The organism is Bdellovibrio sp. NC01 (assembly GCF_006874625.1).
Lineage (GTDB): Bacteria > Bdellovibrionota > Bdellovibrionia > Bdellovibrionales > Bdellovibrionaceae > Bdellovibrio.
The window spans coordinates 3,339,419-3,397,089 of the sequence record NZ_CP030034.1 but is presented as its reverse complement, the minus strand read 5'-3'; the positions used below and the strand labels follow the sequence as shown (position 1 = coordinate 3,397,089).

Genomic DNA, 57,671 nt, shown 5'->3' with positions numbered 1-57,671 from the left:
CAAAGACGCCGACACGCAAGCGAAATGGTATTATGCTTTGAAGACAGAATATCATGATCACTTGGAACAAAAGCGCGAATTCCAGCACCCTGTGAAAGAAACTGAACTTCGTTGGAGAAGTTAATGATGAAGAATTTAATCGCACTCTCGTTGCTCTTCGCCTGTGCTCAAGCCCACGCTTTGCGTTTGGAATATTTTGGTGAGACTTCAATCCCAACAGGAACGAAGTATGAAAAGACAACGATCGGTGGTTTGTCGGCAATCGCTTTTCAAAATGGCACGTTGACTGCTTTGTCTGATGATAAAGGTCGTGTCGGCGATCCTCGTTTTTATGAATTCGATTTGAAGATTGAAAAAGACAAAAAGATCACGCTGACACCAAAGTCCGTACACTTTGTGACAGGTCTGCCTCTGGATGGTGAGCGTAAAGCGATGCTTGATCCTGAAGGTTTGATCCGTCTTTCTTCTGGCGATATTTTTATTTCTTCTGAAGGCAGCAACGACGCGAAACCACGTTCGATGCCAAGAATTTTTAAAGCGTCGGCTGACGGTGCATGGAAGTTAGATCTTCCGGTTCCAGAAAAATATCTACCTGAAAGAACTGGCAAACAAACAAAAGGCATTCAAAACAATTTGGCGTTCGAGGGTTTAACGACTTGGAACGATGGCAAGTTTGTTTTTACAAGTACTGAAGCTTGTTTGTCTCAAGATATCGTCAGTGGCAAAGAAGCTGACGGCGATGTCATTCGTATTTTGAAATTCGAAAATCAGCTTTCATCAACTCAGTCAGGTGGGCAAGCCAGCGCGGCTTCCTATAAACCCGTTACTGAGTTCGCATATCACATCGATGCCTTCAAAGATAACGACAAAGGCAAAGAAGTGATGAGAGGCGTTTCTGAAATCTTAGCGTTGTCAGAAACAAAACTTCTTGTGATGGAACGTGGTGTGCGTATTTTAGGTCAACACTTGTGGGCGCAAACAGTTGCGATCTACTTGGCGGATCTTTCCAAGGGCACAAGCACTCTTGCCATGGATAAATTGGAAGATGGCAAATACAAAACAGTCGATAAAGTTAAATTGGTCGACTTCGAAACGGATCTAACGAAAGAACGTGGCACGAAGACAATTCAAAACTTCGAAGCCATGGCTTGGGGTCCGACTCTTCCAGATGGCCGTCGCAGTCTTCTGGTGATGGTTGATAATAATTTTTCTAAAAATGAACTGACAGAGTTCATCGTTTTCGCAGTCGAAGGTGAATAAGCTATGATGACAGTATGGAGACTTCGCCCTGGTGCGGATAAACGTGTGCGCTCGGGCCATCCGTGGGTATTTTCGAATGAACTATCGGCATCGCCAAAAGGTTTACCTCCTGGGTCAGCGGTGGAGTTGCAAGACGCGAAAGGGCAGTTTTTAGCTCGTGGTTACGGCAATCCGCATTCGTTGATTGCGTTTCGTGCCCTGACGTTCAATAGCCAAGATGCACAGCCGACAAGTTTTGATTTCCTTCACGAAAAAGTATTTACGTCATGGAAAGTTCGTAAAGCCGCAGGTTTCCGTGGTAGCTTCCGTTTGTGTTTCGGCGAGTCTGATTATATTCCGGGTCTGGTACTTGATTATTATTTGATCGAACAAAACGGCAAGAAGGCGCAAGTTTTCGTTGCTCAGCTTGTGACAGCAGGTATGGATGAAGCTTTGAAGAATTCAGAAGAGTTCTTTAAAGGTTTGACTGAAAAAGCAAAGGCACAAGGCTTTTCGCCATTCTCGTGGGATGAAACAGCAGTTGTGATTCGTAACGACGTTGGTATTCGCAAACTTGAAGGCATGACGGTCAATGCTCCGCTTGTGATCAAAGATCTTCCAGGCTTCAACTTGGAACATGTTGAGATCTTGTTGAATGCTGCTGCTGACGAAGGCGTTATCAAAATGAGTTGTGATTTAAAAGAGGGCCAAAAGACAGGCTTCTTCTTGGATCAAACTCATAATATTTATTTGGCCGTAAATTTATTTAAGAACTGGGCAAAACAACAAAACACGAAAGTGATCCGTGTGTTGGATCTTTGTTGTTATGTCGGTCACTGGTCGACGCAAATCACTCGTGCTTTGAAGGCTCAAGGTTTTGAAGTGGAAGTGCACTTGGTCGACGTTTCTAAAACGGCTTTGGCGTTTGCAAAAGAAAATGCAGAACGTGAAGGAGCTAAAGTCACGGTTCACGAAATGGACGTGCTTGAAGGTTTAGCGAATTTGCCAAGTCAGCATTATGACATTTGCATCGCTGATCCACCGGCGTTTATTAAAGCGAAAAAAGATATTCCGACGGGTAAAGCGGCTTACGTGAAGATGAACACACACGCTTTCCGTTTAACGAAGAAAAACGGCTTCGTGGCTTCTTGTTCATGCTCTGGTTTGCTAGAGGAAGAAGAGTTCCGCGATGCTATTCGTAAAGCCTCTTTGCGTAACTACACAGAAGTGCGCAGTGTTTTGCGTGGTGGCCATGCGGCGGACCATCCAACGCTGATGCAATTCCCTGAAGGTTTTTATCTGAAGATGTACGTGCACTACATTCAGTAGTTCGCTTTAAGAAGTTCAAAAAAAATGCCGCGAATGCCTACTCCAGCGAAGCGGGAGTGTAACAGGATCTCGCGGCTTTTTTATGTCTAAATTAGACTAGGGAAGAACTACTGTTCTTCGAAGTATTCGATATTGTTGATGTCTCTTTCAACAACTTGCAGGTTTGGCGACACGAAAGACGTCCCGTAAATACGACCTTGAGTGCATTGTGCAAACACTTCATCAACATTCGAGCTCTTATCGTCTAACGCTTCAAAATCATATTCACAGTTTGAAGTATCGAACGCGCGTTGTGAATACACGATTTGATATGCAACCAGTTTTTGACCTTGGTACAAAGCTGTCACCATGTCGATCGTCAAGGGATCATTTGTAAGAGCATAATCGCCTTCCAGAATTGTATCGACCCAAATGTCAGCTTCAGCTGTTGCAAGCTTCAAGAGCTGTGCTTGTTGCGCTGGGGAAAATTTTTCAAGTTTTACTTCACGCTCGCCATACAAATGAGATTGTTCTGAATACGTCACAATAAAATTTGTGAATTCATCGTTAAGGTCAGCCTTCGCTACGGCTGCAGAGAATGTAAGAAGTAGGATAAATAATGCTTTCATGGTTCACCTCTAAAGAGGGACTCTTATATGGGCAATCGGGTTTAGGTTCCAATGAATGATTCGAATTCCGTCATTCATAAAATGAATATCCAAAACGGCACCACTGCGGAGATGAAGTCGCTCCCAAACGGACGCAGAATCGCCCATCTTAAGTCTGGCTTGGTGAGGAAGTTGTGCCCATCCCAGAAAAACAAATTCAGAATAAAGTTTATGAATTCACAGCCTATTGTAAAAGTGCAGCAAGTAGTTAAAACCTATCAACTTGGCGAAACAGAAGTAAAAGCTTTACGCGGCCTCAATTTGACTCTTTATAAGGGTGAATTTACGGCGCTTATTGGGGCTTCCGGATCAGGCAAAAGTACTTTGCTGAACCTGATTGGCTGTTTAGATATTCCTGATAACGGCACCGTTGAAATTGAAGGTCAAGACATCGCTAAGATGAGCGAACAAGAGTTAAGTCACTTGCGCAATCGTCGCGTTGGATTCATTTTTCAATCGTTTAACTTAATTCCGGTCTTAACGGTTTTTGAAAACATCGAATTGCCGTTGATCGTGCAACACGATCTTTCTGCCGAAGAAAGAAAACGTCGTGTTGAACAAGCAATTCAAGACGTGGGCTTGGAAAAATTCCGCGACTATTTGCCGAATAAACTTTCCGGCGGTCAACGTCAGCGTGTTGCGATTGCGCGCGCTCTTGTAACAGAACCCGCTTTGATTTTGGCTGATGAGCCGACTGCGAATTTGGATTCTGATACGACTCACAAAATTATCGATTTGCTTTTAGAGATTAATAAAAAGCGCCACGTGACATTCTTCTTCTGTACTCATGACGAAAAATTGATGGGTCGTGTGGGCAGAGTTGTGCGTATCGCCGACGGACAGATCGAGAACGGCTAATGGAATCACTTAGCTGGAAGTTGGCTTTCAGAAATTTGCTTCGTAATAAGCGCCGCAGTCTTGCGACGGGTATTGCTATTTTAACGGGCTACATCGGTTTAGTGCTGTTGGGTGCGTATCTAGTTCGTGCGCAAAGCGGTTTGCGTGCGGCAAGCGTTTATTTGAATCACAAAGGTCATATCGCGATCGTTAAAAAAGATTCTTTAACATCGTATTTTTCGAAACCTAAAAAATATGTGATCAACGGTGAAGAGATCGTAAAGCTTGATGACATTTTAAAAGCTCATGCGGATCAAATCGAATTCACGGGTAAATATTTAACAGGGACTGGTTTGATCTCGAATGGTCATAAGTCCGTTCCATTCATTGCTTTGGGATTTGAACCTGAAGTCTATCAAAAGACGAATATGCATCCCGAACCCTTGAAGTGGGCCAGTGACTGGGTTCTTCGCAAAGAAGGCGATAAGTTTGACGACTTTATTAAAAACCCATTGCAGATTTCCATTACTCACCGAATGGCAGAGCTTCTAGGGTTGCCGCAAGATCTGTCAAATCTTCCGGAAAATGTTCGTACGGTGCAGTTGGCAGGTAAGAGTTTTTATAATGATCTGAATGCCGTGAACGCTGATTTAGGAACTGTGCATACGACAGGTCTTTCATTAGCGGAAGATACCAGTTTGCGTGCTCCGTTAGCGTTATTGCAGCAGCTGTATTCAACGGATGGCATCGAATATATGGCGGTCTTCTTGAAGCACGTCGGCGACACGTCGTCATTCAAGAAGATGTTGCAGAAAGAACTCGATGCGCAGGGCTTGCCCATGGAGGTTTACGCTTACAATGATGAAGCGTGGAATTCATACTTTGTCGGATCGATGGGTTTCTTGTACGTGATGATCACGTTCTTCATCTTCTTGATTTGTGGTGCGATCATTTTGTCGATCGTAAACTCCACAACGATGGGGCTGCTTGAGCGTTTGAAAGAGATCGGAACTTTGCGTGCGATTGGCTTTACTCCAGGTAAAGTGTCTTCTTTGTTCGTTCAAGAAGTGTTCTTACTGGGCAGTCTTGGCGTAGGGGCAGGTCTGATTTGTTCGTTGATTATCGCTTCGGCAGTGAATTCAGCGAATATTCAATTTAGTCCTCCGGGAACTCAAGGTTCGATTCAGTTCTTGTTGATCTTGAATGTGGGCCTGTGTTTAGGGGCCGCGCTGTTCTTGATTGCGTTGACGACAATCAGTGCCGCGATCGTTAGTTATATTAAAAATAAATCTAAAATCATTGAACTCTTAGCAGATACAGGAGCTTAAAATGAAAAGCTTGTTATGTGTTCTTCTTCTTTGTGCAAGTACTTCATATGCCGATATGGCGTCTGATCTTTTGAAAGCGTCTGACGGTGCTCGTGGTGGTATCGAAGGCGGTTTGACATGGAAAACGAAAATTGAAACGACTGAAGACGGCGAAACGTCTGAACGTGAATTCATCGTCAAAGCGAAAGAACATGACGCTTTGGTTGAGGCAACAGCGCCTGCAAGAACTAAGGGTGAAGTTTATTTGTTCAATGATCGCAATATGTGGTTCTTTAAACCAAGCTTGAAAAAGCCAGTGTCGATTTCTCCTCGTCAGAAATTGAGTGGTCAGGCCGCAAACGGTGATATCGCAAGTACCCACTATGCACGTGACTACACGGCGACTTTGGAAAAAACCGAAGCGCGTGGTGCTGATAAAATCTATGTTTTGTTGTTAAAAGCGAAATCTCCGAATCTGACTTACGATCAAATTCGTTACTACATCAACGGTAAAACGAAATTGGCTGAAAAAGCTGAATTCCTGACTTTGCAAGGTCAGACTTTTAAAGTTGGCGAGATGGAGTATAAAAACACAATCACTGTCGGTGGTAAGAAAAATCCATTCGTAAGTAAAATGACGATCGTTGATGCTAAATTCAAAGACAATAAGAGCGTGATCAGCTACGACGAACCGAAAGTTGAAAACCACGCCGCTTCATTGTTCAACATCAATAACTTGAGCCGCTAAGATAAGGATACTTTAGATCATGCAGCAACGACTGATCTCGCTGGCATTTAGAAACGTAATGGTGAATTGGCGACATTCATTGTCGGCACTTCTATCAGTTGTTGCCGCTTTTTATTCTATTGTGTTCTTTGAAGGTTACATTCGCGATGTCGGTGATCTTTATTATGATGGTTACCATTCACGCAATATGTTCGGGGATTTTGTCGTGGAAAACGCAAAAGCCCAAACTCCAGAAGGCCGTGCCGAACCTTTTCAATATGCCGTGACTGCGGATGAGCAAAAGGCCATGAAAGAGTTCACCGCAAAGAACTCTGATATCGTTGAAGAATCAGCTCGTTTTTTGGCTTTGCAGGGCATGGTGACGAACGGTAAAACGTCGGTGATTTTCTTTGCGAAAGCGATGGATATTGAAGAATCCAAAAAAATGCGTGAACCGGTTTGGGGTTGGAATGCTCTTTACGGTAAGCCACTGCATTTAACGAATAATCCCAATGCGATTCTAGTGGGACAAATTTTAGGTCGTTCCCTAAGCTGTCACACCAAACCCGTACAAATCATGAGTCCCGATCAAGGTTACATTGCGGAAGAACGTCCGTTCGATTGCGACAGCCCGCAAGTGCAAATGAGTGTGACAACGGAATCAGGACAGCTTAACGCGATGGATTTCGATATCGCGGGTTTCGTTGATGGTGGTTATCAAGAAATCGATAACCGTTTCATTATGATGTCGCTTCCGGCGGCACAACAGTTGATGAACACTGACAAAGTTTCGTACGTGACGTTCTTAATGAAAGATCAAAAGTACCGTCATGAATTTGAAAAACGTTTTAATGAACAAATCGGCAGTAAATATCCGGACCTGCGTTTGACTCGCTGGCAGGATCATCCCGTTGGAGAGTTGTATCGTAAATCGATCGACTTGTTGTCAGTTTTCCGAAACTTCGTTGTGATTATCATTATTTCGATTACGACGCTGTCGGTAGCGAATACGAAAATTAAATCAATTAAAGAACGTACAAAAGAAATCGGTACTCTGCGCAGTCTTGGTTTTTCACCTGGCTTTATTCGCAACATCTTTATGTGGGAGTCGTTCTTTTTGTCAGCGATGGGTATCATTATCGGAGCGGTTGCAGCCCTCGTGACAAGCTTCATCGTGAATCACGCGGGTATCTATTATAAAGCAGGCTTGCTATCGATGCCGGTTCCATTCCACATCAAAGCGGCTTTGATCGTATATATCGTGGCAGCAGCCGTGTTGATTTCGATTGGTTTGGTGGTGACGGCACTTGTATGTCGTGGCACTTTACGTAAAAAGATCGTGGAGAACCTAGGGCATGTTTAAACTGCTGCCCTTGTTTCTAATTTTAGCGGCTTCGAGTGTTGCGCAAGCCGCGAAGTGGGAATTTCGCAATACCTTTGAAACGTATTTGTACGATACTTATTCCGAGCCATTAAATAATGGCATTAATCCTGACAACCAGATCTTAGGCCTTCCGTATAATACGGCGACGGTCGATTTGCGTGATGATTTTAATGTTCTGACTCCGAAAACAAAGTGGGTGTTTCGTCCACGTTGGACTTTGAATAATACCTGGACACAAAAAGAAAACCCGGATTCAAGTTCGACAATGTCGAAAGGGAAGCTTGATTTAACGGCAGCGTATCTTGATTGGGATATCTCTGAAAAGTGGAAAGCAGTCGCAGGTCTGCAAGTGTATCAATGGGGACCGGGTGAGTTCATCAATCCATCGAACGTATTCTTCCATTTCAGTAACGACCAGCGCAGTTTCTTTTTTGTGCAAAAAGGTTTGGTCCTTGCGCGTGTGAATTATACGCCATCGCCGAATTGGAGTTTGGTTGCTATTGGTGAACCGATCAGTAACAACGAACAGCCGTTCCAAGTTGAAAAAGAATTCGAACCGAAATCGACATTGAAGGTCGAATATCATGGCGCCGGCAGTTCGTTCTTAGGCGCCGTTGCGGGTACGGAAGGTTACGGTCGTCCGTTCTTTGGTGAATACTTTGATTGGTATATTACAGACGCTTTTTCGTTCTATGCGGATCTTCGCCACAGCATCGGCAGTTACAGTTATGATCCTGTTGTTGATGGTATGGGCTTCGTACAGCTGGTTGAAACGAATCCTGATTCGGGCCAGATGTTTACGATCGCCGATTGGGGTATCCGTTATGAAGGACGTGTCGATGTCCGTTTAGAGTGGTTTTATAATGGCCTTGGCTGGGATGCAGATGCTTTGAAATATTCAATTCAAGGTATTACCTTTCCGAATCCGTATCTGGTTGAAAACTTGAAGCGCTATTCGCACTCAGGGTTGGAACTGCCAGGTCAGAACTACCTGTATCTTTCTTTGCGCGTCCCAGATTTGGGTAAAAAGAAAGATGCCAGCCTGTACATGAGAAATATTTTATCAATGCAGGATCAATCGGGTGTTGTGCAAGTCAGCGCGGATAAAGCATTAAGTGATGCGTGGACTGGATATCTTGAAGTTCTTAGCTCATTCGGAAAAGAAAATACAGAGTTTCGTTTGTTGTACGGCGTGCAAGGCAGCGTCGGCGTCCGCTGGGCGCTGTAAAGGGAGCCACTATGGTTGAAATTAAAGAGAAGAACTTTAACGACTTTTTCAAAACTCCGTCAGTGGTTTATCCAAAAGATTTTCCATTTGTATCACAGTTGAAAATGGACCTTGAACGCTTTTTAAGTATGAAAAATCCGTTATTCAGAACAGAAAAGGATTTTTCTTATTTCACCGCTTACAAAAACGGTAAGTTGGCGGGTCGCATTCTGACTCATATCCATCATGCATCGAATGAAAAGTATGGTTGGAAAAGAGCTTATTACGGTTTCTTTGATTTGATTGATGATGTTGAGGTCGCGCAAGCGCTACTTAAAAAAGCGGAAGAGTTCGCGAAGTCGCATGGTTGCAATGAAGTGATTGGTAACTTCAACATGACGGCGATGCAGATGATCGGTGTCGTAACAAAAATTCATAAAAATTATCACTACACGGATCAAGTGTTTGCCCCGGAATACGTCGCGAAGCTTTTGGAAAAGTGTGGCTATGAAGCGACATTCCCAATGGTCACTCATGAAGTAGATATTCAAGCATTCAATCCTGAAAGCCTGCTTGGTCCAAAACAAAAAGAGATCATGGCAGATCCGAAGTATACGTTTGAAAAACTACAAAGTGATAACTTAGAAAAAGTTATGGAAGCGATGAGACAGTGTTTGAACCATGGGTTTTCTGAAAACCCGATGTTCGTGCCACTGACTTCTGAAGAAATTTATTTCCAAGCTAAAGACATGATGCTGATCATTGATAAAGAGACTTCGGTTATTGCCAACTACGAAGGCAAGCCGGTGGGCGTTTTGATCTGTATCCCAAATTTGAATCCGTTCTTAAAAGCGATCGGTTCGAAATTTGGTATTACGACGCCATATCATTTCTTAATGCATAAACTCCGTCGCGAATCAGCGACGATCATTTTCTATTCCGTTTATAAAGAGTTCCAATCACGTGGTCTTAATGGTGTGATGCTTTACGATATTATGTCGGCACTGAAGCGTCGTGGTTATAGGACTTTCGGTGGAACTTGGATTTCATTGGATAACAAAGCCTCTTTACGTCAGGCAGAAAAGTTAAATGCGACTTTGATGCATGAATTGAACCTTTACAGAAAGTCTGTCTAAGAATTTAGGCGACAGTAAGGAACCGGTATGATGACTAAAGAACAAATTCTGAAAGCCGCGACGTTAAGTATTAGCGCGCATAACGTGCAACCGTTTCGTCTAGCGTTTCCCTCGGATTCAGAAATTTTAGTATATGTAGACTTTCAAAGACTTTTACCTGTCGGCGATCCGCATTTAAAGGATTTGCGTCAGTCACTAGGTGCGTTGATTGAAACTTTGGCGATCGCAATGTCGGCAGAGGGAGAAGGCATTGAAATTGTCGAAGCAAAACAAACGGCTGAACAAGGTCAACCGATGGCGCGTTTAAAACGCACAAGCGGTGTGCCTAAAGATGTTTTAGCCAATCAACTGACAAGACGTTTTAGTTATCGTGGTAAATTCACTAAGAAGAAATCAATCCAAAATCACTTGGCAACAAGTGATGGTTTTACGATTGAGTTTTTGACGAAGCCTGCTGATTTAAAAGATGTTTCACAAATCTTCGATAACGTGAATTACCGCTTTCTGACTTTGCCTGGATATCTGGAAGAACTTTATTCGTGGATGCGTTTTAGTTCGTCTCATCCCAAATGGTCGAAGGATGGCTTGAATACGGAATCAATGAGCCTTAGCGGAGTGGAAGCATGGGGAGCCTCGGTTGTTTTGAAGAAATCAATTTTTGATTTCTTGGCAAAGCTTGGAATGGCGAAAGCTCTTGTAAGTGAAGCGGGACAAATTCAATCTGCTTCAGCCTTAGCCGTGATTTTATGTAAATCACATAATGATATCGATAAGGGCCGCGCGTTTATGCGTGCGTGGCTGACTTTGACAGAGATGAATCTGTTCGGTGCGCCGCTATCGTTATTAACTGATGACAAGCCTGCTTTGGATTTGGTGCAAAAGAAATTGAATACCAAAGGCCAAGAAATTGTGAACGTTTTAAGAGTCGGTCCACTGGGCGATTCTTATAAGAAGCCAGCACCAGCTCGTCTTTCTTATCAAGAGATGGAGTGGAAAAAATAATGTTTAGCTATGAAGAATTTGTCACTCGCAACTTAGGTTTTATCACTGAAGAAGAACAAGCCAAACTTCGCAATAGCACGATCTTCATTCCAGGAGTCGGCGGCATGGGCGGAGCAGCTCTTGCCTGTCTTGCACGTGTGGGTGTAGGCAAATTCATCATCGCCGATATCGATACTTTTGAAGTCAGTAACTTCAATCGTCAGATCTTTTCAAATTTGGATACAGTGGGCATGTCGAAGGCGGAAGTATCGCGCCAAGCTCTGCTAAAAATTAATCCTGAAATTCAATTGGAAGTTTGGGGTGGTGAGTGGCCTGATCGTTTGAATGAGATCATGCCGCGTGTGGATTTAGTTATTAACGGCTGCGATGACGTGAAAGCGACGTTGTTGTTGATGCGTGCTGGTCGCGATCACAACAAGACGGTAATCGATGCTTTTGCCTCTACTTTGCCGAATGTTTACGTCGTGAAACCGCAAGATCCTCGTCCGGAAGAATTCATGCAATTTCCTTCGGTGCGTTTGCGCCCTGAGGGTTTGACGGATGAAATGGTGAAGGAATGTTCGGGTAAAGAGATGGAATACGTCCTAACGAATTCCTCAAGTTCCGATCATGTGGTTTTGAAATATGCAGCGGAAATGATTACGGGTAAAAGAAAAAGAATTTCGCTGGCTCCGATGGTGTGGGGCACCGGCATCATGATGAGTTACGAGGCGATGAAAGTTCTTTTGAATAAAAAAACGCAGGCGACGTATCGCGGGATTTTCTGGAATCCTTGGAAAATGCGCGTTGAAAAGCCGCTGAAATTCCCTTTGAACGTGATTAAAAGATCCTTCGTTCGTAAGTTCTTAAAGAGTCTTAGTTAGTATTAAATTTCAGATATAAAAAGCCAAAAAGCCCTGGGTGATTCCGGGGCTTTTTCGTTGGCGCTGTCTTTGCTTTGTTTATTTCCTAAGGTAAGTAAACAAAGGAATAAGCAATGAAGCACTCAAAGGTATATAAGCTTTTGACAGCAGTGTCGTTTTGCGCGCTTTTATCAGGTTGTCTAGAGACTCCGTGGGACTCTTTAGAGTTCAATCGTTATCGCGAAAAAAACGGGGAGCAGAAAAACCTGGGGCAGGTGCGCTTCGTTTACGACAGCTTAAATTCCTTGTCGTTGAACGGCTTGATGAATACCAATATCTTACCTTTGAAAGTTTACGGGACAGCCTTGCTGTTGGCTGATGCTCAAGACACTCAACAAAAAATTGATGGAAAAAATCTTCCTAAAACCATGCAGAAATTCGGTTTCATTCGTGCGCAAGGCATTGCTAACTGGCGCGATGATTTGGCAGTTCGTCCCGAGTTGACGGGCGAAAAAACTTTTGGTTTGGTAAGACAAAATATTGAAGTGAATATCGTGGGCCGTCGCATGGGCCTTGAGGTGGCCAATATCACGTGTGCTGCCTGCCACGGTGGCGTAACTTACGATGCGCAAGGTATGCCGACACGAAATGTGTGGTTGGGTGCTCCGAATAGTTCGTTGAATTTCGATGGTTTCTTAGGCGGAATTTATAAAGGCCTTAAGATCGCAGCGAACAATCCGGATTTGTTCTTGGCTAAATTGAAAGAAGCTTATCCAAATATCGATGCGCTTGAATACAAAACTATTTCTAAAGACCTATTGCCGATCATTAAAAAAGAACTCGCGAAGATGGAAGCGAAGTCTGGAAAAGTTCTGCCGTTCCCGAATGGTGGAGCTGGGATCACGAACGGTGTAGGCGCCTTTAAGCGTGATGCGAAATTGAAAAAAGACGCCTTTGTTTATGATCCCCATGAAGCAGGTTTCGTGTCGATTCCTGATATCTCTTACCGTGGTTTCCGTTCGTCATTAACTTATGATGGTGCTTACGGTGTGAAGAACACCGAGCGCTTCAGAAATATCGAAAGAAACGAAGCTATGAATCCGTCATGGGGTTCTAAGCTGGCAGAGCTTGCAAGTTTCTTTACGTTCTCTGCCATGGGCAACACGATGGGAAATGCGGAAAAAGCGGTGCCGCGTGTGAAAGAAATCTTTTCGGTTCTTCAGTATAACAAACCACCGGCATATCCAGGTGTCATCGATAGCGAAGCGGCACTTCGTGGTTCACAAGTATTTGCGAAAAGCTGTTCGCAATGTCATGGCGTTTATTCAGACGGCCTGAATCCTCAGCTTTTAAGCTTTCCGAATAAGTTCATGAAATCGGAAGCGATTGGTACGGACCCGCTTCGTTGGCAGAACGTCGATCAAGCTATTAAAGACTACAGCGATAAAACGGCGATTGGTAAATACGTTGATGCCGGTCATTCAATGGGCGGTTATGTGGCGCCGATTTTGTCGGGTTTGTGGTATACGGCTCCGTATCTTCACAACGGCTCTGTTCCAACATTGTGGCAATTAATGAATCCAGAACTGCGCCCAGTGAAATTTGAATTGGGCGGACATGCATTGGATATGCAGCTTGTTGGTATCAAAGGTGAGCTGAACGAAGACGGTAAATACGTTTACCCACAAGATTATCAACCATGGAGTTTGCCGACGGAATACGATACGACTCAACCAGGTCGTTCTAACAAAGGCCATGAAAAGCCCTTCGCGGGCCTTTCACAGGATCAAAAGAAAGATTTGTTAGAGTATCTTAAGCTGTTGTAGGACGCTCGAGCAATTTCGCATAATCGCGGATCAGAGCGGTCTTCGTGCGAACGATTTCGTTATAGGCAACGTAAGGGATGTGCAGCAAAAGCATGTCCCCATTTTTTTCTGATAGCAGACACAGATAGTTCATGCTGTGCTCTTCCATCAAGTGCTGCATTTCTTCATAGATTTGAAGTTCATCTTTAGGCAAATTCGCTTTTTTGCCTTCATCAAACAAAACCTGACGGATGTCTTCTAAATTGAAGATATGCGTTTGGTTCAGTTTAAAGAAGTTCATGATCTTTGGAAGGTCATAGCCATGAAGGTCTTTGCCAGAACAAACTTTGAAGTCCGTTTTTTCAAAGACTTCAGCGATTTTATCAAGCAACCCTTGAAACGTCGTTTTTTCAGACGAAACAAACTGATGCACGAACTTAAAGAAGTCGTCTTCGCCGTTCAGAACCTTCACTGCAGAGTGAATACGGAATACGAGTAAGACATCGACCAAGAACACATACAGACGAAGTCCGACGTCCCAGTTAAAGTCCTCAAACAACAGTGACGCTGGAGCGAGCAGCACTGCTGCAAACAATAACGTCTTACCTAATTTGCGGATCACAAAGCTGCGATCTTTAACTAAGGCCTGATTGAACAATGAGAAGTACGTGAACAACAAACCACCCAGGGCGCCCAACTTTGGAATGTGTGGCAGACCATAAGTTGTAACGTCCGTCAGGAACAAAGGGCCCAACAAGATCAGACCAAGCACTGAAATATCTAAAAGAGTATTTTCAGAGCGACTGTGTTCTTTGCGGTTACGGAACAACGTAACCAGTGCCACAGAAATTTGCGCGATTAACATGAATGCGCCAAAAGCCATCAAGTGCGGTTTATTTCCTGAAAGATTGTTGGCAAGGGCATCGATCACAAACGCGATACTGCCGACAGCCATGAATAGTTTTAAAACGAATGGCATGTGCTTACGAAGCATGCCCTCGAAGTATAAAAACACAAAGAACGCCAACCACACAGCAGCGATATAAGTTGCTCCACCGAACGCTTTGATATCAAAAGCCGTCAGCGGGAAGCGCACGATGAACAACGCCATCATGGAAGCCAAGATACCCCACAGACGGATCTCGAGAGGGTTCAAAGACTCTTGGCGATACAAACGGCGAAGTGCCGGCCAAATACCCAATGCACCTAACAACGATAACGAGGCATCAAAGATTTGAAAGTTCTGATTTAAATTCATTTACGTGGCCTCAAGCTGCCCATCTGTTTGCTAGTCGAGAACCATTGAATAATGGGAACTAAAGAAAACTCAATGGAGCTGAATACGATTTTATAAAACAAGATCAACGCGGAACCCTTGGGAATCGTGTGGATCATGTAGTGATAGTATGAGCTGACATCCATTTGACCCAATTGCAGAATATCGTCGCCGCGATTGTAGTCTAATGTTTGATTCGAGAAATCGTTGTAAATGGGGTTACGATGTTTCGGCGCTTGCTCGAAAGTTTTTTTCAAGTTGTCGCTGCCACCTGTGTAAGCGTTCTTCAAGACGAAAGCATCTTCGTCGAATTCCGCTTCTGGTCCAACACCAAATACATAACGATAACGAGTCGTAATTTCGCGCGCCAAAACCAGGTGATCGTAAGATCTGCGAGTTTTCTTCAGTGGATTTGGATAAACGTTACCAAAGCTTTCAGAAACCATCCCGATGATCGCGGGCACTTGCGTGACGTTCGAGATCCAAATTGGCTTGAAACGATTTTTAATAAATAGCAAGAACGTCGTAAGACCATAAAGAATCCACGACAAACCTTTGGCGCGCGCGCTTGGATCAACGGCAACCAATCCTAAATGCACAACTTGTTGCGTATGACCACGCACCGTACATGTCATGATTGTCAGTGCATTGAACGCGAATGGCTTTCCTGAAGGACCATCATAAATCAAAGTAATGACGGCATTATCCAATGCCTGCTTACTGCCTTTAACGATTCCATAATCAAGTTCACCGATATTCAGTGAACTAACAACGGTGCGTAGATCTTCAACAAGTTGTTTGAGTTGTTCGGGAGTCATCCACAATCCGGGTCTTTCCAGAATGCGTGTCACATTTGACTTCTTAGAACCAAGAGTGAGATCGAAGTAGGGCTTGAATAGTTTTAAAGGATTCATCTCCTCTATTTTAGGTGTCCAAAATAGAGGAGAACAAGGTTAAGTTTGCGGAGTCTGGGTCTGGACTTGCTGGTGAGCGACTTGCGCCATTTGAGCCACGGCCATTTGCGCTTGTTGCGCCTGCTGATGGTAGTAGTTCAATTTCGCAACGTACTCTTTCAAAGCTGCATTTTCTTGTTTCATAATGCCTGTTTGAGTCAGAGATTGTTGAAGATGGCTGTAGTAGTCCTGGGCTTCCAACGATTTCTTATCAAGAGCGATTTTCATCTCGATGATTTTGCCTTCAGCGACTTTCATCAAGTTTTGAAGCACGTCATTTTGTTGTGAAGCTGAAGACTCGACTTCGTTGAATGACGCCGAGATTTTTTCGATCTCTTGATTCAAAGATTCGATCTTTTCGTCACGTTGATTCAAGGCCGCTTGCATCTCTTCCACTGTTTGCTCAAGTTCGTGCTTATCAGTTTTCAGAGTTTGAATTTCAGCTTCAAGTTGCTCTTGTTTTTCTTCCCACAACTCTTGTTCCTTAGCGAAAGCCGATTTGGCTTTCGCAAGTTCCATTGCTGTTTCTTCTTTCAACGCTTGGTTGAGGTCGAGGTCGCGTTGCAAGATGCGCGTTTTATCGAAGAGCGCTTGAGAATATTTTTTCTCTTCGCTTTGCATTTGCATCGCGCGCGCTTTCAAACCTTGAATTTCAAGTTGAAGTTGCAAACTCAACTCTAGCGATTTTGCTAGATCGGCACTGAGCTTTGCGTTGTTCGCACGTTCTGCACTGAGTTGATCAGCGAGTTGTTGCATCTGCGCATCCAACGTTGCAGGACCGTAAGAAACATTCTCGAGAGTTTTGATTTTCTCGCGCAGTTCTTCTTGCGAACCTTTAAGGTCGGAGTGGAATTTCTTCATCTGCACTTGCATTTGCTCATACTTAGGTTGTGGAGGTTGATCTTCCTCCACAGGTCCGGTACTCAGCTCATTGAGCTTGTTGCAGATTTCGTTAAATAACTTTTCGTGCTCTGGGACTTCTGACGTCGTCATCATTTCATAATTGTTATGCACAGACCGAAGTCAAGTCATGGAAAAATATTGACAGAGGTCGGGGTTCCCGATGTAGGTCCAGTAGTGTAGGAGGAATTGTAGGTATGACTATGCAGAAAAGCATCCGCCTTTTGATGGCTTCGATTATTATGATTACTTCAGTGCAATACGCACACGCTGAGGACGGGTTGCTCAGTGATATCAAACCTCCACAGCAAGCGTCGGAATATATCTTTCGCTCTTCACCAAAAGAATCTTTGATCAGTGTGCAACTGATGGGCGCTGTGAATAAGCCAGGTATTTACTATGTGCCTGCGAATACAGATTTGTTGAAGTTGATCACTCTTGCAGGTGGTTCTTCACAAGTCGGTGACGTCAGTGAAGTTCTTGTTCGCAAGCAAGATCAAAAATCTTGGGGTAGTGTGAATTCAAAAGCGGTGAATGAATACAAAGGCGCTTACGAAGTTGATGCCGAAAAAATTATTAAGTACGGCGGTGCTCGTGATTTAAAATTGGCGCAAGATGATTTCGTTTACGTGCCACAGAAGTCAACGTGGGTCAGCAGCGAAACGACTCGCAACGTGACAATGATTTCTTTGGTGGCTGGGATTGTTTTGACAGGCCTTTTGATTCAAAAAAACTCGGATCATAAATAATGATTTTGAAAGCCCGCGACGGAAGAATTTTATTTCTGATTAAAGCGCTCGCGGCGCTGGCTTTCCTATCGAAAGTTTCTTTCGGCGTTATTTTGCCGATTCCACGTGAAATTCCTTACCTGATTTTCCAGCAAGGCATGCATCCATACGTCAACGTCGTGTTGTGTGCGTTGTTCGGTGGGCCGCTGATTTTGTTGTGGATGAAGGTTCGCGATCGTCAGCATATCAGTGGCTTCTATAAGCTCTTCGTTTTTGCGTTGATGATGACTTTAACCGTGGAAACTCTTTTGCAGATTCACTATGTGAACTTTGATGAATCGCCGTTGATGCAGGTGGGAGCTTTAGGCGCGACACTTTTCATGATCGTCGTCTATGGTTTAGTGATTCCGAGTTTATGGAATGTCGAGGATTTTCTAAGATTTATCCAAAGATGGACGGGTGCCTTAGTTGTGATTTCGCTTTTGCTATTGCCAATAGCAAGTGGTGCGGAATTTAAAGGCGGCCGTTTCATCGGCGTCTTCAAACACATTCCTCACATGGTCAGTTGCGCGACGATTGCTTACATCTTTTCACTTGGAACAATTCTGACCGATCAAAAACTGCAACATAAGATTTGGGATGCGTTGGTTTTGGTCGCAAGTTTTCTTGCGATCATTCTAACGGGTACGCGTTCTTCGGCAGCGGCGGCGATTGTCGCATTTGTGCTGACAATGGTTTTGCATAAAACCGAAACCAATATGGGGCGCATTTTTAAATTTGCGACCGTTTGTTTCATCATGACTTTCACGATGTTTTTCGGAATGCAGACTTACGAATTCGCGCACGGTATTGCGACGGGTGAAAACTCTTTGGGCTCGCGCCAAGCGCAAGACGGTGTGGCTTCGCGTTGGGAGGAAGTGCAACGCGGAAGCGAGATCTTCATGGAAGAGCCATGGCTTGGTCACGGGATGATGTCGAAGTTTGCAGCTGGCAATGACGTCGATGTTTCGAATTATAATGCGATGAAAGATCCCCATAATATTTTGGTTTCCGCAGGGGTTGTTGGCGGGTGGCCGCTCTTGGGTTTGGCGGTGATGTGTCTGATCTTTATGACGATTGGGTCCCTTAAGTCGCTTAAATCCTTCGACATAGCTAAGCGCCAAGTCGGGATTTACCTCCTCTCGCATATACCAATTTTGGTGATATACCACGTGCACTTGTCCATTGGCGGCATGGCAGATCGAATGTATTGGATGGTGTTCGGTCTACTAGCGGTAGCCTCGGTGACGGTTTCGCGCCCTGCCCAGAACTAATTTCAAATTCTTAACCATCATTGCAGATTAAACACAGGCCAAGCCTGTCAAATAATGGCACAACGAATGCTTAGACAGATCATCACAGAAAGTGAGTAGGTATGGCTGAGCAACACATCGAACCAGAACTCACAGTGGGCGAAATCATTAAGCTTTATATGTCCCACTGGCGCATGTTTGTGGTCTTTACAGTCATTCTTTTTTCCATCAGCGCGATTATTTATGTTGTTAAAATTCCGTACGTTGCAACGACGAGCATGGTGTTCAACGATACTCAGAATTCGTCTCTACAAGCTTTCTCAAGCCAGTATTTCGGTTTGTCAAAATCTCTTCAGGAATCGAAAAAAGGCAGCAGCCTTCTTTCAAAACATATCGAGTACTTGAAGACGCGTGAGTTCTTTGAAGCTCTTCTTGCAAAAGTTGATGAGCGTGGCAACAGCGCTAAAATCACGATGGAAGAACGTCAAGGTTACGAGCAATTGAAGAACGATTACTTAAACAAGATTGATGCGACAAAACCAGAAACGAAGCTAGAGATCTTGCAGAAGTTTGATAAGTGGACAAAGGCAACTCTAGATTCTGACTTTGAGATCAAGCTTTCTGTGGCAATTCCAAGTCGTCCGATGTCGTTGTTTCTTGCAAACACGGCGACTGAATTGGCCGGTGACTTGTTGAAGAAGCGTGAATCAGAAGAGATCGCTCGCGTTGAAGAGTTCATGATCACGCAAAAAAAACTTTCTGATGAAAAGTTGGCAGAACTTGGAAAACAGTTAGCTGAAACGCAAACAAAAGATGAATCAATTCTTCCGCTCGCTTCAAAAGATAAAATGGGCGAATACGTGTCTGAACTTTTGGTTCGCGGAAACGAATTGAAATTGAAAATGGCCGAGAACAGAAAAATGATTGAGTACTTGCAAAAAGGTCGCACGGCTCAACAAGAAAGTTCTTTGTACGGTATCGGTGGCAAGATCGAAGCTTTGAAGATTGAAAACAGTTTGATCGAAGGCAAGCTTGCACAGGTTCAACAATCGATTGATCGCTTGAAGAAAGATGCGAAGGAACTTCCATATCAAGCGCAATTGGCTGACGATCTTCGTAAGAAATCGGAATTGGAATTCAACCGCTACAAAGAACTATCAGCGGCTTTAGGAAAGTTGGAAGCGGCGAAACTTTCAATCGGAACTCGTTTTGAAGTTTTAGATCACGCACGCTGGGAAAACACGTTGCCACAAATTGGTTTAGTGGCTTTGGGTTTGTTGTCAGTGTTGTTAAGTCAGTTTTTCGGTTCATTGATCATCTACTTCCGCTACTTGTGGAATCCAGATGTTGTAACAGCGCAGGCTTCGCGCAACTTGATGATTTTCGATAACCACTCTGTTGATCCGCGCGTGATCATCGAGAATTCGAAAATTAAATTTAGCTTGAAGAAGCCACAAAGCCTTTCTGAATTGGAAGGCCATAGAGATGACTCTTGGAATGTTTTGAACGTCGGTCAAGGGTCCGACATGACCCAGTAATTTCATTAAGGATGCACTTATGAAAAAGACAACAGCCTCTAGCTTATTCCTGATCGCTTCGTTAGCCTTAGCCGGTTGTGGCAACAAGGTGAACCAGAAGCTTCAACAATCGGTTCAGGATAATCAAAATGCAAAATCACTTGCAGAGTGGGAATCTTCTCCGGCTCATCCGGAAGTTTTATTCCAAGACTGGCGCGAAGAAGCGCAGCAAGCTCCTGCGAAAAAAGAAGAACTGAAAAAAGATCTTTGCCAAGAATTGCAAGGACTTGATGGTCAATCGCTTTCGGTATTTGAAATTGAAATCAAATCCGATGCGAACCGCGAAATGCTGGCACCTTGTAAAGAGGCTTTGCTTGCGCAACTAGAGCGTTACTACGCAGCAGAGCGCGCGACATTGCAAGTGCAAGTGAACGCGTTGAAGCCGAAACAAACTTCGAACAACTTCCAATTCCCAGTGAACGTGCAAAAACGCGATTACTCGAACGGTTATTTGGCGGTAACGGGTGACGTACAAAAGAAAGAAGTGATTCTGACTTTCGACGACGGTCCAAGCCCAGAGTACACAAAAACGATTCTTCAAGCGTTGAAGGAAGTGAATGCGAAAGCTCACTTCTTTGAATTGGGTAAAGCTGTGCGCTTGAATCCAGAAATTACGAAACTTGTTGCGGCTGGCGGTCACATGGTTGGTTCGCACACAATCAATCACTACTGCATCGGTAACTTGAAAGAGTGCGGTCACGCGAATGGTGGCAAACAGTTCAGCTTCGACGATGCGATGGTTGAATTGAAAGGTGGTCACCAAGCGGTTTACGACGTTCTTGGTTACGTGGATCCGATCTTCCGTTTCCCTTACGGTGCGGCGTCACCGGAACTTCGTGGTGTTTTGAAGCAAGCGGCGACGGCTGAGTTTTACTGGAACATCGACAGTGAAGACTGGAAAGCTCAAACAAATGAGAACCTTCTTCAGAACACGTTGGCTCAGTTGGATTCTAAGGGTCGCGGAATTATTCTTTTCCACGATATCCAAAGAAGAACGGCTGAAATTCTGCCACAACTTTTGCGAGAACTTTACACTCGAGGTTATTCTGTTGTACAACTTCAATCTGCGGATCCAAACGCAAAGTACAACAGCAAATTGGTTAAAAAGAACCTGCCTTAGAGTGAATGAAAAGACCTGACGTAGATAGACCTTCCACATGGAAATCCTATAAAAACGATATGTGCAATGGCTGCTGGGGCGGCTGTTGCACAATGCCGGTCGAAGTGAAATCTTCCGATCTGGTGCGCTTGGGTGTGGCTTCCGAAGATGAAGTCATAGGCTCTGTGAAAAAGCTTGCGAAGCGCCTGATTAAAGAAGGCATCATCGTCTCTTACCGTTCGGGGACGGAGTTCTTCATGCTCCAGCAAAAAGCCAATAACGACTGTTTGTTTTTAGATTCGGTGACGCGTTTGTGTACGGTGTATGACAAGCGTCCCGATACGTGTCGCCAGTTTCCTTCGATCGGTCCTCGCCCGGGATTTTGCCCTGGTGCTCCTCGCAAATAGATTCGTTAATAGCATCGTCTCACTTTGAGATTTGACTGAACTGTAGACAGCCGTGAGCGCGAAAAGGGCGCTTTCATGGCGCAGTCTCGCTTTGACATGGCTAAACCCTCGTAAATTCAAGAAGAAATGGCACGGGCACTGCTCTTAGTAAGTATTAAGAACAGGAGGCCTCACATGAGCTTCACAGATAAGAAATTCGAAATGGCGATCTTTACCCTTGTTGCGGTTTTGGTTGGCGGACTTGGATACCTTATGAAGTCTCCTGTGCAAGCTGTTTTGGCGAACGCCGAACTGGTTTACGAGATGCCTCGTCCAAAATCATTCTTGGCAGCGTTGTTCGGTCTGGGTTTAGAAGATCGCGAAATCGATCGTAAATACGTAAATCCATTCGATAAGAAAAAAGCTGACGACAAAAAGAAAACGGCTGATGCAAAAGACGCTAAAAAACCAGCGGCTCCTGCACAAGTTGCGGCTAAGAAGGCAGACGCTAAAAAAGCGGATGCTGCGAAAAAGCCTTCTGTTGACGTTAAAGTTGTAGGTGCGGACTCGCACAACGGTCTTACTGGTAGCGATATCGCGAACGGCGCTGACGGCGCGGGTGCTGGTGCGATTGCAAATAACAATGTTGCAAACACAGGTGCTGCCAACGACCCAGCAAATGATGAGAATACTTTAAGCGGTGCTCAATGGAGTGCTTTGTTATCTGCGCAACCAACGAAAGAAAACGCATATAAGATGGTAACGGCTTTCGTGGCTGGTAAATTGGATGCGGCTTCTTTCTACAGCATTGTTAACGGTCTTTTGAAAAGCACTAAATCTGATACGCAAGCTGTTGGCTTGTACGCTTTAAGCCCAGTATATACGACTCAAGGTTTCACAGTTGTTGCTGAAAATTACAGTCTGCTTGCTACTGCCAATCAAAATACAGCGATGAGCTATATGCAAAGCTACGGTACTAAAAATGCTTCGGGTGCATTAGTTGGCGCATTGAAAAGCAATGACACAGATGTTGTGACACTTGCTTCGCAAGTCATTGTTAAAGCTTACCAAACAAAATCGATCTCTGACCCACGTAACACTCGTGGCGATGTGGTATCGACTTCAACGCCAACTGCGGAAACTTATAAGCCTTACGTTGATGCGCTTACACAGTTAAGGGCTGCTGGTGGCGAGATCGGTGACATCGCATCTCAAGCTCTTAGCCAAATGCAAAGCGTAGTCGCAGCACTCTAAGATCCTGCTGGACAGCTAATAGGAATATCGTTGAGAATGGGCTCATGAAAATGGCCCATTCTTTCATTTTTGCAGCACTGTTGTTTGTCGGTTTTACCGTTCAAGCCGCTAGTGATTTGCCTCGCAATCTTTCGACGAGCGAGCAAAAGCGTGCATTGGAAATTCTGGGTTTAGGTTCGGCGTCCAAAATTCTTGCGAACCCTTATCCATTGGGTGGTTACACTGGCGTAGAAGTAGGGCTGACAGCAGAGTTTATTCCTCTGGAAGACCTTTCGAACTTGGGAACACAAACCAATGATTCCGGCGAATTCAATTACTACACCCTGACAATTGGTAAAGGTCTTTACTACAACATCGATACATTGTTGTATTTTACTCCGGCGATTCAAGATCAGAAGGTGCAAACGTTTGGTGGTCAACTTCGTTGGGGCTTTTATGAAGCAAGCTTCTTCCCCATTTCATTCTCTGCAAATTTGTATGCGGGTGGCGCGAACTTTTCGAATCTGATCAACGTCACAACAATGGGTTGGGATTTGGTTGCGACTGTAGCTATTGACAACGTCGCTTTGTACTTTGGTGGTGGTCGTATCAATGCTCACGGTAAATTTATCGGTGGCACGAATGGGATCACTTCAAGTGGTGAAACTGAAACACAAACAAGTTCAGAAAATCACACATTCGCAGGTGTGAACGTCAACGTTTCCAAATTCTTTGTGGCGTTAGAAATCGATAAGTACGTCGATTCCGTCTACGCGGGTAAGCTTGGATTCCGCTTCTAATTAGTTCTCTGGTAATTGAGATTTTTCGATGATCTTCGTTGTCGATTTGCCGTCAACGAATTGCAAGGACATGACTTTACCACCGTATGACATCACGAACGGTGCGCCTACGATAGATTCGATTTTCCAGTCGCCACCTTTTACCAAAACATCAGGACGAACTTTATGAATCAAGTTTTCCGGAGTGTCTTCAGTAAAGATCGCAGTGAAATCAACGCACGCAAGTGCTGCTAAAATCTCGGCACGGTCATTTTCATTTTGAATAGGACGAGTAGGACCTTTAAGACGTTTTACACTGGCATCGGCATTTACACCGATAACCAAAACATCACCCAACGAGCGGGCTTCCTGCAAATAACGAACGTGTCCGATGTGAAGTAAATCAAACACGCCATTTGTGAAAACAATTTTTTTACCTTGGGAACGAAGAGGAGCCAAAGCCGCTTCAATCGTATCAAATGTTCGGACTTGGCCCATGAACTCTAAACTTTCTTAAGAAGTTTCGCGCCAGTGATTTTACCAGCGTAGTCTTTATTCATCAAAACAGACAAGATCGGGAACAAGATGAAACCCGTCACGATCACAAGAGCACTTCTAGCAACCACTTTCAAAGCGTAACCAGCAGTATTCAACTCTTTTGGCGTGCCGATGCGTTGATCGAAGGCCCATTCACCAGGTGTCGCACCCATGAAGATGCGGTTCACAGTCATATAGATGAATGCCACAGTCGCAAACATCGCAACTGTAGAAATATAAATCATGCCTGCTTCATCTGGATGAGTCAGGTTGCCGATCAAATCTACTTTCGTGATCACTAGCAAGATGATCATGCACAACAAACTTGCTGCGATAACCAACATTGAATCCAAAAGTGCAGAAGAGAAGTTCCAAGTCGTCGCTTTGTATTCTTCTTTTGCAGCAGTTTGGCTGATTTTGTTTTTAGCTGTCTTTTCTTCGAAATCGAAACGACGGCTTTTTTGAAGAGTCTTAAGAATTTCATCAACCGCTGCTGATGAATTTGAAGTCGAACCGTCACCGCCAACTTCTGTCAAAGTGCCAGGAGCTGCTGCAGGCGTGTTCGCTTTTTTGCGCGGAAGCGGTGGACGAAGAGGATCAACCGAAGATTCTTCGATCAACTCTAGACCTTGGTCCTTAATGAACTTTTGAGATGTAAAAGTGTCCGCTTCAGCTTCTGCTTTCGCCGCTGGAGTCGTTTTCTTTTTATGAAATCCAAGCCCGTCAGTGAGTGGCTTAAACTCAAACTCTTCAAAAGGATCAACCATGACCTGCTCCTATCAACACATCAAATCAAAGTCATACTTTAGGACTGATACAAGAGCCATGCAAGCCGTTTCAACTCGCAAAACCTGCTGGCCTAAAGTCACTGGATGAAGGCCTAGTTCAGTGAAGTGTTTGACTTCATTGTGTGAAAAACCGCCTTCAGAACCAACGATAATCCAGATGTCTTTGACGCCTTGGGGGTGCTCCGACTTTACCTTGTTGCAGTAGTCTTTGATGCTTAGTGTTGAAGTGCCCTCATAAGCAAATAGACCCACTTGGCCGTCTTTTTGGTTAATTAAAGATGAAATCTTCTCGAATGGAATCGGATCTTGAACCTGCATCAGGTCGCCACGGCCACTTTGTTGAGTCGCGGAGCGAACGATTTTGTCCCAACGCTCAAGCTTATTGTCTGACAACTTTTCGCCCTTACGAAGGAAGCTAAATTCAGAAAAGAAAGGCTGAACCGATTTCACTCCCAACTCCACGGCTTTTTCCATTACGGCATCCATAACGGGGAAGCGCGAAATCGAAAGCACCAAATGAATGTGCGGAGTTTTCAAAGCGGGGATGATACGTTCTTCAAGCACGCGGCCCACCGCGGTTTTTTTTGTCACCTGAGTGACTTCAACGAAATAGGCTTTGCTATCTTCTGTTAGAACTTCGAATTTAGATCCGACCTCTTGGCGACAGACATCGAAGATGTGATGAAACACATCGCCCGTGAAATTCACTTGGTCTTGGAAAAGATCTTTTTTCTCGATCCAGTAACGTCTCATGATTCCCGCTCGTTATTGTGCAGAAGATTGAACCCAGTAACCAACCCATTCGTCTTTTTCAAGACGACGGACGACTGTCAGGCCTGAATTTTCTAAGAAGTTTTCAAAGAAATGATTGTCACGCTCTTCAAGAATACCTGTCAGAAGCATGTGACCACCTGGCTTCAATACGCGCATCAAATCTTTTTTGATGTTGATCAAAACGCCGTCGATGATATTTGCAACAACAACGTCGTAAGGACCGCGCACTTCTTCAAGAAGTGAATCAGGAATATCGATTTGTTCCAATTTATTCAGTTTCACGTTTTCACGAGCTACGCGACGCGCTTCGGGATCAATCTCGATACCAGCAACAAGTCCCATGCCACTCATCTGTGCAAGCATTGCTAAGATCGCAGTGCCAGTGCCCACGTCAAGCATTGCCCAGTCAGCAAGATTGGCTTTGTATTTCTCTGCCAATTTGTGAATGAAGAACGCCATCATTTGAGTTGTGGCGTGAGTGCCCGTACCGAATGCCATGCCTGGATCGATATAGATCGCATGTTTGCATTCCGGTGGGGGAGTTAACCACGAAGGAATAACCCAGAAGTCGCCGACAAGTTTGAAAGGTTTGAAACCTTTCTTCCACTCTTCAAGCCAGTCTTTGTTTTCTTCTTCGAAGATCGACCATTTGATGTTGCGATCGTACTCTTGCAAACCATCAAAGAAATCTTGGCTTGGATTTTCAGGGAAGAAAACATCCAAGTCATGGTTCGCAACTGTTGTGATGCGAGGATCGTAAGTGAGGTCAGGCTGTGTAAACACCAAAGCCTCTGTCACTCCAGAGGCTCCGCAGTCGAAACTGTGTGTTGTGATGATGTCTTCAAGTTCCTCAGGAACTTGGCTTAGGCGAACGCGGAAATAAGAATTGTCACTCATGCTCCGAGTTGTTACCAGAATCCGCCACTTTTTCAAGTGTTTCCGCTGGCGTAGAGGCTTTTGCCACTTCCTTAGCACCCGGTTTTACAGGGCTCTCTTCAGCTTTATTTGAAGCTGGTTTAAGATCGCCGGCACTTTGTAAAACCTTCTCTGTGGAAGGCAGGGCCGCTGGTGTTGGAGGAGGGTTTACAGCTCCAGATATTGGCGGAGCTAAAGCTCCAGCCGCTGCTACTGTATTTGGGAGGGGCGCAGCCGCTGGAGTTGTCGTAGTTGTTGTTGTCGTTGTAGTTAAAGTCGTCGTCGTTGTCGTACCCGCGAATGGTTTCGCTTCGTCGATCGCCGCAACTTTACGTTTTTTCGGTTTTGAATTGTCGATGAAAGAACCTTGAAGATCGATACGGTCGCCCGTCATGATGCCTGTTTGTTCAAGCATTGGCAGTTCATCGCGCGACAATAGAGTAAACTCGCGAGCGACTGCAACTTTGTCATAAATTGCGATGATTTTTAGTTGTCCTACGGGAACTGCAATTTCACCAAAAGAGTTGGCACCACTTGCATCGCGAATGTTTATTTTGCGAACAGCCGTGACGACAAGATTTTTCTTTAAGCCTGATGCGGGTCCCGCACTGATGTAGAAATCTTTGTAGACAGTGTCGTCTTCAGCCAACGTGATGTTGCGGCGAACATCAACGACTGTGATATCAGCGGCCTTGGCGCTTGAAGAAAAGCCTAAGATCAAAAGTAAGATAGACATCATAAAACAACCTTCCTGGTTCGTTCTGTTCTCTCTATCGGTTGTCTTATTTTGAAACTTAAGCGTTACGGTCCTAGGTCCAGTAAGAGGAAATAAAAAAGGCTTTAAATCTCTTTAAAGCCTTCGTCATTGAATTCAAATTTACCGACCGATTAGTTAGAAACGATCGCACCTTGAACAGAGCTATATACTTTGTAGCTGCCATCCGAAGTTGTTTGCTCGATACCCGACATGTATGAACCGACTGTGCTTTGCACTTGGTAAGTTGCACCACCACCACCAGAAGCCGTACCTGTCTGAGTGGAACCGGAAACGAGACCCGTTGTTTTCGCTGGATCTTGAGCTTTGATGACGCTGCCAGGATTTTGCGCAAGGCTTTGAAGAGTTGCATCCATCGAACAACCCGTTGCTAAAATCATCATTCCTAAAAGTGCTATTCTCATCATCATACCGAAACCCTCCAGACGACGTTCACATCTTACTTATCGGCACTTGCCGGAATTCTTTGAGCTTTCTCATTCTGAGACTTGATGAACTTCAAAAGCTCCTCATTTTGTTTTCTTAATGCTTCATTCTGCTGTTTTAGAGCGCCCATCTGCGATTCAAGCGAGCGGATGCGGCTTTCATGATTCGCAAACATCGAAGTGAATTTCGCATACATCTCTTTGATCGCGCCAGCAAGGGGAGCAGTCAAAGTCATGTAAGAGATCGACTTCAAACCTTTGCTGTCTGTTTTCACTGCTTCCGGATAAAGCTTTTCAACTTCTTGTGCGATGAAACCCAATTGCTTTTCTGGGTCTGCTTTCGCGTCTTTCCAGTGATAGTTTACTGGATTGAATTGCAAAACTTTTTCCAGAGAATTTTCAAGCGGCACGATATCTTTTTTCAGACGGATATCTGAAGAACCCGTCACTGTGCCTGTGACCGTCAGATTTCCCGCAGCAGATAACTGCATTCTGACTGCGGCACCCGCACCGAAATCAATGCCTCCAGATGCGTACTCATTATATAAAGAAAGTTGTGTTGTTCCTGCAGCACCATAACCCATCCAGCCACCACGTACAGTTGGTGCACTCGTGCGCGGGAAGAATTGCATGTAAGTGTGATCTAAGTTGCCGCCTTTAATACTTAAAACACCGGCACCACCACCACTCGTTGATTCGCCGAATGATACATTGCCTACTGAAGTCATGGACATCAATGGAGTGCCAGAACCCAGACTGCCATTGTAAAGTCTGAAGTAGCGAGTGCCGCTGGTGTTTTCATTCACAAAATGGAAGTTGTTCGTAACAGTGGAATCTGCACCAAATTGCATTGAAGAATAGGCTGTTGCTCCTGTGCCCGAGCCTACAACGTGAATGTTTGCAAGTGGAGTCGCCAAAGGACCCACAGACATATTGCCGTTCGTATCGATGATCAAGCGCGAAGCGCCTGCTGTGCGGTCGATGATACCGAATTTACCATTGATTAAACCAGCTGTGCCGACTCCAGAACCGCCGACAGCAACGCCCCAGTTGCGAGTTGACGAAGTGTTCGAGATCTCAATCCCTGCCACATCGGTATTGTTTGAGCTCACGTTAATCGGATAAACGGTTGTATCGACAACCTGAAATTTATTAGCTGGTGACGTCGTATTTACACCCACGTTGCCAGAAGAATCCATCGTCATGATTGAACGTGGAGTACTGAAATCATAAATATGAAGTTTACCCGCGCCGCCCGTTGAAGCAGAACCGGATGAAATCAAACCATATTGTTTACCACCGGTATCCGTACTTGCAAGTTTCAGTGGGGTTCCAGATGTCGACGCCGAAGAAAGATGCAAAAGAACATTCGGGGCTGTTGTGCCGACGCCAATAAAACCCGTATTCAGGAAAGTCATTTTTGCAGAGTCGCTATTACCGATCTGCATGGAACTCGAAATACTGTTTGTGATGTTATAACCATAAGTGTAGGTGTTTGCTGCACTCACGTTATTCGAGTCACCATAAATGATAGCGTTACCAGCATTATTGGTAATAGTATTACTGCGCCCGAAAATTGCGAGATTATAGCTGTAGTTTGAAAGTGTTGTGGTCACCGAGTTGCTGCCACCAACAATCACGTTACCAGTCGTCGAACCGCCGCCTGATGAAAGCGTATTCGAGCTACCAAGGATGTAGTTACCGTCACTCCAAGTGGTATTGCCAGTACCTATAACGGCATTGCCACTAACATGCAGACGAGAAATTGGAGTCGTTGTTGCAATACCAAAATTACCGGCTGCAGTTAAAGTCATTTTTGTTGTGTTGTTAGTTTTGAAGTTAATATCGTAGTTGTCGTTATTGCCAATCGCACTTGCGGCACCCCAGGTGTTACCGCCGTTTTTAAAATACGTCGTATCGTAAGGTGCTGCGGGCAGGCGAGCAGCAGGGATTGTACCGCTAGCTAAGTTTGATGCATTTAAATTTGTAAGTTGGCTACCATCGACTGCAGGAATTTTTGCTGAAGCATCCAACGCTAAAACTTTATTCGCCGTCGTGCCGGAATCGACAACTAATGAACCTGAACTTAAAGTCAAACCAGCCCCTGTTGCGATACCGATATTTGAAGCTGTGATATTGATTGGGGCAGTGACACCCAAAGTTGTATAAGCACCGGCACCAGTTCTTTGCACGATACCCGTTGTCGCAAGACTTAAGATATCAGAAGCCGTCGGTGAACCCCATTTAAGCCCCGAAGTCTGCGCACTGTCAGCAATCAAAGCTTGGCCGTCAGAACCCACACCTAAACGAATGTTATTCGTGCCATCGCGAGTAAGTAAATCACCCTTCGTCGTTAACGGTGATAAAGCATTGAAAGACGCAAGTGCTGTCGTATTTCCAGTACCACCATTTACGATCGGTAAAACTCCCGTCACTTCAGAAGCTAAATTAACTGCTGAACCGTTTGCTGCCGCGGTAATTCTACCTTGCGCGTCGACTGTGATATTAGCACGAGTGTATGAACCAGCGCTTACCGCAGTATTTGCTAAATTTAAAGTGACAGCGCCTGAAGACCCACCACCAGACAAGCCCGTACCAGCAGTCACGCCAGTAATCGTACCACCAGAACCAGTGGCAGACGCGATAGAAATCCACGCGCCACCATTGTATTGATAAATAACTTTTGAATCTGTCGCGAAATAAATCGCACCGGCACCCGGTGACGCAGGTTTGGAAGCATCCGTACCTGTTTGAATAGAAGGCGTACCACCTGCATTTAAAATGGCATCACTGATTCCATAACCACTTAAGTTCGTTGGTTTGCCCGTTGTGATTTTTGCCCAATCAAGCGCAGGAATATCGGCAGCCACCAAAGAGGCAGCACCAGAAGTCACACGACCTTTCGAATCTGTTGTCACTTTATAGTAAGTTCCAGCAGTTCCCACAGCAGTTAATGTTAAAGCCGTTGAACCCGCAGATGAAGTCGCATCACCGGTAAATGCCGGCATATTCGCAGCGGGAATAGTTCCGCTTAAATCACTCGCAAGCAAAGGTGAGTTCACAAAAGCCGTTCCGTTAAAGCGCAAGTGATCTTTATTCGCAGGAGTCGTCACTGTTAAAGTCGAACCTTGAAGCTTCGCAACTGTGGCTGCCGCAGAACCAGGGCCGCTGGCCGTGATATCACCAGTTAAAGCGGTGATGTAATTGCCAGCAGCTTGTTTATTATTAAAAGTATTCCAATCGGCAGAAGACAAATAACCATTTGTCGAAGTCGTCGCTTGAGAAATCGTTAAAGCCGGCGTCGAAGAACCATTCGATACTGACAACGGAGCTGATGCGGTAACGTTCGTAACCGTACCACCAGAGCCCGATGACGATGCGATTGATACCCATGAACCAGAATTATATTGATAAATAACTTTTGAATCCGTGGCGAAGTAAATAGCACCCGCAGAAGGTGAGGCCGGTTTCGCAGCATCCAGACCAGATTGCAGTGAAGGCGCACCACCGCCATTATTAACTTTGCCGTTGAACGTGTTCCAATCAGTCGAAGATAAATAACCATTCGTTGAAGTCGTCGCTTGAGAAATTGAAATGACTGGAGTTGATGTGCCTGTTGCAACACTGATTGGTGCAGAGCCAGATACAGAAGTCACTGTGCCAACGCCGCTATTATCTGCGCCGGCAATCCATTTCGTACCATTGTACTTCAAGACTTGACCATTCGTAGGCGCCGTCGACAAGTCGATGTCATAACCTTTGATTTTATCAACGGAAGCGGCCCCAATGGAGCCACTCACGTCACCGGCAAGAGACACGTTGATCGCCTGACACAAGAACTTACCGGATACGGAACTCCAATACGGAGTTTCATAAGCCGCACAGTTTGCAGAACCGACTGCCGTATTAAATGCAGCGACAGTTTGATAGCCAGTTAATGTCGAAGAAAGATTTGTTACATCAGAAATAGCAATCGCTGATGGAGTCCAATTCGTGCCGTTAAATTTAAAGAACTGTCCTGTGGTTGGAATCGTATTTGCGACGCCAACCCCATGAATCGCAACGACTGTTGGACCTGGATATGTACCACTCAAGTCACCACTCGCAGAGGAACCCGCTTGCAGAGCATTTACTAAGCGCGGGTCATTACCTGCTGCCACTGTATTTGCTGTTGTACCGACATTCAAAGTTAAAGCTGGCGTCGAAGTATTGTTTACGATCGTGATGTACGAGTTGCCTGAAGTCACATTCGTAACCGTACCACCAGAAGCACCACTGACCGCGGCACACGTCATGTTAGTACCATCATAACTTAAGAATGTGCCGGGACCGCAAGTTGGCAAACCTGTTTTTAATATGAAGTCGTCAGCAGATTTTGTTCCAAGAGTTTGCGCCGATTGCGCGTAAGCCGCGTAAGGGACTGTGCGAATTTCAGCATCAGGACTGATAACTTTCCAACCTGTGCCATCGTGGAATTGCACGCGCAACAAACGCGATTGTCCTTGGGCAGGCGTGAATGAACTTGCAACGTTGTTATTCGCGTCCGCACAATCAAGGGCCGACGTATTATCAAAGACACTCAATAAAGTTTTTGTTGGGGAGCTTGGGAAAAGTTTTGTGCCTGTGCCGATCGGTACATCAAACACACCGCCAGAGTTTACAAGGTTCACACCATTTTTTTGTTCACGATAGATTACGCAAGTACCGGCAGCATTCGTGACTTCAAATAAAAAGCTCACGTTATTATATTCAAGCGCAGTACCATCGGTTTTTAAAATTCGGCCTTGATAGGTAAGACTATTCGGCGAAGCGAAACTTAGTTCACCAAATAAGAGCACCATGAAAAGTACAATATACGTGCCGTTGTTCATAGGAATCTTATCGGAATCTTTACAGTAAATTTGAGCACTTTCAGTCTAGATCGTGAGTAAATTAAGCAACTTACATGTTGGTGTCTCAGAACAAGATGGAACAGGACCTTATTTCTTCTTACAGACTTTAGCTTTAGGATTGATCTCGCAGATCGCAGCACGCAACTCGGCGTTCTCTTCTTTTAGTGAGGCAATATCACGGGATTGTTTCTCGATTGTGACTTTCAACTGCGCAATTTGCGAGTCGTTCATTTTACAAATGCCCGCAAGTTCTTTTGTCGACTCAATTAACGGCGCGATCAGTTTCGTATAGCCAACGGCCTTGAATCCTTCTGAGTCTGTGGTCACAGCTTCAGGGAAAACTTTTTCAACTTCTTGAGCGATCACACCCATATCGCGCGATTGTGGGAATTGCAAATCAGGTCGGACATCATGGCGCCAATCGAACGTCACACCACGAAGTTGCAGAATTTTATTTAATGCATTTGGAACCAACTGTACGTCTTTTTTCAGACGTGCATCTGAAGCATTCACAAATGCGCTTGTACCTGCAGAAGTACCGTTCACATAAAAATTATATCCTGCGCCAGTAGAAGCATTGATGCCGACGGCTCCCGCTGAAGTCACCGAAATCGCATTAGGATTAGCTGTTGACCCTGGACGAATCCAATAAGTCGAAGCATCCACACCAACGAAGAATTTTTGACCCGTGTCACCCTCTTCAAAACCCATATATGGAGCCGAAGCATTGTAAAGTGCTAATGGAGCAATCGATGTTGTTGAGCCTTTGTTTAAAGAAATCCAACCATTGGTATCGATGACGAAGCGAGTGTTATTGGTATTACTATCCCAAAGAAAAAAGTTTTTTGAACCGTCGATCGTGACGTCTTGGCCGACTTCCCAACCGCCCACCATCATGGATGCACGTTGATCTCCAGCAAGGCCTGTCGCGGTGATATTCAATAGCTTGCTTCCGCTTGTCGCACCTTTCAGATGAAGAAGATTTGTTGGTGTTGATGTACCGATACCAACCAAACCATTATTCGTGATGCGCATCTTTTCACTCGAAGTCGTCGTACCATTCGGGGTTGTGATGAACGTAATATAGTCACCAAGAGCCGTCGCTGATTGATTTTCTGATGCCCAAATAACCATACCAGGATTTGTTATCCCCGTGATGCCGTTCTTACCAAGATACTGAGCCATCAAGTCACCAGCAAGCGGGTGAGTTGGCGCAGCAATAGTTCCGCGAGTTCTTGAACCAATGAATGTACCACCACTATTTGTAGAGCCAGAAGTATATGATCGAGAATAAATGAGCGAATCCGTTCCTTCAGCTTCAACCGTGACTTTGCCACCCACAACGACTGAAGCCGTTTGTGTCGCAGACCAAGTGCCTTGTTGATCTGACGTCAGACCAATACGAATCGTACTGTCCGATGCATTTGTTGAAGGACCGATCCCCCAATAACCAGAGCTTGTCCAGTTACCCACATACTGGGCTTGCCCCGCAGAGCTTAAATACGATCCTACGTAAATACCATATTTGCTTGCTTGCGAACCATTAGGTCCGACTTGCAATAGGTTGTTGATGCTGCTGGCGCCGATTCCCACGCGACCATTGCTATCGATACGCATGCGTTCCGTTGTCGAAGTCGAACCTGTCGAAGTCGTATTGAAAAGAAGATTTGTACCAGCAGTTGTATTCGTCCAGTTTTCTGCAGCCTGCGCATTAATTTGTGCGCCCACTGAATAGCTAGAACCGCTGCGTAAGCCTTGGAATAAAATCTGTCCCATGGCATCGCCTGATTGCAAAGCCGTTGCAGATGCTGAAGAGCCGCGAGCATTTTCAAAAATCAATCCGCCGCCACCCGAGAATGATCCGTTAAAGTTTTTAATCATCACACTTGGTGAACGTCCCGCAGTCGAAGACGTATTCAAAATCGTCAAACCAAGAGCCGAGTCCGCTTGTGATAAAGTTAAAAGATCCGTCGGTGACGATGTGCCGATACCCACTTTACCAGTCGTATCAATCAACATCTTCACAGTGTTATTCGTTCTAAAGCCCAAAGTATTATTGTCGTTAGTACCAAGAGTCGCAGCAGCACCAAAGCTGTTACCACCATTGATAAACATTCCCGAAGCAGTATAAGTAGAACATCCTGCAACACCAGCAGCGTCGAAACTGATGGTCTGACCGACACCACAGTTAAATGGAATGTACGATGAACCTGTCCCATCCGATGCGATAAGACGATTCGCTGTCATCGTCGTAGAACCCGTACCACCTTTTGAAACCGGAACTGCCGATGGGAAGTTCGCAGGATCAGCAGAGATTGTACCTGAAGAAACCGCGATACCAGCACCAACTTGCACCACACCTTGCGCGGATGTTGTTGCCGCATTCACGCTAATTGCCGGAGTTGTCGTACCTGTCGCAACCACTATTGGCAAAGTGCCAGTGACATTCGTCACAGTTCCCGCAGTTGGAGTAATCCATTTCAAGCCGCTTGCTTGTGAAGAATCAGCAGATAATACCTGGCCGTTTGTGCCAACAGCTAAACGAATGTTGTTCGTTGCATCGCGAGTGAGAATATCACCCTTTGTTGTTAAAGGAGAAAGCGCATTGATAGCACCAAGAGCAGTCGATGCACCAGTACCACCATTCGCAATTGGCAAAATATTCGTTACACCAGAAGTTAAATCGATCGCTGCGCCATTCGCTGCAGAAGTGATGCGACCTTGAGCGTCCACCGTGATCGTCGCACGAGTATAAGAACCTGCGGTAACGGCGGTGTTCGCAAGATTTAATGTCACAGCACCTGTCGTACCACCACCTGACAAACCCGTACCGGCAGTCACACCTGTGATCGTACCTCCAGAACCGGTCGCAGAAGCAATCGATACCCAAGCACCAGAGTTATACTGATAAATAACTTTTGAATCCGTCGCGAAGTAAATCGCGCCGGCAGAAGGTGACGCAGGTTTTGAAGCATCAAGACCTGTTTGGATTGATGGCGTACCACCTGCATTCAGAACTGAATCCGTAATGCCATAACCACTTAAAGTCGTCGGTTTACCAGTAGTAATTTTTGACCAATCAAGAGATGGAATATCAGTAGCAACTAAAGACGTGGAACCCGAAGTCACGCGACCTTTTGAATCCGTCGTGACTTTATAATAAGTCCCAGCAGTTCCAACAGCCGCTAACGTCAAAGCCGTCGAACCAGCAGACGAAGTTGCATCGCCTGTGAACGCAGGCATGTTCGCAGCAGGAATAGTTCCGCTTAAATCACTCGCAGCTAAAGGAGAATTCACAAACGCAGTACCATTGAATTTCAAATAATCTTTATTCGCTGGCGAAGTTAACGTCAGTGTCGAGCCTTGGAGTTTCGCAACTGATGCCGCTGCGGAACCAGGACCTGTTGCAGTGATATCTCCAGTCAACGCTGTGATATAGTTACCTGCCGCTTGCTTTCCATTAAACGTATTCCAATCAGCAGAAGACAAATATCCATTCGTTGAAGTCGTCGCTTGCGAAATCGTCAAAGCAGGAGTCGAAGAACCGTTCGTCACAGACAGTGGAGCAGAGGCCGTCACATTCGTAACGGTACCGCCAGAACCACTCGAAGAAGCAATGGAAACCCACGCGCCAGAATTATATTGATAAATAACTTTTGAGTCCGTCGCGAAGTAAATGGCACCGGCGCCAGGCGAGGCTGGTTTTGAAGCATCAAGGCCTGATTGAACCGATGGCGTACCACCCGCATTTAGAATTGAATCTGTGATTCCATAACCACTTAAAGTTGTCGGTTTACCCGTGGTAATTTTCGACCAATCAAGCGAAGGAATATCTGTAGCAACCAAAGACGCAGATCCCGAAGTCACACGTCCTTTAGAATCCGTCGTTACTTTATAATATGTGCCCGCAGTGCCAGTGGCCGCTAACGTTAAAGTCGTCGAGCCTGCCGATGACGTCACATCACCAGTAAAAGCTGGCAACGTTGAAGCGGGAAGTGAACCAGTCAAATCACTCGCAGCTAACGGAGAGTTCACAAACGCTGTACCATTGAATTTCAAATAATCTTTATTTGCAGGAGTCGTAATCGTTAAAGTTGAACCCTGAAGTTTTGCAACTGTCGCTGCCGCAGAACCAGGACCGGAAGCAGTCACATCGCCCGTTAAAGCGGTTACGTAATTGCCAGCAGCTTGTTTGTTATTAAATGTATTCCAATCAGCAGAAGACAAGTAACCATTCGTTGAAGTCGTTGCTTGAGAAATTGAAATCGAAGGTGTCGTCGTACCATTTGAAACTGTAATTGGAGCAGAACCAGATACCGACGTAACAGTACCGCCACCATTGTTATCGCTACCCGCAACCCATTTCGTGCCATTGTATTTTAAGACCTGACCATTTGTTGGTGCTGAAGATAAATCAATATCGTAGCCTTTAATTTTATCAACACTTGTGGCACCAATCGCACCACTGACATCGCCAGCTAAGGAGACATTGATGGGCTGACACAAAAACTTGCCTGATACAGAACTCCAATAAGGAGTTTCGTAAGCAGCACAGTTTGCAGAACCCACGGCCGTATTGAAAGCCGCTGAAGTTTGGTAACCAGTTAATGTCGAAGATAAGTTTGTGACATCGGAAATGGCGATCGCAGAACCAATCCAGTTTGTGCCATTGAATTTAAAGAACTGACCGCTTGTTGGAGTTGTGTTTGAAACGCCTACACCTTGAAGTGCGACAACGGTAGGACCTGGATAAGTTCCGCTAAGATCACCGCTGGCTGTGCCACCACTTTGAATAGCATTCACCAAGCGCGGATCATTACCAGCTGCAACGGTGCCCGCAACTGTTCCTACATTGACAGTTAAAGAAGCGTTCGCAGCTCCATTTGTCACAGTTAGATACGCGTTCGTTGAACCAACGTTTGTAACAGTACCGCCAGAAGCGCCACTGACACCAGAGCAACCGAAAGTTTTAGTTGTCGCATTCCACGTTAAGAAATTGCCGCCATCACAAGTGGCATTGGCATTCACTTCGTTTTTTAAAACGAAATCGCTGGCTGTATTCGTTCCTAATTTTTCAGAAGCTAAAGAAAAGGCAGCATAAGGAACAGAACGAATTTCACTCGAAGGAGAAATCACTTTCCAACCAACGCCATCATGAAATTGCACTTTCAAAAGACGAATATCACCTTGCGCAGGAGTATAAGTTGCTCCGCCATCGCAATTCTGAACTTTCGCATTATTGAACGAATCAAGCATCGTGAAGAGTGGATCGGCAGGGAAAAGTTTTGTGCCTGAACCGATAGGTACGTCAAACACACCACCAGAGTTTTGCATGTTCACGGTGTTGCGTTGTTCACGATAGATAACGCAATTGCCTGATGGGTTTGTGATTTCAAAAAGAAAGCTAACGTTATTGTATTCAAGGGGAGTGCTATCTGATTTAAGAATTCGACCTTGATAAGTTAATGAATTCGGAGACGCTTCGGTATTTAAACCAATAAGCAATGCGAACAAGAATGTTGCAAGGTACGTTCCGTAATTCATGCTATTCTTATCGGCTTTTTAACAGAGGATTTGAGGGCTATTGGTCTAGATTACAAGTATTTATAAGGACTTATCGAATCTGCTTGTTCCACGAGGTGGGAGCTGTCTCAGGATGAGACGCGAACATTACTTCTTCTTACACACGTCAGCTTTGGCGTTAATTTCACAGATCGCGCTTTTTAAAGCTTGGTTTTGTTGTTCGAGAGTTTGGACCTTATCTTTCAAAGATGCGATCTCGCGATTTTGCTTCTCTGTTGTTGTCACAAACTTCGCATAGAACTCTTTGATGCTTTCAATAATTGGCGCGACAAGGTTCGCATAGTTTACGCCGAGCATACCTGTGTCTTTGCTTTTTGAAACAAGCTCCGGAAATTCTTTTTGAACTTCCTGGGCAATCAACCCGACCTGAGGTCTAGAATGATTTTCATCTGTTTTCCAGTAATATCCGACACCTTGTAAGCGCAGGATTTTGTCCAGACTGTTTTGAAGTGGTTGAATTTCTTTTTTCAAGCGTCTGTCAGAACCACTCGTATATCCACCTAAGACCCAAAGATTTCCGGCATAGTCCATGTGCAAGTTTTCGTTACATGTACCGCTCGTACAATCGTAGGTTTGCAGAACATAACCGACGTGATTGTAGTGATGGAGTGTGATACCGCGTTTCGTAGTGTTATTATTCTGTACGTTGAAAGCTGAATCGGGACGATTCAAGATTTGCACATAAGAAGAGCCATCATTGACATAGGCAGCACCGCTGACATCAAGATTGGTGGACGGATTCAGATTGTTGATACCAACTCTATTATCCGCACGAATGGACATCGTCTTACCTGAACCGTGGAAACCAAAATCGATGCGATTACTTGTTGAGCCTGAGCCCGCGTAATAAAAAGCAAAGTCAGCAGCATTATAGGTCGTTGCAATGTCATGACCCATTTTAATGTAATTGGAGTTCCCTGCTGCGAGGTTAGGTTGCTGTGCATTGATATTCACATTTACGGTCGTCGATGGATTGTTGATCGAAAGCGGATAACCCGGAGTCGGATCACCCAATCCCAAATTTCCATCGATGTAACCACCATAGTTATTTGTGGCGAATGCTGGTTTGTTTAAATAAATACCATAACCATTTGTGATAGTACCTGCGCCACCATTCGCTCCACCGGAAGAACTCATGAACATCGCGCCGTTTGTGATAGTCACACCCGATGGTGGTGCAAATCCCGTCCACGAGCCAACACCAACCACGTTCGTTGTATTGCTAGTTGGTCGCATGCTGGATTGCGACGCCACTGCAATTTGTGTCGTGCCATCTGTTGCTGTTTGAATTCCTGAAGTCGTGATACCAACACGTGTTGTAGCCGCAACGTCCAACATCGAAGCAGGAGAGGATGTTCCAATGCCAACATAACCCGTACTATCAATTCTCATTCTTTCCGGAGTTGTCGTAGAACCCGCCGGAGTCGTAGAGAAAGTTAAATAAGTACCTTGGGCAGCGTCGGTCCAATTTTCCTTTGCGAAGGCACGGATCGAAGCGCGTTGTACTGTTGAATAGTCTGTCGCGCCGTAACCCCAAAAACCGATATCACCCAAAATATTATCTGTCTGTGAAGCAGTCGGCGAGGCCGCTGTTCCTCCTGCTTGTCTGAAAGTGATTGTCGGTCTTGTCGCGGCTGCTGTTCCGAAGGAATCAATTTGCATACCGGCATTCGCAGTGTCGGCACCGATAAGATGAAGCTGACGTCCGCCGAAAATATTAGGTGTAACGGTGTTGTCGTTCACCACCAACTTAGTCTGTGGTGTCGCTGTACCGATACCCAGGCGACCTGTTGTCGTTAATGTCGCAACCACAGCATTGTTCGTTTTAAATCCTAAAGAGTAGTTATCGTTCGTGCCCAGTGTTGCCGCTGAACCAAAACTATTACCACCATTCAAGTACATTCCTGCCGCAGTATAAGTCGTACATCCTGCAACACCTGAAGCATTGAAAGTAATTGTTTGGCCAACACCGCAAGTGAATGCTTGATAAGCAGTTCCAGTTCCGTTCGCTGCAACCAAACTGTTTGCAGTAATTGAAGTGGCGCCCGTACCGCCTTTAGAAACAGGAACCGCAGACGGGAAGTTTGTGGGATCTGCAGAAATAGTTCCTGAAGAAACCGCGATACCCGATCCAACTTGCACCACACCTTGAGTGGATGTTGTTGCTGCATTCACACTGATCGTTGGAGTAGTCGTGCCAGTTGCGACGACGATTGGCAAAGTTCCGGTAACATTGGTCACCGTACCCGCATTTGGAGTAATCCATTTCAAACCACTTGTTTGTGCGGAATCCGCAGACAGAACTTGTCCATTCGTACCAACCGGCAAACGAATGTTGTTCGTCGCATCGCGAGTAAGAATATCACCCTTCGTCGTCAAAGGAGAAAGTGCGTTGAAAGCACCAAGCGCCGTCGATGCTCCAGTACCACCATTTGCGATCGGTAAAATATTTGTCACGCCGGAAGTTAAATCAATCGCAGCTCCGTTCGAAGCCGCCGTAATTCTACCTTGCGCATCGACGGTGATGTTCGCACGAGTGTAAGAGCCCGCAGAGACTGCTGTGTTCGCAAGATTCACTGTGACGGAACCAGTTGTGCCGCCGCCAGATAAACCGGTGCCAGCAGTCACACCTGTGATTGTGCCACCAGAACCAGTGGCTGATGCAATAGAAACCCAAGCACCGGAGTTATATTGGTAAATAACTTTCGAATCTGTTGCAAAGTAGATTGCACCTGCTGAAGGCGAAGAAGGTTTTGAAGCATCAAGACCTGTTTGTATTGAAGGTGTCCCACCTGCATTAGAAACCAACGGGTCATTAATGCCATAACCACTTAAAGAATTAGGTTTACCAGTCGTGATTTTCGACCAATCAAGAGCAGGAATGTCGGCGGCAACTAAAGACGCGGCTCCCGAAGTCACACGACCTTTCGAATCTGTCGTCACTTTATAATAAGTCCCAGCAGTTCCTGCCGCCGCAAGAGCCAATGTTGTAGATCCAGCAGAGGAAGTGACGTCGCCAGTAAAAGCAGGAAGATTCGCAGCCGGAATAGTTCCGCTTAAATCGCTAGCCGCCAAAGGCGAATTAATGAACGCTGTACCGTTGAATTTCAAATAATCTTTATTCGCAGGCGAAGTCAGCGTCAGTGTCGAGCCTTGAAGTTTTGCGACAGTCGCTGCCGCCGAACCAGGACCCGAAGCCGTTACGTCACCAGTCAATGCAGTAACATAATTGCCAGCGGCCTGTTTAGAATTAAAAGTATTCCAATCGGCTGAAGATAAATAACCGTTCGTTGAAGTCGTTGCTTGAGAAATCGTCAAAGCAGGAGTCGAAGAACCGTTAGTCACAGATAGTGGCGCCGACGCAGTTACATTCGTCACTGTGCCGCCAGAACCACTGGAAGAAGCAATCGATACCCACGCGCCTGAGTTATATTGATAGATATTTTTCGAATCTGTCGCGAAGTAAATCGCACCCGCAGAAGGCGAAGATGGTTTTGAAGCATCAAGACCTGTTTGGATTGAAGGTGTCCCACCTGCATTAGAAACCAACGGGTCATTAATGCCGTAACCACTTAAAGAATTGGGTTTGCCAGTCGTGATTTTCGACCAATCAAGAGAGGGAATATCGGCAGCCACCAAAGAAGCAGCTCCCGAAGTCACACGGCCCTTGGAATCTGTTGTCACTTTATAATAAGTCCCAGCAGTTCCTGCCGCAGCCAATGTCAATGTCGTCGAACCCGCTGAAGATGTTACGTCACCTGTAAATGCTGGCAACGTGGAAGCGGGAAGTGAACCCGTCAAATCACTTGCTGCCAAAGGCGAATTCACGAAAGCTGTGCCATTGAATTTCAAATAATCCTTATTCGCAGGCGAAGTCAGCGTCAGTGTCGAGCCTTGAAGTTTCGCGACAGTCGCTGCCGCAGAACCAGGACCTGAAGCAGTTACGTCGCCAGTCAATGCGGTAACATAATTGCCGGCGGCTTGTTTAGAATTAAAAGTGTTCCAATCCGTCGAAGATAAATAACCGTTTGTCGAAGTCGTCGCTTGAGAAATAGTGATTGAAGGAGTTGTCGAACCATTCGTCACTGAAATGGGTGAGGTACCGGAAACAGTCGTCACCGTACCGCCACCATTATTATCACTACCGGCAACCCACTTTGTGCCGTTGTATTTTAAAACCTGACCATTTGTTGGCGCAGTCGAAAGATCGATGCCGTAACCTTTGATTTTGTCTACTGACGTCGCGCCAATCGTCCCGCTGACATCGCCAGCAAGCGATACATTAATTGCCTGACACAAGAATTTCCCAGCAACTGAATTCCAATAAGGAGTTTCATAATCATGACAGTTTGCTGAACCAACAGCGGTATTGAATGCCGCCGAAGTTTGATAACCTGAAAGAGTCGAAGTTAAATTTGTAACATCAGAGATGTTAATTGCTGAGCCAATCCACGAAGAGCCATCGAATTTTAAAAACTCACCTGATGATGGTGCCGTCGCAGAAATACTCACACCACGAAGTTTCGCAACTGTTGGATTCGGATAAGATCCAGAAAGGTCACCGGTCGCAGAACCATTCGGTGGACGAGAATCCGTAAAACGTGAATCGTTACCAGCAGCGACAGTACCAGCCGTTGTGCCAACTGAAATTGAAATCGAAGGAATACTTGCCGTGCCGCCTTTAACTAGTGGCGCAGACACATTCACATCGCTCACCATACCAGCACCGCCCGCATCGTTTTGACAAACGAAGTTGGTGCCATCGTAAGTTAAGTACTGCCCCGCCGCACACGTTGAAATCGCTGCTTTCTGTACAAAGTCCGAAGGCAATTTATCACCTAAGCGTGCCGCCGCGCCAGCAAATGAAGCATAAGGGACCGAGCGAATTTCTGCATTCGGAGTGATCGCTTTCCAACCGGTGCCATCGTGGAATTGTACGGCCAACACGCGAATATCTTCTTCGCCAGGAGTGTATGTTGATCCGCCTTCACAATTCAAAACAGCAGAGTTGTTGAAAGCATCGTTCAATTTGAAAGTTGGTGATGACGGATAAAGTTTTGTACCACCTGAACCAATCGGAACATCGAACACGCCTTTTGAACCTTGCATGTTGATGTTGTTGCGTTGTTCACGATAGATCACGCAATTGCCAGAAGCATTCATGATCGTGAACGAAAAACTGACACTTGAGTATTCTAGGGGGGAACCGTCGTCTTTAAGAATGCGACCTTGATACGTTAACGTGTTAGGAGCTGCGACCGCGACTGATGAAATCAGTGCCACCAATAGCAGTCCTATGCATGCATTAATTAACGTTCGTGTTCGCATGAACATTTTATCGGATTCTTAACAGGATATTTGAAGTGCTTAGGTCCAGAATGTTAAAGAAATCTCGAGATCTAGCAGGCTTGTAATCCTGACTGTCTCAGAACGAGACAGTATTAAGAGGCGCGCTCAAGAGCCTTGCTGCGACTGAGAGTATTTATCACTAAGCAGATAGCAATAATCAAAGCTCCGCACAGTTGGCGCAGGCTTAATGTCTCTGAAAAAATCCACGCGCCTAAGATCGCAGCCGTGATTGGTTCGATCATCATTAACAACGCAACCTCAGAGCTTTTCAGTTTTTGTAACGCCGCAAGTTCCATCGTCAAAGGAATGATCGTACTGATAATAGCGATTCCTAAAATGCTGGAAGCTTGAACGGGTGTCAGACTTTTTAAATCAGAAAAATTCGGGTGATGGAAAATGGAAAGAGCAATGGCGCCGAAAGTGATCACGTAAAGGCTTGAAGAAATCGGGCGCACATCTTTTTGAAAACGACCCGACAACATCACGTAAGCGGCATAGCTAATGCCCGCGCCAAGTCCTGCAAGCACAGCCCAGAAGTTACGAACTTCCAAGTGGCCCCACAATAACAACAGCAAACCCGCTGAAGCGCCGAACAAACATGCGACTTCATTTTTCGAAATCTTATCGTGAGTAAAGAAGTGCGAAAAGATATTCACCCAGAACGGATACGTATAAAGCAACAAAGCAGCCAGCGTGACGCTGACTCCTTCAATCGCTTTAAAATACAGAGTCGAAAAGAAGGCGTAACCGAAAACACCCAATAAAACAGTCACAAAAATTTGGCGTTTTGAAAGACGAACCCAAGCAGGTTTAAAGAGCAAAAGGAAGATCCACAGGATCACGGCTGCAAGAGTGAAACGGTAAGAAAGAAATTGGCCAACAGAAAGGCCGGAATTGAAAGCTGTTTTACCGAAGATCCCTAAAAAACCAAAACCCACGCTACCGATGGAAATTTCAATAATTCCGCGAAGGCGTGGGTTGATTTTCATAAGGTTTATTTTTTTGCAGAAGCGGAAGCCGCTTTAGCTTTGTAAGCACGTTGCGCTTTTGTGCCAGTCAATTTTGGTTTTCCACGAGAATTCAATTTAGCAGCTTTTCTTTTCGCTGCAGGTCCTTGCTCGCCAGCGCGACCCTTGTATGAATCCTTTTTCTTTTTCAAGTCATCTGGATCATCAGCCAAGAAAACGCGATTTGCAGCAACGTCATTGATGTAAACCAATTCGCCAGCTTTCAAAGCACCCATACGCAGGCGACCGATCGCCACACGTTGAAGTCTTAAAACGTCGAAACCGATTTTTGCGAACATCTGACGGATCTGACGGTTTTTACCCTCTGTGATCACGATTTTCAGCCATTCGTATTTATCAGATTTATTGTCGCCAGTTTTTTTGATTTTCTCGATGTGTTTCGCAGAAACTTTACCACCAATGATTGTTACACCTTTACGCAATTTCTCAAGTTGGTGTGGTTGCGGTTGGCCGTCCAACTTCACAAGGTACGTTTTCGTAACTTCTGCTTTTGGATGCATCACTTTGTTGGCGTAATCACCATCGTTCGTCAAAAGAAGCATGCCTTCAGAATCCCAGTCCAGACGACCCACAGGGAATACGCGACCAGGAACTTTCGCAAGATATTCGGCAACAGTTGGACGACCTTCAGGATCTTCCATCGTTGTTAGAACGCCAGTTGGTTTATTGAAAACAAGGAAGAGCTTTTGCGTAAGAGGTTTGCGCAAAGGTTTACCATCAACCATGATTTTGTCGTGAGTAGGATCGACTTTAACACCCAACTCGTAAACGCGTTTGCCGTTTACAGTAACAAGGCCTTCTTCGATCATGCGGTCTGCATGACGGCGAGAAGCCAAGCCGCTATCAGCGATTAATTTGTTAAGTCGAACTCTTTGAGTGGAGCTATCTTCAGACATTCTTCGTCAGCCTCGGGTAATTGTTGAGTGATCAATATATCACTACTGATGGCTGAAGAGGAGATATTCTTGCGATTGTGCTCTCCAAGGGCATGGCGGAGGTCTCTTGCCAATAAAGTCATGAGCTTATCGCCTAGGAAAATATTATCAAGAGCCGTGTCAGCCTTGCTCAGAATGATATTCGCCCATTTTAAAGCCTCGACATCGCCTTGTTGAATCAGGGCGGCCGTTCTTTCCAGTTGCGAGATCAAATCTTGATAATAAGGGTCAGTACGACGATCCAAGAAGAATTGTTCCAAGCGCTTAATTGGGAATAAAACGCGAGTCGTCTCTTGCAGAGGCTCGTTTTTCATCTCAAGGAGCTTTTGGAAGACATAACCGCGCATCAAAACGCCTGAAATCTTGTCATTCATCACGCGGAATTGCGCTGTGATGTACGGAGCCACCTCAATTTTATGTGTGTGGTGTGAGCTCAATTCCAATTCAGGAGTGTAGTAAAGCACCAAATCATTGCGAAGCGGCTCTAGAGCCCCTTTGCGGATAGTGAATTTACGATCGAAAGTACGAACTTCCAAAGATTTGTCGGCACGAAGGATGATCGCAACCACGCGTTTGTTCTGATCGGGAAGAATGCGGAACTTGTCGCCTTCGCTCACCATGGCTTTTACATATGAACCCACCGCGTCAAGAAGATCCGAAGCTTGTTCAATTTCAATGATCTGAGTGTGCTGCGGGAAGCGGATCGGGGCTAGGTCGAACTTTTGTTGATAGAAACTGTTAAAGTTTTCTAGCAAGAACTGAACTTCATGACCCAATTGCTGCTTATTCGACGCCCAATGCGGGTAGTCCATGCAGTAATTGAAGAACATTTCGATCAGCTCGGGAGTCAAAACGTCATCGGCATGAGGAAATCCGCGTAAGAAATTGAAGAAAGACAAACGCGTTGGCGTGTTTTGCGGATTCAAATCAGATACAAATTTTAGAAGTTGTCCAACTTTTAGCATTATTTATCCTTCGCCTGCTAACGTATGAACATTTGAATTTTTAGTCCAGAAAAAATATACTTAGAAAGAGCAATTTCTGAGGAAAAAATCTTCTCGGAGTGCCAACGGTCCTATGGAGGGGCGCAAAATGCAAAAAGAATTAAATCCTGAACTTTTCGGTGAAAAGAAAATGACGAAAACTTCCACTATGGACAGAACCTTGGAAGCCGCGTCAGCATTGAGTGCTACAGGTGCAAACTACCTAAATACCGACCGCCAAATTTTCGAATTAAAGGCGCAAAACCAAGCGATGGCCGACCAAATGAACAAGATCGTTGGAACGGTGAATGAGCTAATCAAAAGCAGCAACGCGAAGTTTGAGCGTCAACAAGCATTACTGACTCGTCTAGAGCAAAGCCACAATGGTCTTGCGACGGAAGCGGGTCAAAAAATCACCCAACTTTCTCAGCGTGTGAACGAACGCAAATCTTTGGATTTGAAAGTTCAAGAGATGGTTGATCGCCACAACAACGTAATCAAAAGTTTCGAAGTTCGTATGAACCACCTGCAAAAACTTTTGGCTGAAAAAGAAGCCCAAATGATTTCCTGCCAAGCTGCTTTGAATGAAGCAAAAATGGAAATCGCGAGATTGAAGCGTCTGTAGTTGGAAACACACAATCCGGCTCGCATCACAGAAGGGGAGTCTTCGAACTCCCTTCCCTGGTGGACCTGGGTTGCCCCGTTGTTCATACAATTAAGTGGACGTTTTTTAAGCACTCTTGTCACCATTTCTCCTGGTGTTTATCTTTTCTACTTTCCTTATATAACCGGCGTACCGATGGCATTGTGGTGGGGACCTCGAGTGTTCATCGCCGTGTTTATCGCGAGCGCAGTGGGTGCACATCTGGCCGGAGTCGGCGGAGCATTGACTTTCTTCTTAGCATTTTCTGAAACTTCGAAAGTTGCTATGGGTTGGGCGATGTGGTGGCTGTTGAAATTCCACAAGCGCGACCTGCGTGGGACGAGGCAGTTATTCCTGTGCTGGTTAAGCTGTTTTGCTTTACCGAACATCTTTGGCAGTTACGCGGTGGTCGCGGTTTTAACTTTGCAGGGTGTATATCCACAAAACACTTTTTGGTTCCAATATCTTAAAGTAAGTTTAATAGACACAGCGATGGGCTTATTTATAAGCTTTCCATTGTTCATTTTCTTGAATCATATTTTTGTACAAAAGGGTTGGTCGCAGTGGAAAAAGAGTCCGTTCCATTAAAAGAAGATCTTCCTGCATTCACTTACTGGGCGCCGTTTTTAGTTTTAGCGATTTCAAAAGTTATTAGTTTTCATTATCTGTCTTATGGTCATCTTCAGGTGTTGTATTTACCGTATTTGATTTCAATGCCGATGTATTTCTGGTGGGGATCGCGTGTCTTTCCACAACATGTTCTTGCGGAAATGGCTACGGGAAGTATGACGGGCCTTAACGACTGGATGGTCATTCTGTTTTACGCTTTGGCCAATGCTTCAAAAGTTTATATGGGCTATTTGATCTATCGCCAAATTGCGGGAACTAAAGTTGCTTTGAAATCACTGCAAGGATTTTTGAAATTCTTTGCATGGGGAGTATTGATTCAGAATCTTGTCGGTAATTTTTTATTCCTATCAGCGTACGTTCAGACGGGTGCTTATGGATCGGCGATGTTCTGGCGACAGTATTTGATCATCACCGCCATCGATTGTGTCGAAGCGATGATCATCATCTATGGAATTTTAGTTTTTGCGACACCATTTTTACGGGAGCGCGGTCTGGCTCGCACGGACTTCTTCATTAATCCCACCGAGGTGGACTAAAGATTAGTTTTGCCAAATGCGAGTAATAAGCGACTCATTTTTTTTATAGCCTGCTTATCGCATGTTAAAAAAAAATCTCGCAATCTCTTTATTCGCCCTGATCTCATCACCTTTATTGTCCCATGCAGCGGACTGGCAAGAAACGAATATTCAGTTTCTACATGGCTCTGATTATCGGACGTTTGACGATAAATCCGTTTCGCAAATGATTGTCACCCTAGAACACGTCGACTCGTGGGCTTACGGCAGTAACTACTTTTTTATAGATATCTCGAATCCAGATTCTGATGCCAATGCCTCTTATTATGGAGAGTTTTCTCCGGCATTCAGTCTTAGCAAAATGGGTTTGATCGAAAAACCTCAAGGTGTTCTTCGTGACGTTGCGATTCAAGGAAACTGGGAAATGCCGCAAGGTCCGGCGAAACGTGCGGTGCTGGGTGGTCTGACTTTCGAGTGGAATATTGGCTTTGATTATTTTGCGACACAATTTCTTTATCGCGATTCATTCGGTGGTGACGGTCACACCGGTCAGTTGACGTTAGTGTGGTTGAAAAAATTTGGTACTGAGGCGTGGCCCTTTGAATTTTCTGGATTCTTGGACTGGGCAGGGCAAGAGGGCGACATTTCCGACAATCTACAGACACAACCTTCGTTGCTTTACGATGCCTCAAGAAGATCTTCTGGCAAGATTCCTTTGAAGGTCGGCGTCGAGTGGCAGTACTGGCAAAACAAATATGGCATCAAAGGTTTAACGGAAAGCTTGCCCCAAGCAAAACTAGTTTGGATTTTTTAAGATAGGAAATGCAAATGAGCTTTTTAGGAAAACAGACAGCAGGTTTAAAAGGTCGTCTTCTAAGTATTGCTATTTTGCCGTTAATCGCCTTGGCATTAACGACGGGTATCGCATTTAAAGGGTTTTCTTCCATCGGAAATTTGTTGAACGAGTCTTATGAAGTCTATGTTCCGAATATTCGCTTGCTTGGGCAGATCAACTTAAACCGCGCGAACATCGGTTATTTTGCCTTCGCGGCATTAGCAAATAAAGAAGATGAAGCCAATCGCAAAGTCTTTGTGGGTTTGTTAGATCGTTCAGTCAAAGATTATAAAGCCGCGGTGGAAGAGTATTTGAAACAAAGCTACATTCCTGGCGAAGAAGAAGCTTTCAAAAAAATGAAAGAGCATTATCCAAAGTATTTGGAATACACAGCGCAAGTACGTGAAGCGTTGTTGCATGGAACACCGGCGGATTATCAATTCGTTGTTAGCACGATTGATAAAGGCGGTCCGTGGCAGGTTCTGCAAATTGAAGTCGATACAACCATTACTGATATCTACGGCAAATACACCGAAATCAGCAAAAAAAATAATGAATTTCAAAAAGGTGAACGCTCACGCAACGCTACTTTGATTTTGGCGGTCGCGGTTGGCGCATCAATCACGTTGATTCTTGTGATCTTCTTAATCGCAAATCGTGTGGCTGGTTCGGTGGGCACTGTTGTTCATAATCTTTCCGATATCGGAGAGCATGTAACGGGTTCTATCAATCAATTGTCGGCAGCAGGGCAGGCTTTATCAACGGCATCAACAGAAGCAGCCGCTTCGTTGGAAGAAACTGTGGCATCCTTGGAAGAATTAACTTCCATGGTGAATCGCAATTCTGAAAATGCGAAAGAGGCTTCGAATCTTGCTGATGAATCTTCGACGGTTGCGAATGAAGGTGAATCAGAAATCAAATCTTTGATTGAATCGATGCATGCGATTTCCCAGGACTCGAAAAAAATTGAAGAGATCATTAGCGTTATCGACGATATCGCTTTCCAAACAAATTTATTGGCGCTAAACGCGGCGGTCGAGGCCGCCCGTGCTGGAGAGCAAGGCAAAGGCTTTGCTGTCGTTGCAGAAGCTGTGCGTGCCTTAGCGCAAAGATCGGCGTCAGCTGCTAAAGAGATTTCAGATTTAATTAAAGCCAGCGTTTCAAGGACGAATGTGGGTCGCGAATCAGCGGATCGCTCTGGACAAGTGTTGGGACGAATTGTGAATTCGATCAATAAGGTCGCAACTTTGAATAAAGAAATTTCGCAGGCAAGCTATGAACAAACTCAAGGTATTCAGCAAATCAGTAAAGCGATGAATCACTTAGATCAGGCATCGCAATCGAACGCCGCTTCTTCTGAAGAAATTGCTGCGACATCGACGGAAATCGACCGTCGTGCGGTTGAAATGAAACAACAAATGGACATCTTAAGTCATACGGTCTTAGGGGCGTCATAAAGAAAAAGGGAGCTTTGTAGCTCCCTTTTTTATTTCTGCAACATCAAGTAATTGCCGCGGTCTTCGTAGCGTTTCATAAAGAAGTAACGCTTGCTGGGATCTTTCATCTTACGTTTTGCTTCCCGTACTGAAAGAGTAATCAGGCATTTCATATCAAGGCGCTTTTCTTGTTCGCAATTTGCTAAAGCGGACTCGTCAAGATCGGCGAATTGAATCAAGTTCAAAGTGAAGTACTCTTTAGCCAAAGGCTTAATTATATTGGCAATGTAGCTGTTTGGTTCAAGCTCTTGCGATTCTTCTGGTTTAACTTTGACCCAGCAAAGCTTGGTGCAGTCTTTTAAATTCATTTTGTCTGAAGCGCGATGCAAAGGCTGACCTAAAAGTTTTTCCGCTTCAATAGCGATTTGTTCAGACAAAGCTTGCAGACGTGAATCCGCTTCATCAACTCCCACCAAAATCATGTCATAGCGTTGAAACTCGGGGAACAGACGGTAAGCCACACCGTGAGCAACATTAATATCGCCATCGCTTACAACAGAGGGAGAAATCAACGTCGCAGCTCGCAAGCTGACGCCATCTTTTAAAAGGTGGATCATGGCGCCCACGATAATCAAGCTTGCGAGAACTAAGATGACGATGATCTTTTTCATAAAATTATTTCGAACCTTTTTCCATACGCACTAAGAACGCATCGGCTTTTTCAAACTGAGTCAGCGTCAACGCATCAATCCACACACCGTTTGGATTAATGAAAATCACAGTCGGCAAACCTTGGATGTTGTAACGCTTTTTCAAAGCACGCAATTGATCACTGTCTTTGGTCGCATCGAATTTCAACAACGTGTAATTGCCGCCCATGGCGCGCACACGTACGTCCGTGAAGGTTTGTTCAGCCAACTCGTGACAAGCGGCACACCACTCGGCCCAGAAATCGATGATCACGGGTTTGCGATCTTTGGTTGCTTGTGCTAACGCCTCGTCGGAATAAGGCTGCCAATTCATTTCTTTAATTTGGTTGATAGAGTTATCAGCCATGATTCTGCCGCGGATGTAAGGGCGCAGATCAAACACAGAAAGGCACAAGTAACCGATACCCACGATCAGGGTTGCTTGCATCAGGCCTTTTTGCACCATGCTTGTCGGTCCTTTGCCTTTCACGTTTAAGAAAGCACCGTAAACGCTTGCGACAATCACAAGACCAATACCCAAAGCGCCGTCGAATGCGCGATCTGGCAAAAGTAAATTCAAATAGTAATAGAATGCTGAAAGCATCAATGAGCCTAAGATGAACTTAAATGCATTCATCCAAACGCCTGAACGTGGCAACGCTTTCACCAACTGATTCGACAAACCCAAAGCGATGAAGATCAAACCTAAACCCATCGCGTACGTGAATAAGAATAAGAAACCGATCAATTTGTTTTGGGTCGAAGCAACGTAAGTCAGAATCGCAACTAACACCGGGCCCACACACGGACTTGCAACGATACCCGCGAACAAACCAGTTAAGTAAGCGCCACCAAGGCCGTTACCAAATTTACCATTCGCAAGCTTGTTGCGAATCACCGCAGGAACTTGCAAATCATAAAGGCCGTACATGCTCAAAGCCATGGCCAAGAAGATCACGCACACAACACCCAAAACATATGGATTGCCAAGGCTTGCTCCAAAAACGCTACCGCTTGAAGCCGCGACCAAACCTAAAACCGAATAGGTCGTTGCGATACCATGAACGTAAACCAAACTTGTGATGAAGTTTTGCAAACGTGTTTTGTTTTCTGAATGATTTCCCAATACGGCAAGCGTGATCGGAATCATCGGGAAGATGCACGGAGTGAAGCTTGTGAAAACTCCGGCAAGGAAGACGAACAACAATCCCGCAAAAATACTTGAACCCAAGTACTTGTTGAAATTGTGAGTATCAAAGAAACTGCCGGCGCTTGCTTCACCCGAAGTTGGTGATGGTGTCGATAACGCCGCTTCACCTTCCACCATCGGAGTCACAATCGGGACTTCGATCATTTTTGTTGTGGGGAATAAACAGAACTGATCGCTACAAGCTTGATAGATCAATTCTAATTTCATTTTGTCGTGACGTTTTAAAAAACGATCCGGAGCTTCCAGGCGGGCAGACAGAGTTGCTTCGCCTTTCATACCGCGACGATCTTTTTTCGAAAACTTATCAAACCAAGTTGTGATCGGTTCCACACTCAGTGGCGCTACTTTGAAACCATCCGGCTCAAGAATCACGATGCTGAATTTGTCTTCGTAGGCGTGATATTCTGGAGGTAATTTCATTTTGATTTCGATCGAGCCACCTTGGCCTGGATTCCATTCGTACGGAACAACTTTCGCAGTCGCGATCATTGGATCCGTGTCATTAGGATTGGCTTGCGCCCAAGACCTAGGACCTGCAAGGACAACGAACAGCATCAATATAAGGATATTGCAGATAGCTTTCATATCTTTTTCTTAGTCCCTCTCTCGACCATGGGCAAGTTTATTTGCCGATGACTCAATTCTAACACGTATCAATCCGATAGAGAAACTGCGAGGTCATAACATATGGGTTTTGTAGGTGTATTAATCGTATTTGCCACAGTCTTCGGGGGCTACATTGCCGGTCACGGTAAAATGGGCGTTATCCTTGAAGCTGCGACGCTAGAATTGGTTATCATCGGTGGTGCTGCCTTCGGTGGTTACGTCATCGCCAATCCAATGAAGATCGTTAAAATGGGTATTAAGCTATCCATTAAAGCGATGACTGCGAAAGGTCCTCAGAAAAAAGACTATGTCGAATTGATGCAGATGCTGTTCCAACTTTTCCAAGTATTTAGAAAAGAAGGACCTCAAGGTATCGAGAAGCACATCGAGGAACCAGAAAAGTCTGACATCTTTAAAGCGTATCCAAGCTTCATGCACAATCACCATGCGGTAGATTTCCTGTGCGATACGATGAAAGTCACTTTGTCAGCCGAACTTTCTCCTTATGACGTTGATGATTTGTTGGATGCGGATATCAAAGGTATCCACGCCGAAGAACATCTAGCGCAACATGCTGTTGCAGCAGTTGCCGGTGGTTTCCCGGGTCTAGGGATCGTTGCCGCCGTTCTTGGTATCGTTAAAACCATGGGTGTCTTGACTGCCGGTACAGAAGTGATCGGTGAGTACGTAGCCCATGCCCTGGTTGGTACGATGCTTGGGGTATTTTGCGCCTACGGTTTGATTGAACCGACGGCGACAAAAATGGCAGCGGATATCGAAGCAGAAGGTCGTTACTTACAATGTATCAAAGCGGCCCTTGTGGCATTGCAACGTGGTGCTCCTCCAATCGTGTGTGTCGAGTACGCGCGTCGTTCGATCATGCCAGAAGAGCGTCCAACATTTGCTGAAGTAGATAAAGCGACGAAAGAGATCAAAAAAGCAGCCTAGGCTGCTTACACTCCGACTTTGTCGGAGTATTCCATCCAATGATTGGGTGAGAAACTGGAATAAGAATTATGGCAGAGAAGAAACAGACGATAGTAATCAAGAAAATCATCGTCCAAGGTGGTGGTGGTCACGGGGGTTCCTGGAAGGTTGCCCTTGCGGACTTCATGACCGCCTTGATGGCGTTCTTCCTGGTTATGTGGATCGTTGGTCAATCAGACCAAACGAAAAAAGCCGTTTCAGATTATTTCTCTACGCCTTCAGTTATTGAATACAACTTCCAAAACTTCGGTGCGGAAGTCACATTGGAAAAACTTTTCTTGGATATCTTAAATGAGCCACTAAAAGCATTCCAAAGTTTCATGGAGCCAATGGATAAAACTCCAAATCTTTTGGATATGGGTTCTACGAAAGTCGTTGCAGCTTATTTGGCTGATCAAATGAACGACGTTGCGAAGAACGTGCAAGTGACTCCAGAAGGTTTTGATTTCGATATCCCAGATTACATGTTGTTCGAACGTGGGACTTCACAGCCGAATGCGAACTTCGTGAATGTGATGGATAAAATCAAAGGTATCACGACAGGTTTGAAAGATGCAGATATCAAACTGACTTCGGGTCTTTTTGTGCAATCTGTGCCTGATGCAAGTTTGATGACTGCAAATCGCGTGGCCTCGCAACGTTTCGACGTTGTTAGAAATAAAATTCTTGCTTCGCTTGAAAACAGTTCAGTGACTGTCAGCGGTGGTATCAATGTAAAAGAAAAACGTGGTGAAGTAGATCCGAAGAAATTGATCGGCTTCATTCGCGTGAAGATCTCACAAAAAGAGATCACTTCAGACGGTCATAAACCGCGTAAGCTTGAAAACTTGTTCGGTGATGCGCGTGTTGATATGTCAGTTTACGATAACTTCGTTCATCAGATTAGCACTCGTCGTAAAGCCGAAGAGCGCTCTAAGAAATCTTTGAAAGAGCAAGTTGACGAAGATCTAAAAGACGAACTTAAAACTCCGTCTTCGCTGACAGAATAAAGAAGAAATCCCCTTGGCCATCAAGATCGGAACTTGCAGAAGTTCCGGTCACAGAGCCTTCAACGAAGACCGGTCCCCATTTAGTTCCAAGCCCCGTTTTGAAATCGAAGTAAGGATCTACAGTTGTTACATCCGGTGTGTTGTAGCCAACTTCATTCACCCAGATCCATGAATTCCAAACATGCAAATCAAGACCCAAACCGTAACGAACTGAAGAATGCTTCGTGCCTTCCCAGTTACTCATGTGATCATAAAGAACTTTGAAGTCGCTGAAATTTAAATGCAGACCAAAAAGATTTCCATTGCGATCACCGGCTTTGAAGTACTGACTTTCACTATAATAAATCACGGCATTATTCGCTTGCGAGAAATCGATTTTAATATCGCCGTTAATACGTAAGTTAAAATGATCGTCGCTGTGTTCGAAATTTGTATTCGAGCCCCACAAACCTAAACGAAATTGTGGGCCGAAGTTAAACCAGAAAGATCCTTGCAATGCAGGGGATTTATCCGATTGTGATAAACCGTACTCTACATAATGCGAAAGCAAGCTTACGTCGCCCGTCATTTTGAAAGTCGGTGAATTATTCTCAGCCGCGTGAGCGCTCGAGAGACCTAAAAGAATAATGATAAAAGCAAAGTGTCTTCGCATAGATAGTTCGTTTCATTCTGACTCAACGAGTGTGTAAAAGAAAGAAATCAGCTCTACATCTGACAGGGAGCTGGACCAAAAGCGGGAAGATAGGGTAGTCTGAGCGGCCTATGAATTTAGATCTGCCTTTAAGCGAATACACTTATATAGCCTTTGATACCGAAACAAGCGGAGCTTACCCAGTCGGGTTCGATATCGTCGAGTTCGGCGCGGTAAAATACTACAAGGGCGAAGAAATCGGGCGCTTGCAGTTCTTATTAAAGCCCCGTGAAACCATGAGCGATTTTATTATCGGTATTCACGGCATCACCAACGAAATGGTGGCCGATGCGCCAAGCATCGCAAGCAAGATCGTTGAAATTCATGAGTTTTTCAAAGGCTGCATCGTGCTGGCCCATCACTGTCCCTTTGATTTGGGTTTCCTGACTCTTGAATTTGAAAAAGCAGGTTTGCCTTTACCGACTGAACCCGCACTGTGCACAAGTCTTCTTTCACGTAAACTTATTCACGGCGTAGAAAATCACAAGCTACAAACTTTGGTGAAGCATTTGAACATTGATGGCGGTCAAGCACATCGTGCCTACGATGATGCGAAGTCATGTCTGTTGGTAGCTGTCGAATGCTTCAAAAAATTAGGCGAAGAAGCGACTTTAGCCGCTGCAATCAAAAGCCAAGGCAAACAATTGTGGTGGAAAGATTATTCTTTATCAGGTCGCGATCCAATTTTGCGCACATTGATTGATTCTATAAATACAAAGCGCGATATAGATATGATCTATGATGGCGGATCCAATAAAGGTGAAACTCGCCGCGTGAAACCTATTGGTATCGTGCGAAATCCTGACGGGGATTACTTGCAAGCCTTCTGTCTTAAGGACCAGACGGCGAAACGCTACTACTTGTCACGTATCAAAGACGCTACGACTGTGTTCTAGTTTGCACTCCGAAGAAGCGCTCTGTTATGCGCTACATGCGAGTTCATTTTTGCTGACCTTGACGAAATTTAAAACGGATACATGCTTTAGTTAGAACCTCATCTGTGGGATGGGGGAAAGGTGAAGCATGTCTTTCGTATCTGGTTTCATACCAATCATTCCTTTAAGAAACGCAGTTTTATTTCCAGGCATTAGCATGCCTTTGCGTGTTGGGCGTGAAAAAAGTGTTCAAGCTTTGCAGAAAGCATTGAACGGATCTAAATGGATTGTTCTTTTAACTCAGAAAAACCCAGACGCTAATGTGGATAAGGCTGAGGATCTTCCTACTATCGGAACTCTTTGTAAGATTGAATCTTATAAGAAGGAAGAAGACGGAAGTTTCAGCATTTTCGTCAATGCACATCAACGTGTGCGCGTCGTGACAATGCAAAATCAAGACGGTGTTTTCGAAGCTTTAACTGAAGGCTTGGAAGATAACGCGCAAATGGATCCAAAAACTCAGGAAGCTTTGTTGACGAGCTTGAAACAGGTTTCATTCGAAACTCTGGATCTGATCGGTCGTCACATGCGCCGAGTAAAAGAATGGATCGCCGCAATCGACGATTTAAGTTTGCTCACAAACGTTTGTGCGGCTCACGCTGATTTTTCATTAACAGAAAAACAAAATTTATTAGAGACGACGGACATCAAAGAACGTGCTCTGAAAATTTTGGAACTTTTGAATGAACAAAAAGAGCGTCTAAAAATTCAAATTGGTATTCGCGATAAACTTAGCGAAAACATCAATCAAAGCCAACGTGAAAGCATCTTGCGCGAACAAATGCGCGTGATTCGTGAACAGTTGGGTGATGATGATTCAAAAGGTATCGTCGAAC

47 protein-coding genes (2 of these 47 running past the window's edge) are annotated in these 57,671 nt (G+C 45.0%); 28 read left to right on the top strand and 19 right to left on the bottom strand.

Annotation, left to right across the window (positions count from 1 at the left end):
• The 3 genes in view from DOE51_RS16145 to DOE51_RS16135 are tightly spaced (at most 3 nt apart) and all read left to right on the top strand, a layout consistent with a single transcriptional unit that may run on beyond the window.
• A protein-coding gene (locus DOE51_RS16145) for an aromatic ring-hydroxylating dioxygenase subunit alpha (RefSeq protein WP_142697561.1) crosses the window boundary here: on the top strand, positions 1-124 show its 3' end. The gene continues 917 nt to the left of window position 1, outside the view; the window shows 124 of its 1,041 coding nt (coding positions 918-1,041); its start codon lies off the left edge, out of view; its stop codon occupies positions 122-124.
• Positions 124-1,260, top strand: coding sequence for an esterase-like activity of phytase family protein (locus DOE51_RS16140; protein WP_142697560.1), 1,137 nt, complete (start codon positions 124-126; stop codon positions 1,258-1,260). The genes DOE51_RS16145 and DOE51_RS16140 overlap by 1 nt, the downstream gene beginning before the upstream one ends.
• A gap of 3 nt (positions 1,261-1,263) precedes the next feature.
• Complete coding sequence (locus tag DOE51_RS16135; protein ID WP_142697559.1) at positions 1,264-2,568, top strand: class I SAM-dependent rRNA methyltransferase; 1,305 nt, start codon at positions 1,264-1,266, stop codon at positions 2,566-2,568.
• Between the two features lie 107 nt (positions 2,569-2,675).
• Here DOE51_RS16135 and DOE51_RS16130 read toward each other — a convergent pair whose 3' ends face one another.
• Positions 2,676-3,176 (bottom strand): hypothetical protein, encoded by a 501-nt coding sequence (locus tag DOE51_RS16130; RefSeq protein ID WP_142697558.1) that lies wholly within the window; start codon positions 3,174-3,176, stop codon positions 2,676-2,678.
• 210 nt (positions 3,177-3,386) lie between these two features.
• On the opposite strand from DOE51_RS16130, the gene DOE51_RS16125 reads away from it, so the two are divergent.
• From DOE51_RS16125 to DOE51_RS16085, 9 genes are all read left to right on the top strand, one after another.
• On the top strand, positions 3,387-4,073 hold the full coding sequence (locus tag DOE51_RS16125) for an ABC transporter ATP-binding protein (protein WP_142697557.1): 687 nt from the start codon (positions 3,387-3,389) through the stop codon (positions 4,071-4,073).
• Positions 4,073-5,380 carry an ABC transporter permease gene (locus tag DOE51_RS16120; RefSeq protein ID WP_142697556.1) on the top strand — a complete coding sequence of 436 codons (1,308 nt, stop codon included), beginning with the start codon at positions 4,073-4,075 and terminating at the stop codon, positions 5,378-5,380. Before DOE51_RS16125 ends, DOE51_RS16120 begins: the two co-directional genes overlap by 1 nt.
• Before the next feature lies 1 nt (position 5,381).
• Positions 5,382-6,107 carry an outer membrane lipoprotein-sorting protein gene (locus tag DOE51_RS16115; RefSeq protein ID WP_142697555.1) on the top strand — a complete coding sequence of 242 codons (726 nt, stop codon included), beginning with the start codon at positions 5,382-5,384 and terminating at the stop codon, positions 6,105-6,107.
• Between the two features lie 19 nt (positions 6,108-6,126).
• On the top strand, positions 6,127-7,449 hold the full coding sequence (locus tag DOE51_RS16110) for an ABC transporter permease (RefSeq protein ID WP_142697554.1): 1,323 nt from the start codon (positions 6,127-6,129) through the stop codon (positions 7,447-7,449).
• Positions 7,442-8,698, top strand: a complete 1,257-nt coding sequence (locus tag DOE51_RS16105) for a hypothetical protein (protein ID WP_142697553.1) — start codon at positions 7,442-7,444, stop codon at positions 8,696-8,698. Before DOE51_RS16110 ends, DOE51_RS16105 begins: the two co-directional genes overlap by 8 nt.
• Positions 8,699-8,709: 11 nt before the next feature.
• Positions 8,710-9,813 carry a GNAT family N-acetyltransferase gene (locus DOE51_RS16100; protein WP_142697552.1) on the top strand — a complete coding sequence of 368 codons (1,104 nt, stop codon included), beginning with the start codon at positions 8,710-8,712 and terminating at the stop codon, positions 9,811-9,813.
• Positions 9,814-9,840: 27 nt separating this feature from the next.
• Complete coding sequence (locus tag DOE51_RS16095; protein WP_142697551.1) at positions 9,841-10,815, top strand: hypothetical protein; 975 nt, start codon at positions 9,841-9,843, stop codon at positions 10,813-10,815.
• Positions 10,803-11,678 carry a ThiF family adenylyltransferase gene (locus DOE51_RS16090; protein ID WP_210415541.1) on the top strand — a complete coding sequence of 292 codons (876 nt, stop codon included), beginning with the start codon at positions 10,803-10,805 and terminating at the stop codon, positions 11,676-11,678. Before DOE51_RS16095 ends, DOE51_RS16090 begins: the two co-directional genes overlap by 13 nt.
• A gap of 113 nt (positions 11,679-11,791) precedes the next feature.
• Complete coding sequence (locus DOE51_RS16085; RefSeq protein ID WP_142697550.1) at positions 11,792-13,483, top strand: hypothetical protein; 1,692 nt, start codon at positions 11,792-11,794, stop codon at positions 13,481-13,483.
• On the opposite strand, the gene DOE51_RS16080 is transcribed toward DOE51_RS16085, so the two are convergent.
• From DOE51_RS16080 to DOE51_RS16070, 3 genes are read right to left on the bottom strand one after another with little or no spacing between them, the layout of a single operon-like run.
• Positions 13,470-14,720, bottom strand: a complete 1,251-nt coding sequence (locus tag DOE51_RS16080; RefSeq protein WP_142697549.1) for a hypothetical protein — start codon at positions 14,718-14,720, stop codon at positions 13,470-13,472. The two genes, DOE51_RS16085 and DOE51_RS16080, sit on opposite strands and share 14 nt — an antisense overlap.
• Complete coding sequence (locus DOE51_RS16075; protein ID WP_142697548.1) at positions 14,717-15,652, bottom strand: hypothetical protein; 936 nt, start codon at positions 15,650-15,652, stop codon at positions 14,717-14,719. The genes DOE51_RS16080 and DOE51_RS16075 overlap by 4 nt, the downstream gene beginning before the upstream one ends.
• 39 nt (positions 15,653-15,691) lie before the next feature.
• The gene (locus tag DOE51_RS16070) at positions 15,692-16,705 is read right to left on the bottom strand and encodes a hypothetical protein (protein WP_246845136.1); all 1,014 of its coding nucleotides are present in this window, start codon (positions 16,703-16,705) and stop codon (positions 15,692-15,694) included.
• Positions 16,706-16,788: 83 nt separating this feature from the next.
• Here DOE51_RS16070 and DOE51_RS16065 point away from each other — a divergent pair, with 83 nt between their 5' ends.
• From DOE51_RS16065 to DOE51_RS16035, 7 genes are all read left to right on the top strand, one after another.
• Positions 16,789-17,340, top strand: a complete 552-nt coding sequence (locus DOE51_RS16065; protein WP_142697547.1) for an SLBB domain-containing protein — start codon at positions 16,789-16,791, stop codon at positions 17,338-17,340.
• Complete coding sequence (locus DOE51_RS16060; RefSeq protein ID WP_246845135.1) at positions 17,340-18,632, top strand: O-antigen ligase; 1,293 nt, start codon at positions 17,340-17,342, stop codon at positions 18,630-18,632. Before DOE51_RS16065 ends, DOE51_RS16060 begins: the two co-directional genes overlap by 1 nt.
• 101 nt (positions 18,633-18,733) lie before the next feature.
• Entirely contained in the window at positions 18,734-20,149 is a 1,416-nt protein-coding gene (locus tag DOE51_RS16055; RefSeq protein ID WP_142697546.1) for a hypothetical protein, read from the top strand.
• Between the two features lie 19 nt (positions 20,150-20,168).
• Positions 20,169-21,308 (top strand): polysaccharide deacetylase family protein, encoded by a 1,140-nt coding sequence (locus DOE51_RS16050; protein ID WP_142697545.1) that lies wholly within the window; start codon positions 20,169-20,171, stop codon positions 21,306-21,308.
• 5 nt (positions 21,309-21,313) lie between these two features.
• Entirely contained in the window at positions 21,314-21,694 is a 381-nt protein-coding gene (locus DOE51_RS16045) for a YkgJ family cysteine cluster protein (protein WP_142697544.1), read from the top strand.
• Between the two features lie 174 nt (positions 21,695-21,868).
• Positions 21,869-22,927: a hypothetical protein gene (locus DOE51_RS16040; RefSeq protein WP_142697543.1), complete on the top strand. Its 1,059-nt coding sequence runs from the start codon at positions 21,869-21,871 to the stop codon at positions 22,925-22,927.
• A 44-nt stretch (positions 22,928-22,971) separates the two neighbouring features.
• Positions 22,972-23,706 (top strand): hypothetical protein, encoded by a 735-nt coding sequence (locus DOE51_RS16035; protein ID WP_142697542.1) that lies wholly within the window; start codon positions 22,972-22,974, stop codon positions 23,704-23,706.
• Here DOE51_RS16035 and rfaE2 read toward each other — a convergent pair whose 3' ends face one another.
• The 12 genes from rfaE2 to DOE51_RS15975 all read right to left on the bottom strand — a co-directional run bounded on the left by rfaE2 (position 23,707) and on the right by DOE51_RS15975 (position 46,651).
• Positions 23,707-24,183 (bottom strand): D-glycero-beta-D-manno-heptose 1-phosphate adenylyltransferase, encoded by a 477-nt coding sequence (rfaE2, locus tag DOE51_RS16030; protein ID WP_142697541.1) that lies wholly within the window; start codon positions 24,181-24,183, stop codon positions 23,707-23,709.
• A 5-nt stretch (positions 24,184-24,188) separates the two neighbouring features.
• Positions 24,189-24,989, bottom strand: a complete 801-nt coding sequence (locus DOE51_RS16025; protein ID WP_142697540.1) for an RDD family protein — start codon at positions 24,987-24,989, stop codon at positions 24,189-24,191.
• Between the two features lie 12 nt (positions 24,990-25,001).
• A complete protein-coding gene (locus DOE51_RS16020; protein WP_142697539.1) occupies positions 25,002-25,763 on the bottom strand; it encodes a 16S rRNA (uracil(1498)-N(3))-methyltransferase in 762 nt (253 codons plus the stop codon).
• Positions 25,764-25,775: 12 nt separating this feature from the next.
• Positions 25,776-26,681, bottom strand: a complete 906-nt coding sequence (locus DOE51_RS16015; protein ID WP_142697538.1) for a 50S ribosomal protein L11 methyltransferase — start codon at positions 26,679-26,681, stop codon at positions 25,776-25,778.
• On the bottom strand, positions 26,674-27,438 hold the full coding sequence (locus DOE51_RS19340; protein WP_246845134.1) for a hypothetical protein: 765 nt from the start codon (positions 27,436-27,438) through the stop codon (positions 26,674-26,676). The genes DOE51_RS16015 and DOE51_RS19340 overlap by 8 nt, the downstream gene beginning before the upstream one ends.
• A gap of 149 nt (positions 27,439-27,587) precedes the next feature.
• Positions 27,588-27,884 (bottom strand): hypothetical protein, encoded by a 297-nt coding sequence (locus DOE51_RS16005; RefSeq protein WP_246845133.1) that lies wholly within the window; start codon positions 27,882-27,884, stop codon positions 27,588-27,590.
• Between the two features lie 29 nt (positions 27,885-27,913).
• Positions 27,914-32,770: a tail fiber domain-containing protein gene (locus DOE51_RS16000; protein ID WP_142697537.1), complete on the bottom strand. Its 4,857-nt coding sequence runs from the start codon at positions 32,768-32,770 to the stop codon at positions 27,914-27,916.
• Positions 32,771-32,878: 108 nt separating this feature from the next.
• Positions 32,879-38,335, bottom strand: coding sequence for a tail fiber domain-containing protein (locus DOE51_RS15995; protein WP_142697536.1), 5,457 nt, complete (start codon positions 38,333-38,335; stop codon positions 32,879-32,881).
• A 126-nt stretch (positions 38,336-38,461) separates the two neighbouring features.
• Positions 38,462-43,702, bottom strand: coding sequence for a tail fiber domain-containing protein (locus DOE51_RS15990; RefSeq protein WP_168196474.1), 5,241 nt, complete (start codon positions 43,700-43,702; stop codon positions 38,462-38,464).
• 113 nt (positions 43,703-43,815) lie between these two features.
• Positions 43,816-44,712, bottom strand: coding sequence for a DMT family transporter (locus tag DOE51_RS15985; protein WP_142697534.1), 897 nt, complete (start codon positions 44,710-44,712; stop codon positions 43,816-43,818).
• 5 nt (positions 44,713-44,717) lie between these two features.
• On the bottom strand, positions 44,718-45,647 hold the full coding sequence (locus DOE51_RS15980; protein WP_142697533.1) for a pseudouridine synthase: 930 nt from the start codon (positions 45,645-45,647) through the stop codon (positions 44,718-44,720).
• Positions 45,602-46,651 carry a hypothetical protein gene (locus DOE51_RS15975; RefSeq protein ID WP_142697532.1) on the bottom strand — a complete coding sequence of 350 codons (1,050 nt, stop codon included), beginning with the start codon at positions 46,649-46,651 and terminating at the stop codon, positions 45,602-45,604. The genes DOE51_RS15980 and DOE51_RS15975 overlap by 46 nt, the downstream gene beginning before the upstream one ends.
• A gap of 127 nt (positions 46,652-46,778) precedes the next feature.
• On the opposite strand from DOE51_RS15975, the gene DOE51_RS15970 reads away from it, so the two are divergent.
• From DOE51_RS15970 to DOE51_RS15950, 5 genes are all read left to right on the top strand, one after another.
• Positions 46,779-47,294: a hypothetical protein gene (locus tag DOE51_RS15970; RefSeq protein WP_246845132.1), complete on the top strand. Its 516-nt coding sequence runs from the start codon at positions 46,779-46,781 to the stop codon at positions 47,292-47,294.
• 174 nt (positions 47,295-47,468) lie between these two features.
• Positions 47,469-47,900, top strand: a complete 432-nt coding sequence (locus DOE51_RS15965; protein ID WP_168196473.1) for a hypothetical protein — start codon at positions 47,469-47,471, stop codon at positions 47,898-47,900.
• A complete protein-coding gene (locus tag DOE51_RS15960; protein WP_142697529.1) occupies positions 47,876-48,478 on the top strand; it encodes a hypothetical protein in 603 nt (200 codons plus the stop codon). The genes DOE51_RS15965 and DOE51_RS15960 overlap by 25 nt, the downstream gene beginning before the upstream one ends.
• 61 nt (positions 48,479-48,539) lie before the next feature.
• On the top strand, positions 48,540-49,271 hold the full coding sequence (locus DOE51_RS15955) for a DUF5020 family protein (protein ID WP_142697528.1): 732 nt from the start codon (positions 48,540-48,542) through the stop codon (positions 49,269-49,271).
• Positions 49,272-49,285: 14 nt separating this feature from the next.
• Positions 49,286-50,749, top strand: coding sequence for a methyl-accepting chemotaxis protein (locus DOE51_RS15950; RefSeq protein ID WP_142697527.1), 1,464 nt, complete (start codon positions 49,286-49,288; stop codon positions 50,747-50,749).
• Positions 50,750-50,778: 29 nt separating this feature from the next.
• On the opposite strand, the gene DOE51_RS15945 is transcribed toward DOE51_RS15950, so the two are convergent.
• Positions 50,779-51,399 (bottom strand): hypothetical protein, encoded by a 621-nt coding sequence (locus DOE51_RS15945; protein ID WP_142697526.1) that lies wholly within the window; start codon positions 51,397-51,399, stop codon positions 50,779-50,781.
• Positions 51,400-51,403: 4 nt separating this feature from the next.
• Positions 51,404-53,212: a protein-disulfide reductase DsbD gene (locus DOE51_RS15940; RefSeq protein ID WP_142697525.1), complete on the bottom strand. Its 1,809-nt coding sequence runs from the start codon at positions 53,210-53,212 to the stop codon at positions 51,404-51,406.
• 102 nt (positions 53,213-53,314) lie between these two features.
• Here DOE51_RS15940 and motA point away from each other — a divergent pair, with 102 nt between their 5' ends.
• The gene (gene motA, locus DOE51_RS15935; RefSeq protein WP_142697524.1) at positions 53,315-54,181 is read left to right on the top strand and encodes a flagellar motor stator protein MotA; all 867 of its coding nucleotides are present in this window, start codon (positions 53,315-53,317) and stop codon (positions 54,179-54,181) included.
• A 68-nt stretch (positions 54,182-54,249) separates the two neighbouring features.
• On the top strand, positions 54,250-55,209 hold the full coding sequence (locus tag DOE51_RS15930; protein ID WP_142697523.1) for a flagellar motor protein MotB: 960 nt from the start codon (positions 54,250-54,252) through the stop codon (positions 55,207-55,209).
• Here the strand turns inward: DOE51_RS15930 and DOE51_RS15925 are convergent.
• Positions 55,181-55,861 carry a TorF family putative porin gene (locus DOE51_RS15925; protein WP_142697522.1) on the bottom strand — a complete coding sequence of 227 codons (681 nt, stop codon included), beginning with the start codon at positions 55,859-55,861 and terminating at the stop codon, positions 55,181-55,183. The genes DOE51_RS15930 and DOE51_RS15925 overlap by 29 nt on opposite strands.
• A 110-nt stretch (positions 55,862-55,971) precedes the next feature.
• Here DOE51_RS15925 and DOE51_RS15920 point away from each other — a divergent pair, with 110 nt between their 5' ends.
• Positions 55,972-56,796 carry an exonuclease domain-containing protein gene (locus DOE51_RS15920; protein ID WP_142697521.1) on the top strand — a complete coding sequence of 275 codons (825 nt, stop codon included), beginning with the start codon at positions 55,972-55,974 and terminating at the stop codon, positions 56,794-56,796.
• 127 nt (positions 56,797-56,923) lie between these two features.
• Positions 56,924-57,671, top strand: the start of a protein-coding gene (lon, locus tag DOE51_RS15915; RefSeq protein WP_142697520.1) for an endopeptidase La. Its footprint extends 1,631 nt past the window's final position; the window shows 748 of its 2,379 coding nt (coding positions 1-748); its start codon is at positions 56,924-56,926; the stop codon falls past the right edge of the window.

What these genes read in the sequence shown, in the direction of transcription:
- DOE51_RS16140 (WP_142697560.1), top strand. Translation starts at nt 124, where the DNA reads ATGATGAAGAATTTAATCGCACTCTCGTTGCTCTTCGCCTGTGCTCAA.
- DOE51_RS16135 (WP_142697559.1), top strand. Translation starts at nt 1,264, where the DNA reads ATGATGACAGTATGGAGACTTCGCCCTGGTGCGGATAAACGTGTGCGC.
- DOE51_RS16130 (WP_142697558.1), bottom strand. Translation starts at nt 3,176, where the DNA reads ATGAAAGCATTATTTATCCTACTTCTTACATTCTCTGCAGCCGTAGCG.
- DOE51_RS16125 (WP_142697557.1), top strand. Translation starts at nt 3,387, where the DNA reads ATGAATTCACAGCCTATTGTAAAAGTGCAGCAAGTAGTTAAAACCTAT.
- DOE51_RS16120 (WP_142697556.1), top strand. Translation starts at nt 4,073, where the DNA reads ATGGAATCACTTAGCTGGAAGTTGGCTTTCAGAAATTTGCTTCGTAAT.
- DOE51_RS16115 (WP_142697555.1), top strand. Translation starts at nt 5,382, where the DNA reads ATGAAAAGCTTGTTATGTGTTCTTCTTCTTTGTGCAAGTACTTCATAT.
- DOE51_RS16110 (WP_142697554.1), top strand. Translation starts at nt 6,127, where the DNA reads ATGCAGCAACGACTGATCTCGCTGGCATTTAGAAACGTAATGGTGAAT.
- DOE51_RS16105 (WP_142697553.1), top strand. Translation starts at nt 7,442, where the DNA reads ATGTTTAAACTGCTGCCCTTGTTTCTAATTTTAGCGGCTTCGAGTGTT.
- DOE51_RS16100 (WP_142697552.1), top strand. Translation starts at nt 8,710, where the DNA reads ATGGTTGAAATTAAAGAGAAGAACTTTAACGACTTTTTCAAAACTCCG.
- DOE51_RS16095 (WP_142697551.1), top strand. Translation starts at nt 9,841, where the DNA reads ATGATGACTAAAGAACAAATTCTGAAAGCCGCGACGTTAAGTATTAGC.
- DOE51_RS16085 (WP_142697550.1), top strand. Translation starts at nt 11,792, where the DNA reads ATGAAGCACTCAAAGGTATATAAGCTTTTGACAGCAGTGTCGTTTTGC.
- DOE51_RS16080 (WP_142697549.1), bottom strand. Translation starts at nt 14,720, where the DNA reads ATGAATTTAAATCAGAACTTTCAAATCTTTGATGCCTCGTTATCGTTG.
- DOE51_RS16075 (WP_142697548.1), bottom strand. Translation starts at nt 15,652, where the DNA reads ATGAATCCTTTAAAACTATTCAAGCCCTACTTCGATCTCACTCTTGGT.
- DOE51_RS16065 (WP_142697547.1), top strand. Translation starts at nt 16,789, where the DNA reads ATGACTATGCAGAAAAGCATCCGCCTTTTGATGGCTTCGATTATTATG.
- DOE51_RS16060 (WP_246845135.1), top strand. Translation starts at nt 17,340, where the DNA reads ATGATTTTGAAAGCCCGCGACGGAAGAATTTTATTTCTGATTAAAGCG.
- DOE51_RS16055 (WP_142697546.1), top strand. Translation starts at nt 18,734, where the DNA reads ATGGCTGAGCAACACATCGAACCAGAACTCACAGTGGGCGAAATCATT.
- DOE51_RS16050 (WP_142697545.1), top strand. Translation starts at nt 20,169, where the DNA reads ATGAAAAAGACAACAGCCTCTAGCTTATTCCTGATCGCTTCGTTAGCC.
- DOE51_RS16045 (WP_142697544.1), top strand. Translation starts at nt 21,314, where the DNA reads ATGAAAAGACCTGACGTAGATAGACCTTCCACATGGAAATCCTATAAA.
- DOE51_RS16040 (WP_142697543.1), top strand. Translation starts at nt 21,869, where the DNA reads ATGAGCTTCACAGATAAGAAATTCGAAATGGCGATCTTTACCCTTGTT.
- DOE51_RS16035 (WP_142697542.1), top strand. Translation starts at nt 22,972, where the DNA reads ATGAAAATGGCCCATTCTTTCATTTTTGCAGCACTGTTGTTTGTCGGT.
- rfaE2 (WP_142697541.1), bottom strand. Translation starts at nt 24,183, where the DNA reads ATGGGCCAAGTCCGAACATTTGATACGATTGAAGCGGCTTTGGCTCCT.
- DOE51_RS16025 (WP_142697540.1), bottom strand. Translation starts at nt 24,989, where the DNA reads ATGGTTGATCCTTTTGAAGAGTTTGAGTTTAAGCCACTCACTGACGGG.
- DOE51_RS16020 (WP_142697539.1), bottom strand. Translation starts at nt 25,763, where the DNA reads ATGAGACGTTACTGGATCGAGAAAAAAGATCTTTTCCAAGACCAAGTG.
- DOE51_RS16015 (WP_142697538.1), bottom strand. Translation starts at nt 26,681, where the DNA reads ATGAGTGACAATTCTTATTTCCGCGTTCGCCTAAGCCAAGTTCCTGAG.
- DOE51_RS19340 (WP_246845134.1), bottom strand. Translation starts at nt 27,438, where the DNA reads ATGATGTCTATCTTACTTTTGATCTTAGGCTTTTCTTCAAGCGCCAAG.
- DOE51_RS16005 (WP_246845133.1), bottom strand. Translation starts at nt 27,884, where the DNA reads ATGATGATGAGAATAGCACTTTTAGGAATGATGATTTTAGCAACGGGT.
- DOE51_RS16000 (WP_142697537.1), bottom strand. Translation starts at nt 32,770, where the DNA reads ATGAACAACGGCACGTATATTGTACTTTTCATGGTGCTCTTATTTGGT.
- DOE51_RS15995 (WP_142697536.1), bottom strand. Translation starts at nt 38,335, where the DNA reads ATGAATTACGGAACGTACCTTGCAACATTCTTGTTCGCATTGCTTATT.
- DOE51_RS15990 (WP_168196474.1), bottom strand. Translation starts at nt 43,702, where the DNA reads ATGCGAACACGAACGTTAATTAATGCATGCATAGGACTGCTATTGGTG.
- DOE51_RS15985 (WP_142697534.1), bottom strand. Translation starts at nt 44,712, where the DNA reads ATGAAAATCAACCCACGCCTTCGCGGAATTATTGAAATTTCCATCGGT.
- DOE51_RS15980 (WP_142697533.1), bottom strand. Translation starts at nt 45,647, where the DNA reads ATGTCTGAAGATAGCTCCACTCAAAGAGTTCGACTTAACAAATTAATC.
- DOE51_RS15975 (WP_142697532.1), bottom strand. Translation starts at nt 46,651, where the DNA reads ATGCTAAAAGTTGGACAACTTCTAAAATTTGTATCTGATTTGAATCCG.
- DOE51_RS15970 (WP_246845132.1), top strand. Translation starts at nt 46,779, where the DNA reads ATGCAAAAAGAATTAAATCCTGAACTTTTCGGTGAAAAGAAAATGACG.
- DOE51_RS15965 (WP_168196473.1), top strand. Translation starts at nt 47,469, where the DNA reads ATGGCATTGTGGTGGGGACCTCGAGTGTTCATCGCCGTGTTTATCGCG.
- DOE51_RS15955 (WP_142697528.1), top strand. Translation starts at nt 48,540, where the DNA reads ATGTTAAAAAAAAATCTCGCAATCTCTTTATTCGCCCTGATCTCATCA.
- DOE51_RS15950 (WP_142697527.1), top strand. Translation starts at nt 49,286, where the DNA reads ATGAGCTTTTTAGGAAAACAGACAGCAGGTTTAAAAGGTCGTCTTCTA.
- DOE51_RS15945 (WP_142697526.1), bottom strand. Translation starts at nt 51,399, where the DNA reads ATGAAAAAGATCATCGTCATCTTAGTTCTCGCAAGCTTGATTATCGTG.
- DOE51_RS15940 (WP_142697525.1), bottom strand. Translation starts at nt 53,212, where the DNA reads ATGAAAGCTATCTGCAATATCCTTATATTGATGCTGTTCGTTGTCCTT.
- motA (WP_142697524.1), top strand. Translation starts at nt 53,315, where the DNA reads ATGGGTTTTGTAGGTGTATTAATCGTATTTGCCACAGTCTTCGGGGGC.
- DOE51_RS15930 (WP_142697523.1), top strand. Translation starts at nt 54,250, where the DNA reads ATGGCAGAGAAGAAACAGACGATAGTAATCAAGAAAATCATCGTCCAA.
- DOE51_RS15925 (WP_142697522.1), bottom strand. Translation starts at nt 55,861, where the DNA reads ATGCGAAGACACTTTGCTTTTATCATTATTCTTTTAGGTCTCTCGAGC.
- DOE51_RS15920 (WP_142697521.1), top strand. Translation starts at nt 55,972, where the DNA reads ATGAATTTAGATCTGCCTTTAAGCGAATACACTTATATAGCCTTTGAT.